Source organism: Anaeromusa acidaminophila DSM 3853, assembly GCF_000374545.1.
GTDB classification, from domain to species: domain Bacteria; phylum Bacillota; class Negativicutes; order Anaeromusales; family Anaeromusaceae; genus Anaeromusa; species Anaeromusa acidaminophila.
The window spans coordinates 57466-115136 of sequence record NZ_KB894591.1 but is presented as its reverse complement, the minus strand read 5'-3'; the positions used below and the strand labels follow the sequence as shown (position 1 = coordinate 115136).

Below are 57671 nucleotides of genomic sequence, written 5' to 3'. Positions count from 1 at the left end.
TTGTGACTCCGTTGACGTTTCGGGAATTGAGCGGCCAGCCGGTGGTTGTCAGCATGTGGGATGAGCCTAAAAATTGGCATGTGGAGCATATTGCGTTAGCAACGGCGGCGGATTTATTTATCGTAGCGCCGGCTACTGCTAATATTCTGGGCAAATTGGCTGCTGGTATTGCTGATGATATGCTTTCAACAACCATTATGGCGACGCAAGCTCCAGTGTTGCTGGCGCCAGCGATGAATACCAATATGTATCTTAATCCGATTGTGCAGAAAAATCTGCGGACGCTGGCGGAGTTGGGGTATTCTATTTTGCCGCCAGCCTGCGGCAAGCTGGCCTGTGGTACCGAAGGCCCGGGGCGCTTGCCGGAGCCGGTGGAAATTGTCGAGGCGGCAGCGGCTGTGCTGAGAGAAAAGAAAAGTCTCCAAGGCGTACGGGTGCTGGTGACGGCTGGCGGTACAAGAGAGCCTATTGATCCGGTGCGCTATCTGGGCAACCGCTCCAGCGGCAAGATGGGTTATGCCATTGCCGCTCAGGCGGCGCGTCGCGGGGCCGAGGTTATTCTTGTTTCTGGTCCGGTTGCGCTGGAGACGCCTGCGGGGGTAACGCGAATCAATGTGGAATCAGCGGCGCAGATGCGCGAAGCGGTGCTGCGTGAATTTCCAAAGGTACAGGTGGTAGTCAAGGCGGCGGCTGTGGCCGACTATGCGGTTGAGCATCCGGCGGAGCATAAAATTAAAAAGAATGATGAACAACTGACGTTGGTTTTGAGGAAAAATCCTGATATTCTCAAAGAATTGGGTGAAAAGAAACAGAGCCAATTGTTAGTGGGCTTTGCGGCGGAAACTCGAGAGCTTCTTACTCACGCCAGAGAAAAGCTAGAAAAGAAGAATTTGGATTTAATTGTGGCTAATGACGTGACTATGCCTGGCGCTGGTTTTCAAAGCGATACCAATATTGTCAAGATATTGCGTCGTGACGGCGCCATGGAGGAGTGGCCGCAACTGTCTAAAGAGGAAGTGGCAGCCCGTTTATGGGATATGCTTGAAAAAATGTTGGCTGAAACAGTTGCTTTTTCTTGATGCAGTCTATATAATTTAATTTGTATTTTCTCTACAAATGCATAAGCAAACCATCCAGAGTTGGCTGAGGGACTGGCCCGATGAAGCTGCGGCAACCATTGCTATTAAGGCAAAACGGTGCCAATTCCTGCATCTGTTGATGCGAGATGGGAGTAAGGACTAAGTTCCCTCCCTTTTTCGGGAGGGTTTCTTTTTTAGTCGAAAAATAGGAGGCGAAGCATTCTTGAAGAAACGAGTATTATTTACATCGGAATCAGTAACAGAAGGACATCCGGATAAGCTGGCGGATCAAGTATCCGACGCTGTTTTGGACGCCATTCTGGAAAAGGACCCGCAGGCTCGTGTGGCTTGCGAGACCTTAGTAACGACCGGCCTGGTTCATGTGGTTGGTGAAATCACCACCTCATGCTATGTGGATATTCCGCATATTGTCAGGGAGACGGTAAAGGAAATTGGCTATACTCGCGCCAAGTTCGGCTTTGATGGAGATACTTGCGGTGTAATGGTGTCTATTGACGAGCAGTCGCCTGATATTGCCATGGGCGTTAATGAGGCGTTGGAGGCAAAACAGGGCAATACCGATTTAATGGAAGCTATTGGCGCAGGCGACCAGGGGATGATGTTCGGCTATGCTACGAACGAAACTCCGGAATTCATGCCGTTGCCGATTGCGTTGGCGCATCGCCTATCACGGCGTCTGGCGGAAATTCGCAAGACCGATGTGGTAGACTATCTGCGTCCTGACGGCAAAACCCAGGTCACTGTGGAATACGAAGACGGCGTGCCTGTACGTATCGACGCGATCGTTATTTCCACGCAGCATGGCCCGGAAGTAACGCGCGAGCAAATCGAAGCGGATTTGCGCAAGCATGTCATTGAACCGGTAGTGCCAGCAAAATTCTTGGATGATAAAACCAAGTATTATATTAATCCTACCGGACGTTTTGTGGTGGGCGGCCCTCAGGGCGACGCCGGCTTGACGGGACGTAAAATCATCGTTGATACTTATGGCGGCATGGCTCGTCATGGCGGCGGCGCATTCTCCGGCAAGGATCCGACAAAGGTAGATCGCTCCGGTGCTTATGCAGCGCGGTATGTCGCTAAAAACATCGTAGCCGCCGGTTTGGCGGACAAATGTGAAATTCAGCTGGCTTATGCCATTGGCGTAGCTCAGCCGGTATCGATCATGGTGGAAACCTTTGGCACGGCCAAAGTGGAGGAAACCTTGATTGCAGAGCTGATTAAAAAGCACTTTGATCTGCGGCCTGCGGGCATTATCAAAATGCTGGATCTGCGTCGTCCTTTGTATCGCCAAACAGCCGCCTACGGTCATTTTGGCCGTACCGACGTCGAGCTTCCTTGGGAGCAGACAGACAAAGCCGCTGCCATTCGCAGCGACGCTGGAATGTAAGAGTAATAGGAACAGCCTTGATCGAGTTTTTTGCTCGGTCAGGGCTGTTTTTTCTTGGTCAGATATACATCGTGACGGCGACAACGAACCGCGAAATACACGAAATACGCGAAAGGGTTTATGAATGCGACTCTCGTTCAATCCTTCCTGCTTTTTGTATGGCATCTCCAGGCGCTTTCCACTATACTAGATATATAACGACAATGGGTGAAAGGGATGAATTGATGGAAACAGTTGTGGCGGATGTACTGGTGAATATTGCCGCCAGGCGGGTGGAAAAACCTTTTACCTATGCGATTCCTAATGTGTTACAAGAAGAAGTTCAGCGCGGCTGTCGGGTGCTGGTTCCCTTTGGAGCCAGACTGGAAGAAGGCTTTGTTTGGCAGGTGCGCAGTTGTTCGCAGGAAGAAGAAAGCAACTGGAAAGAGATTAACGCTTGTCTGGACCTAGTGCCTTGGTTTGATGAAGCGGCCTTGTCCACGGCTCAGTGGCTTAGCCGCTATTATTTATGCACTTTGGCCGAAGCGCTGCGCCTTTTTGTGCCCGGCAAGCGCAGCGTACGTACAGAACGGATTTATTTTGCCGGTGAAGAGGAGCCGGAAGGGTTTTCTTTGGCGGAGCTGGCGCTTTGGAATTTGTTTAAAGAGCGAAGTTCTTGGACGGAAAAAGGCTTTTGCCAACAGGCGGGAGAGGACGGCATCCGTATTTTACGCCGCTGGTGTCGCCTGGGTTTGGCGAAAAGTTATTGGCAAGGACGACGGCGGACCCAGGAGAAGACCGAATCCATTTGGTTGGCCCAAGAACTTTCCTTGGAGGAAAGGCAATCGGCGCTGCTTGGACTGGAACGGAAGAAAGCCCAAGCGGCGGCTTTGCAGTGGCTGTGGGAGCATCCTTTTCTGCAGCGTTCTCAACTGGCTCAAAGCGGTATTAGCCTAGGGGTGTTGAAAGCATTGACAGATGCCGGTCTGGTTCGACGCGAGGAACGACGTGTATATCGTCAGGACATCTATTTGAGCGAGGGCGCAAGCGAACTAGAACCGCTGAACGAGGCGCAGCAGCAGGCGATGGCGGCGCTTGACAAGGGATTGGACGGGAAAGAGACTCAGGAGTTTTTGCTTTTTGGCGTTACCGGGAGCGGTAAGACGCGGGTGTATTTAGAAGCTGTGCGCAAGGTGCTGTGTAATAAACAGCAGGCTATTGTTCTAGTGCCGGAAATTGGCTTGACAGGACAATTGGTACGGCGGTTTCGCGCCGTTCTTGGAGAACAGCAGGTTGTTGTATGGCACAGCCGTCTTTCCGAAGGAGAGAGGCTGGATGCTTGGGACCGTATTCACAGCGGTCAAGCCAGCGTAATTATCGGCGCTCGTTCGGCTGTTTTTGCACCGGCGCATCGCTTAGGGCTGGTGATTCTGGATGAGGAGCATGACGGCGCTTATAAACAGGAGGAGCGGCCAAGATACCATGCGCGTGACGTAGCGCGGGAACGCTGCCGCCAAACAGGGGCGGTCTTGCTTTTGGGCAGCGCAACTCCTTCACTGGAAACGTATGAGCGGGCTGTAAGCCGAGAAGGAATGTTGCTGGAGCTGCCGGAGCGGGCTACTGCGGCTCCGTTGCCGCAAGTGACGATTGTGGACATGCGGCAGGAGTTAAAGATGGGAAATCGCAAAATTCTTTCGCGTCAGCTGCGAGCCGCTCTAGACGCGGCTTTAACACAGCAAGAGCAGGCTATTATCCTCTTGAATCGACGCGGCTACGCCACCTTTGTTATGTGCCGAGAATGCGGCCATACTATGGAATGTCCACATTGCAGCGTTTCGCTTGTTTATCATGCGTCCGCCAAAATACTGCGCTGTCATTATTGTGATTACCAGGAACATGTACCTGATGTTTGCCCTGTTTGCTCCAGTCGTTATATTCGTTTTTTTGGCAGTGGTACGCAAAAACTAGAAGAAGAATTGCGATGCAATTGGCCGGAGGCGAGAATCGCCCGAATGGATCAGGATACGGTAGGACGTAAGCATGCGCACGAAGATATTTTAACGGCTTTTCGGGAACGGCGGTATGATATTTTGCTGGGAACGCAAATGGTGGCGAAAGGTCACGATCTGCCCTTTGTAACGGCTGTAGGCGTAATTGCGGCTGATAGTTCTCTTCATTTGCCGGACTTTCGAGCGGCGGAGCGGGCCTTTTCCTTGATTACCCAGGCGGCAGGCAGAGCTGGGAGAAGAGAAAAAGCCGGTAACGTAGTTGTACAGACGTATAATCCGGAACATTACGCTGTTGCAACGGCGCAGCTACAAGATTTTCCTCGCTTTTGTCAAGAAGAGAGGTCTTTTCGCAAAGCTTTGGGGTATCCTCCTTTTTCACGCTTGATTTCTTTGACAATCGCCGTAGAAGAAGAACTATCTGCGCAGCATAAAGCCGCACAGATAGCGGAGATTTTAAAAGCGGAGCTGCCTCAAGAAGCTGCAGATATTATGGGACCCTGTCCGGCTCCATTGGCAAGAATTCAAAATTTGTTTCGAATGCAGTTGTTTTTAAAATGTCATCAGCCTGAAGTCGTAAAAGAGGCTTTATGTAGATTGCCCATTGAAGGCGATCCTCAGATTACGATTGACGTGGACCCCCTGCATGTATTATAAAAAGAACCTAATTATAGCCGAATTTGACAGATATGTAAGATACTGTTCATGGAGTTTTCAGCTTGCTTATGATACAATAAGATATTGCGAAGTACTATCAAGTGTAAAAAGGAGGGGGCCACAATGGCTACTCTAGAAATACGCAAAGCTGGCGATCCTGTTTTGAAAAAACAGTGCCAAGCCGTGGAAAAAGTTACAGGGAAAATCAAAAAATTGTTAGACGATATGGCGGAAACGATGCAGGTGGCAGACGGCGTTGGTCTGGCCGCGCCACAGGTGGGCGTAGAATTGCGAATCGTTGTTATTGACGTAGGCGAAGGCTTAATTGAGTTGATTAATCCGGTGCTTTTGGAAAAGGAAGGTTGTCAAAAGGGCCTGGAGGGCTGCTTAAGCGTGCCAGGCGTTTTCGGGGAAGTGGAGCGCTATGAAAAGGTCGTAGTGGAAGGGTTGAACCGCTCAGGTCGAAAAATCCGCGTAACTGGCAGTGGTCTTTTGGCGCGAGCGTTGCAGCATGAAATGGATCACTTGGATGGTGTGCTGTTCGTGGAAAAGGCGGATTCGCTGCAAAAAGAGGGGGCTTCGTCATGAAGTCTCTTCGTGTTGTTTTTATGGGAACCCCGGATTTTGCGGTGCCTTGCTTAGAAGCCTTGCTAGCGGCAGGCCATGAAGTGGCGGCGGTCATTACGCAGCCGGATCGACCTCGCGGGCGCGGGCGCAAGCTATCGTTCTCGCCGGTAAAAACCTGCGCAGTTGAGCACGGCCTAGAAGTATTACAGCCGGAAAAAATCAAAACGCCCGAGTTCGAGAAAGTTCTGCGGGAGTTGGCGCCGGACGTGATGGTAGTTGTGGCTTTTGGACAGATTCTTTCTCCTGCCATCCTGTCTATTCCACCGCTTGGATGTGTGAATGTGCATGCTTCATTGCTACCGTATTATCGGGGAGCGGCGCCGATTCACTGGGCGGTCATGCAAGGAGAAACGAAAACCGGCGTGACAACCATGTATATGGATGAAGGCCTGGATACGGGCGATATGATTCTCAAAAAGGAAATTGCTATTTCACAAGATGCTTCTACCGGAGAGGTTCATGATCAGCTTATGCAAAAAGGGGCCCTGTTGTTGCAGGAAACGCTGGCTTTAATCGCAGAAGGAAAAGCGCCTCGTACTAAGCAGGATCATAATGTATCGACGTATGCTCCGCTTTTAAAAGCCGACATAGAGCAACTGGACTGGAATCGTTCAGCGCAAGAGCTTCATAATCGTATTCGGGGGCTTTCACCCTGGCCGGGCGCGTACTGTCGGTATGCCGGGGGACGGTTGAAAGTTTGGAAAAGCCGCCTTTGTGAAGAAGCTGCTCCTGAGGGAACGGTTCCTGGACGTATTGCCCGTTTATCTGTAGAAGGATTTGTTGTGGAAACAGGCGATGGTCTATTGGAACTATTGGAAGTGCAGCCGGAAAATAAGCGTCGCATGAAAGCTTCGGAATGCGCCTGCGGCTATTCCCTGCAGCCTGGAGACAGGCTGGTATAAGGAGGAAGATGGATGGAGATGATGCAAGTCATGACCAGACCTAAAAAGCGTTTGTTTTTGGCCTTGCTTTTGGCCAGCCTGGTTGTGGCGGCTCTTTCTACCTATGGGTTGTGGAAGGTTAGCGCTCCAGGGTTGTCGTCCATCAGTCAGCATTTACCGCTTCTTTTGGGAGCAATGCTGCTATTAGTGGTGGCCGTAGGGGCTTTAAGCGTTATGGGCGTAATTCTGGCTTTAATGGGGCTGCCAACCTTTGGCATTTTTAAAGGCGTAGCCTGGACTGTAATTAATATGCTCTTTCCGGTAGCGACGTTTTTGGGACGTTTGCTGGATGTAAATAAGGAACGAGTAGAGCGATCCTTTATTGAAGTCAGCAATCAACTGATTCGCCAGAAACATGTTAAGGTAAAACCGGAGCAGCTGTTGATTTTGACGCCTCATTGTATTCAACTGGATACCTGCCCGCATAAGATTACGCGCGATATTGCCAATTGCAAAAAATGCGGCGGCTGCCAGGTGGGCGATTTGCTGCGGCTTTCTGAGAAATACGGCGTTCATGTAGCTATTGTTACAGGGGGAACCTTGGCGCGCAAAGTAATTAAGACGCTGCGCCCTAGGGCGGTGCTGGCTATTGCTTGTGAACGGGATTTGACCAGCGGCATCCAGGATGTGTTTCCTTTACCGGTTATCGGTGTGCTGAACGAGCGTCCTTATGGACCTTGTTGTAATACTAAGGTGCAAATGTCAGCGGTTGAGCAGGCGGTATTGCAATTTATTGATACCAATGGAAGAAAGGCTTGAAAGAGAGCATGAATGCTAGAGCGGTTGCTTTAAAAATAATTCAAGACGTTACGGTTCGCGGCGCTTACGCTAATATTGCGTTAGCGAAAGAACTAGCGAAGCAGCGCGAATTGTCCGGACCGGATCGGCGTCTTGTGACAGAACTTGTATATGGAACGTTGAAAGCCCAGGGAACCTTAGATTGGGCGTTGAGTCATTTTTTGAATCGTCCTTTGAGCAAGCTAACTCCGGTTATCCGGGATATTTTACGCATGAGCGTATACCAACTGTTATTTTTAGACCGCATACCTCCCTCGGCCGCCTGTAATGAGGCGGTAGAGCTGGCAAAACGGAATGGCCATATTGGCGTGGCCCGCTTTGTCAATGGCGTATTGCGGTCTTTGCTGCGGCAGCCGGAAAAAATAGCGTATCCCGAAGCGGCGGATGATGCGGCAGGATATCTGTCATTGCGGCATCTGCATCCGCGCTGGCTAGTGGAGCGCTGGTTGGGGCAGTTGGGCTTTGAAGCCACGGAAGCGCTTTGTCGTTTTAATAACCAGCCGCCGCCTCTTTCTGTACGAACCAATCTGCAACGCATCAGCCGCGAGGCGCTGCAAACGCGTTTGGCAGCGGAAGGGGTGCGCTGTGAACCGTCTGCGCTAGCGCCGGAAGGGCTGCTATTGTTAGAGGCGCCGCCTCTAACATCCTTGGCTTCCTTTCGTGAAGGATTATACCAGGTGCAGGATGAAAGCTCTATGCTGGTAGCGCATGTAGTGACGCCGCAGCCGGGAGAGACCGTTATTGACGCTTGTGCTGCGCCAGGCGGGAAAACGACGCATTTAGCCGAGCGAATGCAAAATAAAGGAACGATTTGGGCTTGCGATGTGCACGCTCATAAAATGGATTTATTGCAGGACAATGCTGATCGGTTGGGGTTGCAGGTTATTCATCCCCGTTGTTTGGATGCGCGGGATATTGGCAAGACTTGGCCTGCTCAGGCGGATCGGCTGTTAGTGGATGCGCCTTGTTCAGGACTCGGTGTGCTGCGTCGTCGAGCGGACGCTCGTTGGCGCAAAGAGATTGGCCAAATTAAGGAACTGACGATATTACAACGGGAAATTCTTGAAGGCGCAGCTCCCGCCCTAAAGGTTGGCGGCGTTTTAGTTTATAGCACCTGTACGGTGGAACCGGCCGAAAACCGCCAAATGATAGAATGGTTTTTGGCGCAGCATCCGGAGTTTGAGCTGGAAGACGCAGGCGCGTTACTGCCTGTGCCGCGACAGGGAGAAAAGATGGTGCAGTTTTGGCCCCATATCGACGGTACTGACGGTTTCTTTCTTTGCCGGCTGCGCAAGGTAAAGGATGTGGCGGTATGATTTCATTTTTAGGGTTGTCCCGGCAGCAGGCGGAAGCGGCTGCCGTTTCCCTAGGCTTGAAAAAGTACAGAGGTAAGCAGATTCTGGAATGGATATATAATAAAGGCGCCGCTTCATTTGCAGAGATGACTAATATCTCACAAAAAGAGCGCGAGTTTTTACAGGAGCAAGCGCAAATTGGCTGGCCGGAGCTTGTTGCGCAACAAGCCGATGCGGCAGGAGAAACATTTAAATACCTTTTGGGTTTTGCCGATGGCATTCGTGTGGAAACAGTACTAATGCGCCATCCTTACGGCTATAGTCTTTGCGTTTCTTCACAGGCGGGCTGCGCCATGGGCTGTGTGTTTTGCGCCTCTACGCTGCACGGGTTGGAGCGCAATCTGACAGCGGCGGAAATGCTGGCGCAGGTTCTCTTTGCCCAGCGCGAGTTGAATCGGATGCAAGCTGGGAGACTGCATAGCTTTGTCATTATGGGTTCGGGAGAGCCCCTTCACAATTATGAAGAAGTATTGCGTTTTGTGCAGTTGTGTCATGATCCGGAAGTGCTGGGATTGGGCTATCGTCATATGGCTCTTTCTACCTGCGGTATCGTACCGGCGATGGAACGGTTGCGCCAAGAAGGGCTGCCATTGACGCTTTCGGTTTCTTTGCATGCGCCCAATGATGAACTGCGCTCGCGAATTATGCCTGTGAATCGAACCTATTCGTTGCAGGCTCTCTTGACGGCGGCTGACGCATACGCGGCAGCTACAGGGCGCCGCGTAACCTATGAGTATACACTAATGGAAGGATGGAATGATTCGCAGCTACAGGCGGAAGAGTTAGCGGCGTTACTGCGCGGACGCTTATGCCATGTGAATTTGATTCCGGTCAATGCGGTAGCGGAGAGAGGAATTGCCAGGCCGTCGCCGCAGCGGGTCGAGGCTTTTGCGAAAGTGTTGCAGGCTAGAGGGATTTCCGTTACGGTGCGCCGGGAACGGGGTGTAGATATTCAGGCGGCCTGCGGGCAGTTGCGTAATCGAAATCGCAATGAAAGCGCCAAGGAGGAAGAAACGTGAAACTAATGCGACGTTTCGAGAGTTTTTTGGAAACTGGCATTGAAGGCTTTTTTAATCGCAAATTGGCTAGCCAACTACAGCCGGCTGAATTGTTGCTGACGCTGCTTAAACGCTTGGAAGAAGAACAGGCACAGGGCTTTTTATTAGAAGAAATTCATATTGAATTGTCCCAGGAAGATTACGAACAGCTGCAAAAGCCCCAGAAATCAATTCCCGAAGGGATAACGGCCTGGTTATCCAGGCGCCTTTGGGAGGAGGCTGGCGAAAGAAGCCTGGAAGTTGAGCGTGACATGCCCATCTTTTTGGATTCGGTTGATACGTTGTCTTCCGGGATTTTTAAGGTGATTGTGCAAAAAGCCCCTAAAGCAGAGGCGCAAGAGGAAGAAGGCTGCACTAGGGTCTTTCAGGCTCTTTCCGGAGAAGCGCTGCTAGCACCTAGAAAAAACGCTTCGAGCTTTGCTTCTTTGTGCATTCATGAGGGGCCTGGCGCAGGCAAGCGCTATCTGTGCGCTGATGGCCGCGTTAATATGGGGCGGCGGGAGCAAAATGAAATTCCGCTGGAAGATCGTAATGCCAGTCGCTTGCACGCTTATGTCCAGTGGGAAGATAATCGTCATATTCTTTATGACGCTAAAAGCCTTAACGGCACTTTTGTGAACGGCCATCGCATTATGAGGCAAGTTTTGGAACCTGACGATTTAGTTCGCATCGGTCATACGGTGCTGCGTTATGAGGTGGAAAACAATGACCGCTAATCTGCCTTCGTGGCTGAAATTTGATTGGCAATCGCTGTTTCAACCGTCTGTTTGGGGCGCTTTATTTTCGACGCTGCTGCAATACGCCTTGCTTTTTTTGCTGCTAATTTTCTTATTTCGGCTGCTTCGCCTGATGGGGGAGCTGGTACGAGGCAGCAGACTTCGTGCGGGTGTTCCTACTGGAAAAGAAAAATCGTTTTCCGGCGGAGCAAAATTACGGGTTGTTGATGATGCACAGCAGCTTCTTGGACAAACGGTATTTCCTGTTCGGGCGTCGCTTTCCATCGGACGAGGCGAGCATAATGATATTGTTGTCAATGATCCTTTTGTCTCGTATGAGCATTCTTCTATTACCCGTTACCCGGAAGGACGCTATGTGTTAACTGATTTAGGCAGTACGAATCAAACTCGTGTGAACGAGCAAGCCGCACAAGGAGATGTGGTATTGCAAACAGGAGACCGGATTCAGGTTGGTTCCGTGGTCTTCCAATTTGAGAGGTGAGCAAGACGTGAAGGCTTTTGGCAACAGCGATATCGGACTTGTACGGGAAAAAAACGAAGACAGTTTGCTGGTAAGCGCTCCTCTTTTTGCCGTAGCCGACGGCATGGGGGGACATGCGGCGGGAGAAATCGCCAGCCAACTGGCGTTGAATTCGTTTCAAGAATTTTTGAATCAAGATCAAGGAAATAACTCTTGGCCGGATAAACTGACTGCCGCCGCTTGCGCCGCGAATGAAGCAGTGTATCAAGAAGCGCGCAAGCGTGAACGGCTGGCTGGCATGGGTACGACGCTGAGCGCTGTCTATTTAGAGGGAGTTCATGCTTACTGGCTTCATATAGGAGACAGCCGTCTATATCTGTATCGGGCGGAACAACTGCAGCAAATCACGACCGATCATTCCTTGGTCTGGGAGCTGGTACGCGCCGGCAGCATCAGCGCTGAAGAAGCGAGACATCATCCGCGTCGTAATGTCCTGACCAAGGCATTGGGAACACAGGAAAAAATTGAAGCCGATGTAGGTGTGCTGGAGTTGCAAGAAGGCGACTACCTGCTTCTATGCAGCGACGGTCTCAGCGGCTTAGTTGATGAGAAGCAGCTGCAGCAATTGCTGATAGAACATAAACATGAACCCTTAAAAACTCTCGTGGATCGAATGATCGCCGCGGCCAACCATGCGGGCGGCCATGACAACATCAGCGCTATTTTAGTGGAAGTCGGACAGGTTGATGCGTCATGAAGCGATTAATGGAGGCCGAAAGCCGGTTGTTGCTACTCAATGCTCTATTCTTACTTTGCGGTTTTCTTCTGCTCAGCCTATACTGGCCAGACGGTAAAACAAAGCTGCCGCAATTGCTGGGGCTCGGTGTAGCGGTATCAGGCGCTTTTTTTCTTTCCCAGCGTTTCTTGCGCTACTGGGAAGCGTTGTATCTTGTCTTTCCTGCATTTTTATGCTCGATGGGCTTGATTTTATTAGGCCGTCTTAAGCCAGTCTTAGTTACTTCTCAAGCCGTCTGGATTGGCTGCGGGCTGGCGGCGTTTTTTCTGGCGCGTTATAGCTTTCAAAAGATTCATATATGGAAGCGCTACAAATATACCTGCGGTCTGATCGGCGTGGTTTTACTGGTATCTGCGGTGATTTTCGGCGTGGATATCAACGGGCATCGCAGTTGGGTGGTTTTGGGACCCATTCGATTTCAACCGGCAGAGTTTGCCAGATTGTTTTTAATTATCTTTTTTGCCGCGTATTTATCGGAACGGCGTGAACTGCTTTGCCAAGACTTCGTTCGCATCGGTCCCTTTCGTTTGCCAAGGGGACGTTTTATTGCGCCTGTGCTTTGCGTATGGCTGATGTCCATGCTGGTGCTGGTGGTGGAACGCGATTTAGGATCAGCCTTGCTCTATTACAGCATTGCTTTAGTTATGTTATATTGGGCCAGCGGCAAATGGGACTGGTTAATAGTGGGTTTTGCTTTGTTCCTGCTAGGCTCGGTCGCCTGCTATACTTTTTACGAGCACATTCAGACGAGGGTGGATATTTGGCTGGATCCTTGGGCGGATGCGACCGGGCGCGGGTATCAGATTGTGCAATCCTTGTTTGCCTTAGGGTGGGGACACATTTTGGGAACCGGTCTTTTTCTGGGCTATCCCGCGATGATTCCCGAAGTGCATACCGACTTTATTTTTGCCGCTATTGGCGAAGAATGGGGCTTGGTTGGCGCTGGAGGCGTGTTGTGCGTCTATCTGTTGCTGATTTTTCGAGCTTTTTGGACGGTGCGCGGCTCAAGAGAGCCTTTTGTGCTGCTCTTGGGAGGCGGCTTAGCTTTCAATATGGCCATACAGGTGCTGCTCATTTTAGCCGGTGTTATCAAGGCATTTCCGCTTACAGGAATAACGCTGCCTTTTTTAAGCTATGGCGGCAGTTCCATGGTTTCTAATTTTTTGCTTTTAGGCATTTTGGCCGCTCTATCGGAAAGGAGCGGCAATCATGATGAATGATGATTTGTTTCGAATGATCCGTAATACGTTTTTCTTTTTGTTTTTTTTGTTTTTGCTGCTTTTAGGGCGCTTGGCTTATGTGCAGTTGTTTCAGGCGGATGAATTATCCGCACATCCTTTAAACCGCCGCGGCGGTGAAACTCAGTTGGAGGAACGCGGACGTATTCTGGACCGTCACGGTGAAGTTCTGGCGGAATCAAGGCGTCAGGATGACGGCTCTTGGTACCGGTATTACCCTTATGGCGCGGTTACGGCCCATGCAGTCGGCTATACGCATCCGCGCTATGGACAAAGCGGGGCGGAACTACAGTATGCCAACGAGCTGTCAGGGCATATGACGTCTGATCGTCGTTGGGAAGGTCTTTTAAAAGCTATGCAGCACGGCGGGGCGCTGGGGAATGATGTGCGTTTAACAGTGGACGCCCGTTTGCAGGAAGCGGCTTATGAAGCTTTGGGCAATCGTCGGGGCAGCGTGGTGTTGCTAGATGCTCAGAGCGGTGAAATCCTTGTTATGGTCAGCCGACCTGCCTATAATCCGAATCGACTGGATGCACAATGGAGTTCGCTGCAAAATCAAGAAGAGACGCCGCTTTTAAATCGGGCTCAGTATGGACAATATCCGCCCGGATCGATTTTTAAAACCGTCACCGCTTACGAGGCGTTGGCTTCCGGCAAGGCTACAGCCAATACGACGTTTCAATGCGATGGTCATTTGCGAATTGGCAGCGATTACGAAATGACCGAAGCCAATGGCAAAGCGCATGGTAAATTAACGTTGCGCCAAGCGATGGCGGAGTCTTGTAATGTAGCCTTTGGTTCTCTGGCTCTATCATTAGGGCGTGACGGTATGCGTCAGGCATTGGAGCATCAGGGCTTTTTGAGGCCTCTCGGGGGCTCATTAGAGGAAAATGCGCCAAGGACGCCGAATTTCTCACAATTGACGCCTGGAGAACTGGCGCAGACCGGGATCGGTCAAGGCGATTTGGTAGTAACGCCGCTGCGGATGGCTATGCTGGCCGCTGGTTACAGCAACCAGGGATTACTGCCGCAGCCGCGGCTGCTATCGCAGATTATTGCACGCAATGGCTTGCCCCTGTCTTTTGTTACAGACAAGGTTTGGCTGACGCTAGAACAGCGCGCAGCTGCGGAGGAAGTGCGGCGGATGATGCTGCTGACGGTTCAAGACGGAACCGGCGGCGCAGCGGCTGTTAGCGGCCTGGTTGTAGGCGGCAAGACGGGTACGGCTGAAAACCCTCATGGAAAACCGCATGCATGGTTTATGGGTTTTGCCCAAGAAGGCAAAAGAACCGTGGCCATTGCTGTAATCGTAGAAAACGGCGGCAGCGGCGGCGCTGTTGCTGCACCGATAGCGCGACAAGTATTTCGCGCTGCATTTCGCTAAGGAGGTGGAGCTTCAATGGTGAACCGCATACTGGCTCATCGTTATAAACTGTTGGAGAAAATTGGCGGCGGCGGCATGGCTACAGTCTACCGCGCTCAGGACGATCTTTTGGAACGTCCGGTTGCTGTCAAGGTGCTGCATCAGCAATTTACTCATGATCAGGAATTTATCAGCCGCTTTCGCAGGGAAGCGCAGGCGGCGGCCAAACTGTCCCATCCAAACATCGTCAATATGTATGATGTGGGATGCGACCAAGATACTCATTATATTGTTATGGAATACGTTTCAGGCGGAACGCTGAAAGAAGAAATTCAGCAGCATGCGCCGCTGCCGTTAGCGCAAGCGCTGCAAGTGGCGTCCAATATTGCCGAAGCTCTTGATCACGCCCATCAACATCAATTGGTACACTGTGATATTAAGCCGCATAATATTTTGCTTCAGCCGGGCGGCCGAGTAAAGGTGACGGATTTTGGCATTGCTCGTGCGGTCACTTCGACAACGATGAGCCATACCGGGACGGTATTTGGTTCGGTACATTACTTTTCGCCGGAGCAGGCAAAAGGGCTGCCGGTCAGTGCGCAGTCGGATATTTATTCCTTGGGCGTTGTTTTATATGAAATGCTTACAGGCACCCTGCCTTTTCAAGGAGAATCGCCAGTAGCCATCGCCTTGCAGCATTTGCAGCAGGAGCCGGATTCTCCGGGCTTGCGTCGCGAAGACTTGCCTCCCATGGTGGAAGCCATTGTTCTGAAGGCTTTGCGCAAAGTGCCATCGGAACGCTACCAAAGCGCCGGTCATATGCTGGCTGACTTACGGCTGGCCTTAGGGCTTTTGGAACGGGACGGAGATCGTCCTGCCGATGAATTTGCTACTCAACTGCTGACGCCGATGGACTGGCAGGGGCCGCAGGATCGTTCTGCCACCATTAAACAAGATTTGGGCGCCTTGCATCGGAATGAGACGATGCGATTGAAGCGCGGTTTTGCGGAAGCGTCGGGCAAACCGCCGAATAAGAAGCGAACGCCCTATCTGATTTTTGCGCTGGTGATGCTGCTGTTGATTGGCTTTGGTACGGGAGCTTTTATGGCTTACGGGAAATTCTGGAGCAGCAGCGAAGTTACTGTTCCTAGTGTAGTTGGACAACAAGCGGATGTAGCGAAGAACGCTCTTTTGAATTTGAATCTCCGCGTCAGCATTTCTGAATCGTACGATCCTAAGGTTCCTCCGGGACAAGTCATTTCGCAGTATCCGGAGGCGGGAGCGGTTGTTAAAGAACAGCGCATGGTTACTCTTCTTGTCAGCAAAGGCGGTGATATGGCCATTGTTCCTGATTTGAGAGGTTTATCCCGCAGCGACGCCGAGCTGCAGCTTCGCAATGCCGGCCTTGTAGTAGGGCGTATCACCGAACAAGCCAGTAATGATGTGCCGGCTGGCTCGGTTGTTTCGCAAAATCCGCGTCCGCCGGCGCAGGTAGCCAAAAATACGCCTGTGGATATTGTAGTTAGCAAAGGCGATGATAAAAAGAAAATCAGCGTGCCGGATATTCGAGGACTTTCCGTTCCTGATGCTACGGCGAAGCTGAGCGCCCTTAAATTATCTTTAGGTAAAGTAGCTGAAGAAAGCGGCTCTTCCGGAGTCATTACATCGCAAAATCCGGCTCCTGGAAGCGAGACTTCTGAGGGAAGTTATATTGATGTAACATTAGGACGAAGCGGGGGAGGCAGCCATCGTAGCGCCGTGCAGTTTACCGTGCCTAGCGGGCCGCAGCGACAAGCCGTACAAATTGCGGTAACAGATAGCGGCGGTCGGCGCATTGTATACGAAAGCGTGCATAAACCGGGAGACCGGGTTGAGAAAACCGTAGAGGGAAGCGGCTCTATGAAGGTGCAAATCTATGTTAATGGTAATTTGCTGCAGGAACAGACTCCGTAGTGTGTAAAAGGATGAGGAGGGCTTGATGAAGGGCATCGTAGTTAAGGCCTATAATAGTTATTACTATGTGCAGGCGGAAGACGGCAGGGAGGTCCCCTGCCGCTTAAGGGGGAAATTTAAAAAAGGACGCTTTTCTCTCTTAGTGGGCGATCATGTTATATTCCAGGATGTACCGGAAGACGGCAGCGGTGTTATCGAAGAAATTCTACCGCGCCGCAACTGCTTGATTCGTCCGCCTGTAGCCAACGTAGATCAAGTGGTGCTTGTCTTTGCGGCCACCAATCCGGCGCCGAGTCCAGTTTTAATTGACCGTTTTCTTGTGCTCTGCGAGCATGCTGGATTTTCGCCGCTCTTGTGCTTTAACAAAGTGGACGACCCGGATATTGAGCAGGATGTACAGCAGCTATATGATTTATATGCAAGACAAGTGGGGTATCGAGTCTTTGCCCTTTCGGCGCAAAGCGGCTATGGCCTGGAGGCGTTGATGGGATGTCTGCAAGGCCGCATTACCGCGTTTGCCGGTCCTTCGGGCGTGGGAAAATCTACGCTGCTTAATCGTCTTTACCCAGGCTTCTCACTGGAAACAGGCGGGCTGAGCCGGAAAATTTCCCGAGGCCGCCATACCACGCGTTTTGCCATGTTGCTTCCCCTTGAGGATCGAAGCGGCTATGTAGTAGATACGCCAGGTTTCAGTCAAACTGAGTTTGCGCAGATTGGCGAGCGAGAACTAGAGTCTTGCTTTCCAGAATTGCAGCCCTATATTGGGCAATGCCGTTTTAATGGCTGCCTTCATCTGGCGGAACCGGATTGTGCAGTGAAACAGGCTGTAGCGGACGGCTCCATTGCCGCTTGTCGCTATGAATCGTATCAGCAAATTATGGGCCAAATTCGCGAGGCCAAGAAGGGATATTGATAATTATGAAGCAAAAGGTGCGTATCGCTCCATCGATATTGTCCGCCGACTTTTCCAAGTTAGGCGAGGAAGTAGCGGCCATTGAAGCGGCCGGGGCGGACTGGGTTCATATTGATGTAATGGACGGTCATTTTGTACCGAATCTGACTTTTGGCGCGCCTGTCGTCTCGTGTCTGCGAAAAGTGACGAAAATGCCTTTTGACGTGCATCTCATGGTGGAAGCGCCACAAAATTATATAGCCGACTTTGCTAAGGCTGGCGCCGATATTTTGACGGTGCATCTGGAGACGGCGCCGCATTTGCATCGGGTCATACAAGCGATCAAAGAAGCAGGACTGAAAGCGGCGGTTTCTCTTAATCCCAGTACGCCGTTGTGCTTGCTAGAGGAAATTCTGCCTGAATTGGACATGGTGCTCTTGATGAGCGTCAATCCTGGTTTTGGCGGCCAAGCGTTCATTCCTTCCAGTCTGGAGAAGGTTCGCAAACTACGACAAATGTTGAATGAAAAAGGACTCACGACTGATATTCAAGTGGACGGCGGCGTAACGCCGGACAATGCGGCTCAGTTGATTGCAGCCGGAGCTACGATATTGGTAGCCGGTTCCGCTGTATATAAGGCGCCGGACATGGCAAATGCGATTCATTCTCTACGTGGGGCTTGATTCTTAACGCATTTGGTGGTACCATAAGACAAGAAAACTTTATAGAGGCCTTTGGGGCAAGGTGAGAAGGAATTTCCTTCAATTCCTGACCGGCGGTTGAGCCCGCGAGCCATTTTGGCAGATCCGGTTGCATTCCGGAGCCGACAGTATAGTCTGGATGAGAAAAGGCGATGATTTCCAGGAAAGAAGACATGATTTCTTTCCCGGATTGTTCTCTGCGCTCAAAGGTCGTAGCCGGGTTTCCGGTTTGCGGCCTTTTTCTGTGCGGAAGCGCCGGAGGAGGGATTTATTTGCGAGATGAAGAATACATGCGCCATGCGCTGACGCTGGCTTCTTACGCCAGGGGCCGCACAAGTCCCAACCCGATGGTCGGAGCGGTACTTGTGCGCGACGGCGAGATTGTGGGGCAAGGCTGGCATCGTCAGGCCGGTACGCCGCATGCGGAAATTCACGCGTTACGGCAAGCCGGAGATTTAGCAAAGGGAGCTACCCTGTATGTGACGTTGGAACCTTGCTGTCACCAAGGACGGACAGGGCCTTGTACGGAGGCGATTATTCAAGCCGGCGTTCGCAGGGTGGTCATGGCTATGACCGATCCTAATCCACTTGTAGCAGGCTGCGGCAGTCAGCGTTTGCGCGAGGCGGGCGTAGAAGTGGAAGAAGGACTGCTTTCTTGTGAAGCGGCGCTTTTAAATGAAGTGTTCATTAAAGGCATTTCTACAGGCATGCCTTTTGTAGTCATGAAGGCGGCGATGACGCTGGATGGTAAAATTGCCTCTCATACCGGTCATTCCCGTTGGATTACCGGCGAAGCGGCGCGGCTGGAAGTACACCGGCTGCGCAATGAATATGACGCCATTTTAGTAGGCGTAGGCACGGCTATTGCCGACAATCCGCAGTTGACGACGCGGTTGCCTGAGGGAGGACGCAATCCGATCCGTATTATTCTTGATTCCAAAGGGCGGTTGCCGCTGAATTCCAAAATGCTTTGCGACGGCGAAGCTCCTACCTGGATCGCGGTGACACAAGCAGCCTCGCAAGAGCGGATTGCCGCGCTGCAGGAGCGAGCGGACGTTATGGTGCTGCCTGCAGACGAACGAGGCGGCGTTGATATCCGCGCTTTGTGCCGATACTTGCGGCAAGAGCGGCAATTGACAAGCGTGTTTGTAGAAGGCGGTTCTGCGGTACACGGTTCTTTTTTGAATGCTGGCGTTGTAGATAAGGTGCACTTTTTTATGGCGCCTAAGCTGATTGGCGGCTGCGAGGCTCCGGGACCGATTGGCGGTCAAGGCTGCTCGTTGATGGATCAGGCAGTGCCTTTAGAAGAGTTAACTGTACAACATATAGGCGAAGACTTATGGATTAGCGCATATGTCGCCACGAGGGAGGGCCGCGATGTTTACCGGACTTGTGGAAGAATTGGGTAAAATTAAATCCATTACCAAAGGGACTAAGTCGGCGAGACTGACGATTGAAGGACAGGTTGTATTGCAGGACGTAAAACTGGGAGACAGTATTGCGGTTAACGGCACTTGTCTGACAGTTGTGGAATATACACAGCGCTCTTTTACGGCGGATGTTATGCCAGAGACAGTCAAAAGCACGGTTTTAGCGGAACTTAAACCTGGGGATGCGGTAAATCTGGAGCGTACGCTGCGCCTCGGAGATCGCTTGGGCGGTCATATTGTGAGCGGTCATGTCGATGGTGTTGGCGTGATTCGCAGCAAGGAGCGCAGCGATAATGCGATAGTGGTTACCATTGAAGCGCCGCCGCAGGTGATGCGCTATATCATTGCCAAAGGATCTATTGCTATTGATGGTACCAGTTTGACGATTGTTGACTATGGAACTGACTGGTTTAGCGTTTCCTTAATTCCCCATACAGCATCGTTAACAACCGTAGGGCTAAAAGAAACCGGCAGCAAAGTCAATCTTGAGGCCGATGTGCTTGGCAAGTATGTGGCAAAGCTATTGGGTTTGCAAAATGGTGATGAAAAAAAGCAAGCGTCATCTGGATTAACGATGGAATTTTTACAGCAACATGGGTTTGGCGGATAAGCGGAGGAGGAAAAAAGATGGATATTCATTTCAATACAGTAGAAGAAGCCATTGAAGACATTCGGGCAGGAAAAATTGTGGTGGTTGTCGATGATGAAGACAGAGAGAATGAAGGCGACCTACTGATGGCGGCTGAAAAGGTCACGCCTGAAGCCATTAACTTTATGGCGACCTATGGACGCGGGCTTATCTGCATGCCTGTGCATGGGGCGCGTTTAGACGAATTAGGGATTTGCGCCATGGTTTCCGAAAATACGGATAACCATTGCACTGCCTTTACGGTTTCTATTGACGCCGTGGAGACGACAACAGGCATCTCTGCTCCGGAACGGGCGCAGACGGTACTCAAAGTTCTTGATCCGGCTACCAAACCGGAGGATTTGCGGCGCCCCGGGCATATTTTCCCGTTGAGGGCCGTTTCCGGCGGCGTGCTGCGTCGAGCAGGCCATACCGAAGCGGCAGTTGATTTTGCGCAAATGGCAGGATTGTATCCGGCCGGCGTAATTTGTGAAATCATGAATGAAGACGGTACCATGGCTAGAACGCCTCAACTTATGGAATTCGTACAAAAGCATGGTTTGAAAATTGTTACCATCGCCGATATGATTCGATATCGTAAAAAGAATGAAGTTTTCGTGGAGCGCGTAGCAGAAGTGAAAATGCCGACTAAGTATGGCGAGTTTCAATTGATTGCTTACGAAAGCTCACTGGATCAGCAGTGCCACTTAGCGTTGGTCAAAGGGGATATTAAAGGTAAAGAGAATGTGCTTGTAAGAGTACATTCCGAGTGCCTTACAGGAGACGTACTCGGTTCGCTGCGCTGCGATTGCGGCGATCAGCTCGGGGCTGCGATGAAAGCCATTGAAGCCGCGGGTGAAGGCGTGCTGCTGTATATGCGCCAAGAGGGTCGCGGTATTGGTTTGGCTAATAAAATGAGAGCCTATGCCCTGCAGGATCAAGGTAAAGATACAGTGGAAGCGAATCTGCTTTTAGGTTTTAAAGCTGACGAACGCGACTATGGCGTAGGGGCGCAAATTTTGTCCGATTTGGGTCTTAGCAGCATGCGGCTACTAACCAATAATCCCCGTAAACGAGTGGGCCTTGAAGGTTACGGCCTAACTATTACTGAGCGAGTTCCTTTGGAGATTCACTCCAATCCTTTTAATAAACGCTATTTGTCAGTGAAAAAAGCAAAATTGGGGCATATGCTCAAACAATTTCAAACGAAAGAGGAGGCACAATCATGAAGACAATAGAAGGACAGCTTTCCGCACAAGGACTACGGGTAGGTATTGTAGTAGCCAGGTTTAATGAATTTATTAACTCTAAATTGCTTGCAGGAGCTTTAGACGCTTTAAAACGCCATGGCGCTGATGAAGACGCTGTTGACGTAGCTTGGGTTCCGGGGGCCTTTGAAATCCCAATGGTTGCGCAAAAAATGGCTGAAAGCAAAAAATATGATGCTATTATTTGCCTGGGAACGGTGATCCGCGGTAGCACCAGCCATTATGATTATGTTTGCGCTGAAGTTTCTAAAGGTGTAGCTCATGTGGGACTTGCCAGCGGCGTACCGACCATGTTTGGCGTACTGACAACCGATACCATTGAACAGGCCATTGAGCGTTCAGGAACTAAAGCCGGCAACAAAGGCTTTGATGCGGCTATGGCTGCCATGGAAATGGCTAATTTACTCAAAGCTATTTAAGCATGTAATATGCGTTGTATATGGCATAGGAAGGGAAGGAAGGGAGAGACCCTTTCCTTCCCTTCCGTGCCCCTAACGGAAGGGAGGAATTGATATGAAAATTGGCATAGTTAGCGATACTCACGGTTGTGTGCATACCTGGCGTAACGTGTTTTCTTATTTACAGGATGCCGATTTGATTCTTCATGCTGGCGATGTACTCTATCATGGTCCGCGTAATACAATTCCTGCTGAGTATCAGCCGGCGGAATTGGTGAAAGAATTGAATGCTTGTCCGGTGCCGATAGTGTTTGCTGCTGGCAATTGTGATGCAGAAGTAGACGGCATGGTGCTGGAAGCGCCGATTCAAAATCCTTTTGCTTTTGTCCAGTGGGAAGGAATACGTATTTTGCTTTCTCATGGACATAGGCAATCGATTGCGGAAAAAGAAGCGCTGGCAAAAAAGTATAAAGTGCAGCTATTTATTGAAGGGCATACGCATTTGCCGGTGCTGGAGAAAAAAGAATCTTGCGTTTTTTTGAATCCAGGGTCTCCGTGCATGCCGAAAACAGTGGAAAAACGCGGTACTTTTGCTGTATTGGAAAATGGCAGCCTTTCGATTCGGTATGTGGACTCAGGAGAAATTTATCAGACCATGGCTTTGTAAGCCGGAAAGGAACCAGAAAAAGTTATGACAGATTATTTATTGCGAGCGACCGCCGGAGGCATTCGTCTTTTTGCGGCAGTAACGACGGAACTGACAGAGGAAGCCAGACGTCGCCATCAATTGTCTCCGTTAGCTACGGCCGCATTGGGACGCTTGATGACAGGCGGCTTGCTTTTGGCGGCCAAACTAAAAACCAACGAAGCCATTACCGTGCGTGTGCAAGGAGACGGTCCGTTGGGCGAGTTAGTGGCTGATGCTTATGGCAATGGCACTGTTCGCGGTTATGTGACTCATCCGCAGGCGGATCTTCCTTTAAACGAGCAAGGTAAACTGCCGGTAGGGGCTGGCGTAGGTCAGGGGCAGTTGTTTGTGACCCGGTTTACTAATTTGAAGCAGCCTTTTACGGGTACCAGTCCTTTGGTGAGCGGCGAAATCGCGGAAGACATTACCGAGTATTTGTATATTTCGGAACAGACGCCTTCTAGTGTAGCTTTGGGCGTGCGTATCCAGACGGACTTAAAAGTGGAAGCGGCAGGAGGTTTTTTTGTAGAGCCGATGCCAGAAGCGACGGATGAGGAAATTTCCCAATTAGAAGAAAATCTGCGCAAGTTGCCGCCGGTATCGACAGTGCTGCTTGAAGAGGATGGAGCAGAAAAATTACTACAAGCATTAACGGCGGGTTTGCCTTTGAAAATTCATGACCGCCAGGAACTGCTCTTTTCCTGCCCTTGCTCGCGGGAAAAAGTAGAAGCTATGCTTATTAGTTTAGGTGCTGAAGAATTGGCGGCAATGGAACAAGAGGGTACAACCGAGATAGTCTGCCATTTTTGCACGGAAAAATATAACTTTGATAGCAAGTCTTTAGCCGCATTGCGCCTTGAAGCGCTGGGGGATGAAGACGGAGATAACTGCGAATAAAAAAATAAAAGCGGAGCTGGATAATCCAGCTCCGCTTTTATTTAAGGCAACAATCGCTTAGATAGCGCGTTGCACCTTTCCGGAACGTAAGCAACGAGTACAAACGTTGACCCGTTTAATGTCTCCGTTTACTACAGCTCGCACACGTTGAATGTTGGGTTTCCAGGTGCGCTTGGTTTTCAAGTGGGAGTGGCTGACGTTGAAGCCGCTAACTTCACCCTTGGAGCAAATTTCGCAAACATTGGCCATCGTTTCCACCTCCTTTATGTCAAGAGACAAAATTTCTATAGCTATCTATAACAAAAATATTGTAGCACAGAGGATGGTTCATTGCAAGATGTGCGCTTGATAAAAATCCTCGTCGCGTCTGGGCGAAATATGATAAGATAAGAGAAGTGAAACGATATGGAAAGAGAAGGATGGAAATGGGGAAAATCATAGGGTGGTTTGTAGTCGCAGCCATGGCGGCTGGCGTTTATTTATGGCAGCCTGAATTTTTTCAGCATGCTTACGGAATTATCGAAACTGGCGACATTGCGGCTTTAGCGGAATATTTACGTTCTTTTGGTACAGCTACGGCAGTGTTAGTGACGCTGGCTTTGTTTGTGGTAATGACATTTACCATTGTATTTCCATTTATGATTTTGTCAGGAGCGGCTGGCATTGTTTTTGGCCTTTACTGGGGAATTTTGCTTTCCTGGGTTGGCGAAGTTTTGGGCGCTGTGGTTATGTTTGTGTTTGCTCGTTATTTTTTTCGGGATATGGTAGCGGGTTGGATCTCGAAAAGTCCGTATTTAAAGCAGGTAGACGCGTATAGTGCTAAAAATGGCTTCAAAGCGCTTCTTGCGGCCAGGCTTTTACCATTGGCTCCGTCCGGCATTATTACAGCAGTCGCTGCTATCAGCGCTATGTCGGTACGCGATTTTTTCTTGGCTACTGTCATCGGCAAGTTGCCGCCGGTAGTTATAAAGGTCTTATTAGGTCATGATTTAGCGTTTGCAGGCGAGAACATGGGGCGTCTTATTGCGGTTATTTTGCTTGTCGTAGCAGTATACGGAGCGTTGTGGTGGCGCAAGCGCCGGCAAAGAAAAGCGGAACAGGAAAAGGATATTACTGTTCCACGGCGAATAGAATAATCTATATTTGCTGATAACATTCGGCAAAATTAGCAGAGGAGGGTTTTATAATGCCTATCGTACAAATCGATCTGATTGAAGGACGTACAGTTGAACAAAAACGGGAACTGGTCAAACGGGTAACGGAGGCCATTTCCGAGACCGCTGCTTGTCCTACTTCGGCAGTAACCATCATCATGCGGGATATGCCGAAAGAAAATTTGGGCCAAGGCGGTAAATTGCGGGCCGATCAATAAAATCGCTGTGAGCGTAAGAAAAGGCCTTTTCTGCCAGAAAGGGCCTTTTCTTTAATATACATATATGCAAGGAGAACGTGGTCAATGAGTACAAATTCACGCTGGCAAGTAGCCAAAAAAATGGAAAAAACATGTATAGCCGCTTTGGAAGAAATGCTGGCCCCTGGGGCATCAGCGCAAGAATTGGAAATTTGGAGGCATTGTCAAGCGATTCAAGAGCAATACCTGCAATGGCTGACAAGTGCAGAACGTTCGATTCTTCCGGAGGTTGAGGTTGAACCGTTGGTCGAACGGCAACGGATTTGGGAGAAAATATCGCAAGGTCAGACTCAAGAGAAAACAGGAACGGATTATTTTTGGCTGGGACGTTTATGGCAATATCTAGCTTGGCTGGAACGATTGGAAAGTTTATATAAGCAGCTGGCTGCTCATACTATTTTCCCGCTAGAGCAAATTTTTTTCAAGAATTTGGCCCATGGTCAATGGTTATTGCATCGTCGCTTAAGTGCGCTGGCACAGCAGCAGCATAACTTGTTATGGGAAGAGCTTGGCTTTGCGCCGTTTGAAAAGCTATAATAGGGTAGTTTATTTGAGAAATTTTACATTCCGTCCGATAATTTATACTTATCGGACGGAATATTTGCGTTTAAAATAGGGGTTTTATTTCTTACCTTTTACATCATGATTCAGTGTAATTTCATTTCTACTACTCTACTACTGCTTCGTTCGTTGCCTCTAAAAATTAATGTGTTGAACTATAAAAAGCACCGTTTGCGGCTATTGAAGCTTCGTAAACGGTGCTTTTGCAAGAAACGGCATAAGAATACTCAAATTTGCAGTAAGAGCTAACGTATAACGCTGCTATTTCCGACTCGCTATTTAAATGAGAATTAATTGAGAATAACTTGGCTTTCGAGATTTTTTGGGTTCTTAACCTATTTTCTTAGCCAAACGCATGCCGTTTAGCGTGACCAGCAAGGAAGCCCCTGTATCGGCTAAGATCGCCAGCCAAAGGTTCACAACCCCCAAAAAAGTTCCTGCGACAAACAAGAGTTTTATGGCAATGGAGAAAGTAACATTTTGCTTGATGATCGCTACTGTTTTACGACTGAGTTTTATGATATAAGCCAGCTTGCTTAAGTCGTCGGACATAAGCGCGATATCGGCTGTTTCCAGCGCGCTGTCCGAACCAGCTACCCCCATAGCAATTCCTACATCCGCTGTAGCTAAAGCCGGAGCATCGTTTACCCCGTCTCCTACCATGGCTACGCGGCCGTATTTGCTAGAAAGTTGTTTTAGCGCCATCGCTTTCTCTTCTGGAAGTAATTCACTGTAAACTGCGTCAATCTTGAGTTCTGTCGCAATAGTTTTAGCTACGCGCTCATTGTCGCCGGTAAGCATAGCTATAGTACGAACTCCAGCGGTGCGGAGTTCGCTCAAGGATGCGCTGCTTTCTTCACGCAAAGTATCAGCTACCGCTAGAACTCCCAGCACTTTTTGACGGGTACCTACCAGCATGGCGGTTTTTCCTTGTTCCTCCAGTCTAGTTAAGCGAGGCTCATCCGCAGCGATAACGCAGCCTATTTCTTCGAACAAACGCCGGCTGCCTACATAAATAGTTTGTTCGCCTATATTCGCTTGCGCCCCACGGCCAGGTAGCGCTTGGAAATTACTTATGCTTGGCAGCGGCGTATCTTTCGCATAGGAGACGATTGCTTTAGCTAAAGGGTGCTCTGACCACTTTTCTACCGCCGCTGCCAAAGCGAGAAGTTCATCTTGGGGAATGCCGTTTAAAGGAATAATATCTGTTACAACTGGCTTCCCTGAAGTAAGCGTTCCGGTTTTGTCAAAGGCGATGGCTTCAACGCTCCCCATATGTTCTAAATGAGCGCCGCCTTTAATCAATACGCCGTGGCGTGAGGCATTGCCAATGGCTGAGACAATCGATACAGGAGTAGAGATAACCAAAGCGCAAGGGCAGGAAATAACCAGCAATACTAAGGCTTTGTAAAACCAAACAGCAAAAGGTTCTCCAAAGAACAGTGTGGGAATGGCGATGAAACTTAATGCTGCGATAATGACTACCGGCGTGTAGTATTTGGCAAAGACATCTACAAATTGCTGCATAGGCGCTTTTTTCGTTTGCGCCTCCTCTACCATGTGCATGATTTTTGCCAGCGTGGAATCTGTTGCTAGTTTGGTTACGGTAATTTCTAATGCGCCGTTTTCATTAACCGTACCGGCATAGACAATATCTCCAGGCTGTTTTTCAACAGGAATGGATTCCCCGGTAATGGAAGCCTGATTTACTGAAGAAACGCCGTTTGTCACCGTTCCATCCATAGCAATACGCTCCCCTGGTTTTACGAGAATGACATCGTTTATGGCAATTTCTTCTACCTCTAACTGGAGTTCTTGACCGTTCCTACGCACCAGTGCTTCACGCGGAGCCAAGTCCATCAAAGCGCGAATGGAGTTTCTTGTTTTATCCAGCGTATACGCCTGCAAAGCATTACCCAAGGAAAACAAGAACACAACCATGGCGCCTTCGCCCCATTCTCGGATTGCAACGGCTCCGACAGCAGCTATGGTCATGAGAAAGTTAGTGTCCATAGTAAAACTTTTCAGTCCGTAAAGGCCGCTTTTGGCTACATGGTAGCCGCCTAGAATCATCGCGGCCATATAAAGCGGCATAAGCACCTCTTCACCAGCTCCGCTCCATTCCAGTATGACAGCCGGCAGAAGAAACGCGCCTGACAGAATGGTTGCCACTGTTTTTGGTTTGCGCCACCAGGAAGGACTTGGGGTATCGGCACTGCGACGGTTCAATCCGTCTTTAAAAGCTTGATAGCCTGCTTGCTCTATGGCTTTGATAATTTCAGCAACGGCTAAAGAGTGTTCTACAGTCAGTTTTCCTGCGCCAAAGTTTACTGTAGCCGTCTGGACTCCAGCTAAAGCGTTGATCTTTTTCTCCAGTTTTGCAGCGCAGTCAGCGCAGTCCATGCCTTCAATACGAAACACATCGGTTGTGTCTATATTCACTATAGCCTTCTTAATTGGAAACTCTGCTGTTTCATGAGTTGCTTCATGACAACAGGAACAACTGCATTCTTTATCCAATCTATTCACCTCCAGTTTGTCTTCTGGACGTTCATTACGTATGGCTGACATGCTCTAGACCTCGTTTCATGAGATCTACGACGTGATCATCATCTAATGAATACCAGGCAGACTTGCCTTCTCTGCGATATTTTACCAATCTGGCGCTGCGTAATACGCGCAATTGATGGGAAATGGCGGACTGTCCCATAGAGAGTGCAGCAGCTATATCACAGACGCACATCTCTTGTTGTGCTAATACGCACAAAATTTTGAGCCGCGTGGCGTCCCCTAGGATTTTAAAGGTTTCTACTAGTCGTAATATCGTTGTGTCTGACAGCATTCCAGCTTTGGCACAGCCAATTCGTTCAGGATGCTCGCAATGCTCTTCGCATATGTCACATATTGCTTCTTTCATAACCTTCACCTCCATGTATAAACACAAACATATGAATATGTGTTCACATATATAATAAATCTTTATGGACTCCTTTGTCAACTCTCATGGCATGTATTACAATAGATACAACAGTTTGCTAGAATGATTGTAACAAGATGGTCACATTTTAAGGTCTTGTTCTATGGTATAATCAAGAGAGTTTTAATGATAGTGCTTGATTTTGGAGGTGTGTTCGAATGGCTTCTTCTTTATCGTCGTCTATTGTGTTGCGCCCTTGGCGCCGTGGCAAGTACTCCGAGCAGGCTGTTCGTTATATGACCTCCTCCAAGGCCGTTAATACGATAAGGGCGTATCAAAGCGATTGGGATGATTTTTCCTATTGGTGCCGACACCATGGATATATGGAACTTCCTGCTACGCCGGAAACGCTTGTAGAGTATTTCAGCTATTTGGCTGACTTTATCAAAGCAAATACCGTTTCTCGAAAGGCAACCGCTATTTCTGAAGCTCATAAAGCGGCTGGATATCCATCACCGACGCTTTCGGCGGATGTGCGGATGACTCTCCAGGGCATACGTAAATCTAAAGGAACCTTTCAGCAAGGAAAACTGCCGGTTATGTGGTCCGATTTAGCACAAGTTGCAGATGTATTCGACCCTACGCCGTTGGGAATTCGCAATCGGGCTTTGATTTTATTTGGTTTTGCCGGCGCTTTCCGACGTTCGGAGTTGGTTGCGTTGGATGTGGAAGATTTAACTTTTTTTCCTGAAGGTGTCAAAGTGTTTTTAGGCAGGGCCAAAAATGACCCAGACGGCAAAGGGCAATATAAAGGGATTTCGTATCGCCGTCAGCGCCCAGAGGTTTGTCCTGTGCGCGCCATTAAAGCCTGGCTTGATATTTCGGGAATTACCAGCGGGCCTCTTTTTCGTTCTTTAACTAAAAATGGCGGCATTCGTCAGCAGCGCCTTTCGGATAAAGCAGTTGCCAGAACGGTCAAAGAATTCGCGGAACGTACCGGCGCTGATCCGCAGCGCTACGCAGGGCACAGCCTGCGCAGAGGCTTTGCTACTTCTGCCGCTCTGGCGGGAGCCAGAGAACGGCATATTATGAAACAAACCGGACATCATAGCGATAAAATGGTCCGTCGTTATATTGAAGAAAGCGAGATTTTTTCTTTCGACAATATGGCCTTAATGGAAAAAGCGGATGGAACTAGAAAAGGGAGTGATGATTATGAATGAACAATTATTGGATTTGATAAAAAGCCGTCGCAGTACGCGCAAATTTACGGCGGAAAAAGTGTCTCGCACTGATTTAGAAACGATCTTGGAGGCAGGCCGTTGGGCCCCTAGCGGTCATAATCAACAGTCTTGGTTTTTTACGGTTATTAGCGATACGAATATGTTTGCAGAGTTGAATCAACGTTTTCGTGAGGCTGCACAACATTCATCAGAGGCATTTATTCATAAATTGCTGGCTAAAAAGGATTTTGATATTTTCTACCACGCCCCTGTCGCTATTTTAGTTTCCGCCAAGGAAGATGCGATTATGACGGAGGCTAACTGCGCTGCGGCTACGCAAAATATGCTTTTAACGGCGGAAAGTTTAGGCTTAGGAAGCTGTTGGATTGGTTTTGCCGGCTTCCCTTTTATCAATGGTCAAGGAAAAGATTTGTGTGAAAAACTAGCTGTTCCCGAAGGTTTCCGTCCTCTTTACGCAGTTGTTCTAGGACATAAGCAGTTGCAAAACAAAGAAGTGCGCGGACCAAAACGTAAAGAGAATTGGGTTTACTACCATTCTTTTTCCGGTGAATGACGATGAGATGGCAAGCCAATGCAGCTTTGCTTGTGACCGCCGGTATTTGGGGACTTGCCTTTGTGGCGCAACGAGTGGGCATGGAATATCTCGAACCGTTTACTTTTAATGGTATTCGCTTTTTGCTAGGAGCGTTGTCCTTGCTGCCGCTCTTATGGTGGCAGCAACATCGCAAAACTGTAGTTGAAAAAAGAACAGCTTCTTTTCGCGTCTTTGGAATCGGCGTAATAGCTGGTTTAATTTTGTTTTTAGCAGCATCATTGCAGCAAATCGGCATTGTTGACACAACGGCCGGTAAAGCGGCTTTTGTAACTAGCTTGTACATTGTCCTTGTTCCTTTAAGCGGCGTTCTTTTGGGACAGCGTGTGGAAGTTTCTTTGTGGCTGGGGTGTTTACTATCTCTTTTGGGTTTGTATTTTCTTTGTATTCGTGAAGATTTCACCTTGTCTTTTGGCGATTTTTTGGTTTTGGTTGGCGCAGTTTTTTGGACGATGCACATTTTGTGGATTGATCGTTTTGCCTCCCAAGTACAGGTGCTTTCTTTGGCTGTTTGGCAGTTTACGACCTGCGCGATCCTTTCTTTGCTTGTTGCTGTTTTTACGGAAACAATAACCCTGGCTGGAATACGAGGGGCGCTTTCTCCGATCTTATATGGCGGAATCGGCTCAGTAGGCATTGCTTATACATTGCAGATTGTCGGGCAGAAACGAGCGGAGCCCACACAGGCTTCGCTGATTCTAAGCTTAGAGACGGTTTTTGCCGCTATAGGCGGGTATTTTTTACTGCATGAATTTCTTACTTCTTGGGAACTTCTAGGGTGCGTGCTGATGATGATCGGCATGCTAGTAGCGCAAATACCATGGCTTGCTTGGCAAAATGGATTTAAGAGCGCTTGGGGCGTAAAAAAAGCGGAAATAAAATAAATGATCGATTTTGTAATAAAGTGTCATTCCTTGTAGGAACTGTGTTACTATAATAGTAGGAATTTTCGGGATGAATTGGCTGTTACTTTTGGAAAGAGGTGTTTTATGCAGTCTGACTGGAAAGAAGAACTTGTAACATTGTTGCAAAGCGAATGGCAAAAAGTGAAAAAAGACGGTGAAAATGAAAAAAATAATGAGTTTTTGCAAATTCAAGAAATGTTGCAACGTCTGGAAGGAAAAGTGGATCGCTTGAACGCCCGTCTCACTTCATTAGAACGGGAATCCCGCCGGAAATAAACCGGCCCCTGGCTTCACTTTTACTAGTATATGCTGCTCAATCCTACTTTTATACGAATACCTTTTGAAGCGTTAGGAACTGCTGTTTCAGTGGTTCCTTTGCTTTTATCCTGGATGGCTGGCAAGCTTTTCGGGAAATTCAAGAGGAGGTGTATTTATGAAAAAGTTTTTTTCTTGTATGGTGTTGACCCTTTGCATGTTGCTAGGATTTGGAATTGATGCGGTAAATGCAGGGGCGTTAACAGAGTCGGTCTCGCAGAATCTGAAAATTCAACAATGGCAGGGACACAATTTTACATTTATGTCCCTGCCGGATGACAAGCAGGCTGCTGGTTACAGCATTTTCAAGGCGGAAAACGCTAGTAGAGGCTTCCAGGGAGATGTTGCCGTACGTATCCCCTATGCTACACATGTAGGTAAACAAGCTGTTGTTACTGATGTGGTTCCCTTTGATGCCGGTTATGGCATAAGAGAGTATATGGTTTATTTGACTGTTGTAGATACCGGGGAAAAGCTAGTGGCTCGCAGTATGCGTTCGCAAGTAAATGGACTTGTTTTAACAGCCGATTTGAAAAATGCACGGAAACAATTTATGGGAAAAACTGTATATTCAAAATTAAGGGAGCTGCCTGGGTTAGCAACCGCTGGAAATCCAATGCCTCAAGCGGTTTCAGTCGGCATTGGCGCTCCAGTTGTGGTTACGGATGTGTATCCGGGCATTCAAATACAGGACCCAATTTGGCTGGTAGTAACTGCAGCAAATGGACAAAAAGCAGTTCTGCCGATGAACTACAGTTGGACTAATATGCCACAGGTATTTTGGAATGACCGTCCAGCCTGGCAAGACGATCTTTTCTTAGAAGATCCGCATAAAACCTTTAATTGGTCTTCTGATATGTGGAAACAAATTGAAACCGCTAATGTAACGGTTGGAATGTTTAAAGAACAAGTACGTCTTAGCTGGGGCGAAGCCTCAGATATGGAACAGGACGGCTTTGTTTGGATTTATGGAGATAAGAAACTGACTTTCAACGGAGATATCCTGATTTCTATTGCTACACGAAGCTAGTGATACCGCAAAGCGTACAGAAGCAACTGGTTCTGTACGCTTTTTTCTTTTTATAGCACCTTGCCTGTTGCTGAAGTTTTCGCTATCATAGATAAGGGAATGCCTAAATTTATTCATACAGGAGGAAAATGACTCATGACAGTGGAAAAACGGGAATTTCAAGCGGAAACGAAACAACTGCTGGAGCTGATGATTCACTCCATTTATACGAACCGGGATATTTTTCTGCGGGAACTGATTTCGAATGCTTCCGACGCCATCGACAAGCTGCGTTTTGAAGCGCTGACCAAGCCGGAGCTGCTGGAAGGAAATAATGAATTTGAAATTATGCTGCTGCCGGACGAAGCGTCCGGTACATTGACTATTGCGGATAACGGCATGGGCATGACTCATGATGAAGTCATTGAAAACATTGGCACCATCGCTAAGTCCGGCACCAAGGCGTTTTTGGCAGCCATGCAGGAAAAAGAAAACGCCGGCGGCGATACCAATCTGATCGGGCAGTTTGGGGTGGGCTTTTATTCGGCCTTTATGGTAGCGGATAAAGTAACCCTTTTAACCCGCGCTCCCGGTCAAGAAAAAGGCGTACGTTGGGAATCAATCGGCGACGGCACCTATACGCTGGAAGAATGTGAAAAAGAAGGCCGTGGTACGACGATCATTCTTTCCTTGAAAGAAGAACATCGCAAAGCCGAAGCCGAAAGCGAGCAATTTTTAAACAAGCACACCTTAGAGCGGCTGGTTAAAAAATACTCCGATTATATTCGCTTCCCCATTCGCATGAGCATGCCGGTTATGACGCCTCCCGCCGCCGAAGGCGAAGAGCCGCAAGAACCCAAGGAAGAAGTACGTGTTCTAAACTCCATGTCTCCTTTGTGGATGCGCAATAAAAATGAAATTAAGCCGGAAGAATATAATCAGCTCTACAAGCACCTTTTCCTAGACTGGCAGGATCCCATGGAGGTCATCCACTCTAAGGTGGAAGGCGCTGTGGAATATACGAGCGTGCTTTTTATTCCCTCTCATGCACCTTTTGATTTTTATCAGCGTGAAGTTACCACAGGCATTCGCCTTTATTCGAAAAACGTGTTCATTATGGATGACTGTCAGGATCTCTTGCCAGAGTACTTGCGCTTTGTAAAAGGCCTTGTGGACTCTCCTGACGTTTCTTTGAACATCTCCCGCGAAGTGCTACAGCAGAGCCTGCCTTTAAAGAAAATCGGCAAGAATCTGGAGAAGAGCCTCTTAAAAACATTGGAGCAAATGTGCAAAAAAGACCGGCCCAAATACGAAACCTTCTGGAAGGAATATGGCAAGGCCCTCAAAAGCGGCGTGTACTCTGATTTCTCCAATCGTGAGCGCCTACAGGACCTCCTCCTCTTCTCCACCTCTCGCAGCGAAGACGAGCTGACTACCCTAGCTGACTATGTGGAGCGCATGCCGGAAAAGCAAAGCGTTATCTACTACGCCGCAGGCAAAGACCGCACCGCTGTGGAGCGTCTGCCCCAGATGGAAATGCTGCGGGAAAAAGGCCTGGAAGTATTGTATCTCTTTGACCGGGTCGATGAGTTTGCCGTTGATGCGCTGAACAGCTACAAGGAAAAACAGTTCCGCTCCATCAGCCGCGGCGAGCTGCAGCTGGATGAGATGGAAGACGAAACCGAAAAGAAAAAAGAGCAGGAAGAATTAACTAAAGAAAATTCAACCTTGCTCGAAGCTATTAAAAAGCACCTGGAAGGAAAAGTGACCGAAGTCAAACTGAGCCATCGCTTAACCTCCAGCCCGGTTTGCCTGGTCAGCGACGCTCAAGGCATCAGCCTCTCGATGGAGCAAATTCTGGCGGATATGGACCAGAAAAACTCCTTTAAAGCCAGCCGCATTCTGGAACTCAATCCCAACCATGCGGTGTTCAAGGCCCTGCAAGCGCAGTTTACCGACGGTAGCACCACGCCTCTTTTTGGCGATTACTGCGAATTGCTTTACGGTCAAGCCCTTCTTCTAGAAGGCTTAGCTCCGGAAGATCCGGGCCGCTTTGCCCAATTAGTGGCTTCATTGATGGCCGCGCCGGCTGCTAAAGCGTAAGAACAAGACAAATGGAAAGCCCAGCCTGTTGTTTTGCACAATAGGCTGGGCTTTTTGGCGCAGTATTATGATAATGTCGCTTGGGTCGCTTTCATATTTTTATCAAAACACTCATACCGCCAGTAGTATCCATTTGTAGAGTTTTGATGAATTTGATCGCTTGTACCCTAAAAGAAAGATTATGACCAATTGTTTTTTCATAAGTTTGAATCAAGTTAACTGCTTGGTTCAAGTTAAACCTTTCTTTATGAAATCCGGTCATGCCAATAAGCAGTGTTTGCAGTATAGCGTAATGCAACGTTAAAATAATATATTCTTCGTAAATTTCAATAGGAGCTGTTATCCCGTTTTCTTGAGGTCCTAGCGGAAATAGTTTTTGAAAAGCACTGTTTACCAAATAATTTTCCAAAAGATATTCGTGGGACTTGAGAAAAGGCGCATAATATTGTTCCTTCGCTAGGATATATGCTTCCACCGCTTCGATATCAATAGTATAATCTTTTAAGCCAATTCCTTGCATAAAATCATGCATGCATTCTTGGAACCGTTCTCCTAAAAACTCTCCTTGCATCCGATAATTCAACAGCGCAGTAACTACTTGCAGCTGTGTTTCTAAATCCGTCTCAAACACATTCATGGCCTGACGGAAGTCATCATGTTGAATTTTGTCTCTAAAGTAAGAAAGTAAATACGGAATATCTTCATCGTAATATTCTTCTTGAACTTGAGTCAGGCGGCTGCAAAAAACGCTCAGTAGGCTTAAACGCTGCCATAGAAGATAGTCTCTGTTTTGCAATAATTCAATCACAAACTCGCGGATAGGCGAAAAATACGCATACGGTTTCAGTGCAATTTGGGAGGATGAGTGGATAGTGGCAACCGCTCGGGAGCGCAAAGTTGTAAGTTCGTCTTTTTTTATAAACTGCATAGGTTCTTTGTTCAATAAGATCAGTTGTGCGGCTTGAATGCAGGAAACACATAAAGATCGTTCGAGGACTCCATCTACTTGGTTAAAGGTTCGGGGATACGTTGAACAGGTTAGCGATAGTGCATCTTCTCCTAGTCGCTGTTGAATCAGGCAGAGGTGTTCTTGTGTTAAGAAAGGACATCTCTGCTGCTCTAACTTCATATAACCCTGAATGGAATTTCCTGGATCTCTATTGCAATCAAGATGCTTACTAAAAAGAGTTTTCAAATTTGGATCCTTACAGGACGTATATTGGCGGAGCGTAGCAGCATCAATAACGATATCCCATCCTGCGCAGCAAGTATCTTGGCATTCTTGTCCGTTGCAGGAAAAATGCTGAAAATATGTTGGTTCAAATACTTTTTCGAATTTCAATGTTGCAACTTCCTTTTACTATATTACATTTTTGTTCAACCTGCTCTGACTAAGGCTATAGCGTGGAGCCTCTTAGCTTCGCCTTACACTAAGTACAATGATGAGCTGAAAGAGAATCGAATCATTATCATAGCGTTTTCTTTCATTGAAATGAGGTATTGAACTTAGAATTCGAAGCTTTAAGCTATCATTTCAAGGTTCAACTTATATAATAAACGTTCATTTACGCAAAAGCCAATTCATTTTCACATAAAAACAGATTTATTCAATTATAATACGTAAAAATGCACTCCATCCGACTACGCGCATCCTGCTTTTAAATTCTAATTCGTTTTTTGTCATCAATATTTGAAATGAATTTCCAGAAAGCATACTCTTTTGCGTTGAACCTTGTTTCGTAATTTGGAAACGGTCCTTAACAAACTGGACGTACTTTTATAGTTTGTGGCATAATAAGAGTAAGTTTTTCCCAAAGGAGATGCTTGGATGGATAAAAATAAAGCAACTTCCGGCGCTGCGGGTTCTTGTTTCTTGTCGGAGGCGGCCTTTCTTCCGCTGCGTGAAGGAGAAACCTATGAGCCAATATTAAAGGCGCAGCAAAAGCCCAAAGAAGCGACGCTTTACGCGGTACTCTTAGGCTTGCTTTTCGGCGCCGTTTTTACAGTGGCTTGCACCTATATGCCTCTAAAAGTGGGTCAAGGGGTTTCGGCGGATACGCCTATTGCCGCCATGGCGATTGCTCTGGCGGCAGTATTGAAGAGAAACGATGCGTTGGGAGAAAATACATTGATGGAATGCATCGGCTCTACCGGATCTATGGACAATTCCGGCCTGGTTTTCGTGCTCCCGGCTTTGTTTATTCTGCAGCTGCAGGCCACCTTTGCGGAAATGGTCTGGACTACGCTCTTGGGCGGCCTTTTGGGTATTGCCTACGCCATTATTTTGCGCAATTATTTTGTGGTACATATGCACGGTCATTACCCGTTCCCCGGCTCTTTGGCGACGACAGAGGTTCTCTTGTCCGGGGCCCAAGGAGGCGGCAGTCTGCGCGTGCTTTTGTTTAGCAGCTTAGTAGGCGGTGCAGCTGATTTTGCTACGAACTCCTTTGGTTGGTGGAATGCAGCGTTTACTTCTCGCTTTTGTACGTTTGGCAGCTATTTGGCGGAAAAATATAAGCTTCTTTTTGCCATTAATGTAGAGGCCGCTGTTTTGGCCATAGGCTATATGACTGGCTGGCGTTATGCGGTTATTATCGCTGGCGGCTCCTTGTTTGGCTGGTGGGTTCTGCTCCCCTTTATGGCTTCTTTATCGGCAGACAATCAAGCTTGGCTTCTTGGAACTGGTGCGGAAAAAGTATTTCAAGATATGACGCCAGAAGCTATTTTTCGGCAATCTGTTCGCTTTATCGGTATTGGGACCTTGGCGATGGCAGGCATTCTGGGGGTTTTAAAGATGGCTCCTTTTATCGGCCTTGCCTTTAAGGAAGCGATCGTAGGCATATGGGAAGACAAAAAAAATACATCCTCCTATGTGAGGACGCAACAAGATGTTCCTATAGCTTGGGTAGTGGGATTAATTGCATTGATTGCCTTGGTGTTTGCTTTGCTCATTCACCTCAACTATGGAGCTAGCTGGCTGCAAGCGCTTCTTTTAACGGTGGTGCTGCTGGCAGGGTCTTTTCTTTTTTCCGTCGTAGGAACTACGTCCATTGCCTTTACTTCTTCAGAGCCTGTATCCGGTTTAACTTTATTGACTTTGATTATTGGCGCACAAGCTATGCTCAGCACGGGCTTAGTCGGCGAGGTCGGCATTTTAGCGGTGCTTCTTATGGCTACGGTCGTTTGCGGCTGTCTCTGGATGACGGGATGCTTTGTGGGGGATTTAAAAGTAGCCTTTTGGCTTGGAATTACACCGAAGACGCTGCAAATTTGGAAGGTTATCAGCACCCTGGTTTCCGCGTTCATTGCCGCCGGAGTTATGTTGCTTCTTGCTAAAAGCATGGGCTTCAGCGGTCCGGGGGCCTTGGCGGCTCCTCAAGCCAATGCGGTAGCCGCGGTCATCGGGCCGCTCATGTCCGGTCAGGAGGCTCCTTGGACGTTATATCTTGCGGGCGCTGTATTGGCTGTGTTGTTAGACCGGCTAAAGGTGCCGGCGTTGGCGTTTGGGTTAGGTTTATATATTCCGTTGGAGCTCAATATGCCGTTATTGGCTGGTGGCGGTATTGCCTATCTCATGGCGCATAGCAGCCGCGATGCGATTTTGAATCAATGGCGTCAGCGCCGGGGCATTCTCATTAGCTCCGGTTTTATTGCCGGCGGTTCGATCATGGGCGTATGCAGCGCCGGATTGCGAGTGATGGGTTATGACTTCAGCCAGCTTTCTTGGGGAAGCACGGAAACTCCGGAATTATATTCCTTGGTAATGTATGTTTGCTTGTGCGGTTTTTTTATTTGGTATAGTCGGCGCGGCAAGCCGACTGTCTAAGCCGTTTTAATGCCATTTCATGCGCACATAGAAGCGAGCGTTTTTCTCAAAGGGCTCTCCTGTACGCTGAAAGCCGAAAGAAGCGTAAAAAGCTTCTTTTTCTTGGCGCGAATCCAGTACGATAACTCGTCCCTCGGCAAGCAGTGATGCTTCCTTTAACACATACGTTAACAACTTACTTCCCCAGCCTTGCTGCTGCTGCGAGGGCAGTGTGGCAAACTTGCGTAATTGCAAAGCCGCATCGCTGCTAAATACAGACAGGCAGGAAACTAGCATTTTGCGATTCGGTGCTGTAGTAACGAAAAGACCAAAATGCAGCGCATTTTCATCGCCGGAAAGTTGTACAAAAGAAATATCCTTGTCCGGCCACATTGCTTCTTGGCGCAACGGCCAGGTTTCTTCTGCTCGAATCAATTCAATACAATATGACGGATTTTGTGCATTCATTTCGGACGACTCCTTTCTAAAAGAAAGTATGAAACGATACTTTATGGGATGTTTTTCGATGTTCACCTACAAAAGACAATGTACATAGGATTGCTTAATGGTATTATAAGGGGTTTCCCAAAAACGACGCTCACAGCGCATTTGTGGACGTCGTTTTTTCTTTCTCTTAATCTCTTCTACTCTATTCAAAATTCGAACCCTACAACCCTCTTTTTCTGGTAGAGACCGGATGCTACGCCATCCATGGCGCATCCGGCACTAGGCGCATCCAGCGCTGTCGCCGCGAATCCGGTTCTCTTGTTCGTTCTTTTCTCAATCTACTTGAATGGGAATTTTGCTGGTATAGCGATGCGACAGCTGATCATCTAGGTGAGCGTATTTAGCAGTCGTTGTGGGGCTGGCATGACGCAGTGTTTCTTGGACAATGCGCAAATCTTTTGTTTCCTGGTAGAGCAAGGTGCCGCAGGTATGGCGCAGTAAATGACAGCTTTTCCCTGGTTTCTTAAGATCGGCTTCTTGAAACCAATGATCAATCACATCACGGATGCCGCAGCGTGAAAGACGTCCGCCGCTATGATGACGGCTGACGGAAACAAAAAGCGGCGTGCCTTGCGCGTCGCCTAGTACAGGGCGGCGCTGTTTGGCATAGGCGTCCAGCGCGGCAAGAACATCCTCGCGCAGATAGACATAGCCGTCTCTTTTTTTGCCGTGTACCAGCATCATGCCGTTGTTCCAATCAACGTCTTCGACGTTGGCGCGATGGATTTCTACGGTGCGCAAGCCTTGTAAGGCCATAAGCACCAAAATAGCTTTAGCGCGCAACGCCTCCTCCCCTTCTTTGGGAATGAGCGATAATAAATGCTGCATATCGGCGGCGCTAAGAAAGGACTGCGGTTGCAGCCTGGCACGGCGGTCTTCGCCAGCGTACACCTCTGAAGCCGGATTTTCTTTGAGAATGCCTCGGGAAACGGCGGCTGCGTAAAAACGGCGCAGCGCTGTTAGCTTTAAGGCAATGGTGCTGACTTTATAGCGTTTTTTCTCCCAAAGGTATTGGCGGTATACTTTCAACTGGTGTACTGTAGCCTGTTCTGGCTGCAGACCTTCTTCGCGGCACCAAAGGAGAAACTGGCGGATATGAGAAAGATAGGTGGCCATGGTGTCGGCGGCGGCGCGGCCATGAGCTACGTCCAAGCGGAGAAATTCACCGAAGCGTTGCAGAAATTCTTCTTTGCTCCAACTATCTGGACTCAACAAAGAAGCTGGCGCCGCTGGCATGGTTACATACTGCCCATTCATACCTATCTCCTCCTCGTAACCTATTTAAAAGTTCTTTAACTCCTTATAATTATACTTATAAGGAGTTTGGCAGTCAAGAAAAGGCGGTTTATAATAAAACCGCCTTTTCGGATACTATAAAGCTATGGGGTCTACTTCTTAATGAAATCCGCACCTCGCTGGATAGCTGCTTCATTAATTTTGAAGAGATCCGGCTTATTAGCAAATTTCTTTTCAAACATCTTTTTGAAAGCGCCCAGCATAGATTCGGTTTTAACTGGTTCCGCCGCAGCGATGATGGCTCCCAGCATAACCATGTTGCCTACTTTTGGGTTGCCAAGCTCAGCAGCAATTTCATTAACAGGTACTTTGAAGACATTGATATCTTTGCGAGTAGCATCTTTGTCAATGAGGGAGCTGTTAATAATCAAAGTGCCGCCTTTTTGCAGCGCTCCTTCAAAACGAGTCAGAGACGGCAGATTCATGGCCACAACCATGGATGGTTCGCTGACCATAGGAGCGCCAATGGGATCTTCGGATACGATAACCGAACAATAGGCAGTGCCGCCGCGCATTTCCGGCCCGTACGAAGGAATCCAGGTTACTTCTTTGCCTTCGAGCATGCCAGCGTACGTCAGCAACTGCCCCATGAGCATGATGCCTTGACCGCCGAAGCCAGACATAATAATTTCATGTGTTTGCGACATTATTTGGCCACCTCCTCAGGTGTTTTGAAAACCCCAAGGGGATAGTACGGCATCATATTGGTTTCCATCCATTTTACAGCGTCGATGGCGCTTAATCCCCAGTTGGTTGGACACGTGGACAAAACTTCTACCATGGAGAAGCCTTTGCCTTCCAATTGCGTCTTGAAGGCTTTTTTAATGGCGGCTTTCGCTTTCGCCATGTTCGCTGGGTTATTGACAGCTACGCGTTCAATATAAACCGCGCCGTCTAAAGTAGCCAGCATTTCCGATACACGAATCGGGATGCCCGCCATCTCCGCTTTACGACCATACGGCGAGGTTTGCGTCACCTGTCCTACCAAGCTAGTAGGCGCCATTTGACCGCCGGTCATGCCGTAAATTGCGTTATTAACGAAAATCGTGGTGATTTTTTCACCGCGAGCCGCTGCGTGAACAATTTCCGCTGCGCCGATGGCGGCAAGATCGCCGTCGCCTTGATAAGTGAATACCGGAGCTTCCGGATGAACCCGCTTGATGCCGGTGGCTACAGCCGGAGCGCGGCCATGGGCGGCTTCAAACATATCAATATTAAAATAATCATAAGCCAAAACAGAACAGCCTACAGGCGCGACGCCGATAGCGCTGTCTTGAACGCCTAATTCGTCAATAACCTCGGCGACAAGGCGGTGAATGATGCCATGATGACATCCTGGGCAGTAATGTGTAGGCATATCTACAAGTGAGGCTGGACGGCCAAAAACTTTTTCTGCCATGAGATCATTTACCTCCTTTGCCGCTCATAATAGCAACAATTTTTTCGTAAATTTCATTAGGGCTAGGCATTACGCCTCCCATGCGCCCATAGAAATGAACAGGCTTGTCTTTGCCTACAGCCAGCTTCACGTCTTCGACCATTTGGCCGGCGCTGAGCTCTACTGTCAAGAAAGCGGAAGCCTTTTGCGCTAAAGCTTCAAGCGGCGCGGTTGGGAAAGGCCACAAAGTAATCGGACGAAGCATACCGACTTTCAATCCTTCTTTATGCGCTTTTTCCATCGCCGTACGGGCAATACGAGAGCTAATGCCATAGGCTACAATAACCAATTCGGCATCATCTGTGTAAAGTTCCTCATAGCGAACTTCAGCAGCAGATATTTTAGCAAATTTTTCCTGTAAATGTAGGTTGTGTTGCTCCATTGCATCCGGCTGCAAATATAGCGAGTTAATGATGTTCGGTTTTTTACGTCCTTTTAAGCCCGAAGCAGCCCAAGGCTTGGCCGGAGGAGTAAGAGTGCTTGCTTTAAATTCAGCAGGCTCCATCATTTGTCCTAACGCGCCGTCGCCCAAAAGCATAACCGGTGTACGATATTGATCAGCCAAATCAAAGGAAAGAATGGTGTAGTCTACCATTTCCTGCACCGAGTTTGGCGCTAAAACGATCAGACGATAGTCGCCGTGTCCACCGCCTTTAGTAGCTTGAAAGTAGTCGGACTGCGCCGGCTGAATGCTGCCCAATCCCGGGCCGCCGCGAGCAATATTGACAATAACACAGGGCAGTTCAGCCCCTGCAATATAAGAAATTCCTTCTTGTTTCAAGCTAATTCCAGGGCTTGATGACGAAGTCATGGTGCGAGCACCGGTACCGGCTGCGCCATAGACCATATTAATTGCGGCAATTTCACTTTCCGCCTGTAAAAATACCCCGTCGATTTTTGGCATGCGTTTGGCCATATATTCGGTAAGCTCGGTTTGAGGGGTAATGGGATAGCCAAAATAATGACGGCACCCGGCAACAATAGCGGCTTCACCAATCGCCTCATTGCCTTTCATGAGAATTTTTTCAGCCACAGTACTTCCTCCCCTTTATTTATAGACTTCAATAGCAACGTCTGGGCAAGTTTTACCGCACAGCGCACAGCCAATGCACTGCGATTCGTCCGTACAGAAAGCAGGACGATAGCCTTTGCTGTTAAAATGATCTGCAAATGTCAGAATTTTTTTCGGGCAAGCGACGGTGCATAAGCCGCAACCTTTGCATCGCTCTTCGTTGATGACCGGTTTTGCCATGAAAATAACCCCTTTCCTCTCTTTGCCTGTAATGTTGTAAACCACTAACTCGGTATATTCACTTTATTCGGAACTAACATAAAAATTCCTGCTTTTGTACATAAAAATACCCGCAAAACTTGCGGGTATTTTGTATACTGGTCACTAACATTTATAGTTTCAAAAAAATGAGTAAGCCTATATTAGCCGACAATAACTTCCAATTGATCGCCGTTTTTGCACAAGGCGGCATTTCCCTCATCAGTATCGACATGCATTTCCAATGCATAGTCTTTATTAACGCGGATCAACACATTTTCAAAAACCAAACCACGTTCGCCGCCACAGCGGACTTTAACGAGATCTTTATCTTTAACGCCGAACTCAGCGGCTTCAGCAGGGTTCATATGAATATGACGGCCAGCTACGATAACGCCTTCTGTCAACTCAACTTCTCCTTTTGGACCTACCAGTTTGGCGCCAGGAGTGCCGGCCAAATCGCCGGAATCACGGACGGGAATATTTTTCAAACCGAGTTTCATGGCATCGCTCATGGAAACTTCTACTTGGCTCTTGCTGCGGATTGGTCCCAAAATACGTACATTTTTAAATGCCGATTTTTCGGTAACTACATCAATGGTCTCATTGGAAGCAAACTGTCCAGGCTGTGCCAAATCTTTTTTATTGGTCAGCTCATAGCCAGCTCCATAGAGAATGTCCAGATGCTCCTGAGTTACATGGACATGGCGGGCAGAAATACCTACAGTTACTTTCTTGTTGGACATGAACAACACTCTCCCTGTTTTGTTTTAGCGTCATTTTTTAAGGAACCATGCTATAACCGCATAGGTTTCCTTAAATATAAAAATAAACCGAAATTGTCAATACGACAGCTTCGGTTTATTATATCATGAAATGTTACTCAATGATTTCTGAAAAATAAACAACTGTTACAGTGTCATCCGGAGAAATGCTCCGTTCGTAGACTCCTTCTAGGAAACGGGTCAGCTCTTCGACGCTGGCAATATCAGGATTTTCTCCTTGCAGGTCTTCGCGAGTTAATTGGCCGATAGGTTTAACCAACACACGGTCAATAACGGCTGCATATATTTTTTTGCGCTGATGAAACCGCTTGCCCACTGTTACCCAGCAAATATCACCCTCTTGATATTTGCTGCGCTTATCACCGAAACGAATGGTACAGGATTTGCGACGGCAGACTAACTGTACATGGTAATTAGATGAATAAAAATTCAATGCTTTCATTGACAAGTCCTCCTTTGCCAATTAAGATATCGCTGAAAATCAGCCTTTTTTCAACCATTGCACGGTACGATCAACTGCTTTTTGTAAACTTGCTTCTTCTTCTACCAAGGCGATGCGCACATACCCTTCTCCCTGCGGTCCAAAAGCGCTTCCAGGAACTACGGCCACCCCGGCTTCACGCAGCCAGGATAATGTAAATTCCATGGAGGTTTTTCCTGTCGGCACCGGCGCCCATACGAACATGGTGCCTTTCGGCTTGGGAATTTGCCAACCGCCAGCGGCTAAGCCGTCAATCAAAATATCCCGGCGACGTTGGTAGCTGGCTGCCGTGTCCAGTACGGCTTGCTGCGGTCCGCGCAGCGCGGCGATAGCGGCTTCCTGAACAGGAAGAAAAATACCATAGTCAAAGTTTGATTTCAAACGTCCTAAATAGGAAATAACTTCAGCATTGCCCAAAGCAAAGCCTACACGGCAGCCGGCCATATTGTATGTTTTGGAAAGAGAGTGGAATTCAATGCCCACTTCCGTAGCTCCTGGCGTTGCCAGGAAGCTTGGCGGACGATAACCGTCAAAGACCAACTCGCTATAAGCAAAATCATGACAAACAACAATTTCATTTTTCTGGGCAAAATCTACTACTTTGCCAAAAAAGTCTTCATTTGCCACCGCTGCTAAAGGATTATTAGGATAGTTAAGAATCATCAATTTGGCACGTTTGCAAATGTCTGCCGGAATGGCTTCCAGATCAGGCAAAAACTCATTTTCTTTGCGCAAGGGCATATGATATAATTCGGCGCCGGCCACTAAAGGTCCTGCGCTGAAAATTGGATATCCAGGATCAGGAACCAGTACTACATCGCCAGGATTAAGCAGACACAGCGCGATATGAGCCAGACCGTCCTGAGATCCCATCAGCGTATGTACTTCTGTTTCCGGGCAAAGCGTAACGCCAAACTTATCTTGATACCACTGCGCCATAGCTTCCAGTAATTCGCTTTTACCGCGTGACAAGGCGTAACGATATTGGTGTCCTTCTCTTGCAGCGTTGCATAAAGCATCAACAATATGCGGCGCCGGAGCTAAATCGGGACTGCCAATACTCAAGGTAATGATGTCGCGGCCCTTGGCTTCTTCCGCACGGCGTAAAGCGTCAATTTCCGAAAAAACAGCGGATGAAAGTCCGTTCAATCGTTCAGAACAAGCTGGATGAAACAAATGAATTCCTCCTCGGTTCCTTAGTCGCGAGCAGTAAGACGCTGGCTACGTACACCAACTTCATGACGCAGTCGCTCAATATCAATCGTTGTGAACTCGCCGTTGTCCAGCAACACTTTGCCATCAACCAAGACCGAGTGCACATCAAGAGCATTAGCGGCATAGGCCAAAAGAGAAATGCGATCATACCGAGGCTGCCAATGCAAGCCTGTCATATTCCAAAGAGTCAGGTCGGCTTTTTTTCCGGGGACGATTTGACCAATTTGCTGTTCCAAGCCCAAGGCGACTGCGCCTGCGCTAGTTGCCATTTGCAGGGCTTCGCTGGCGGAAACAGCCAAAGGATCGCCGGTATTCGCTTTGTGCAGTGTGGCTGCTAATCGAACTTCTTCGAGCATATCCAAATTATTATTACTGGCGGCTCCGTCGGTGCCAAGAGACACGCACAAACCGGCTTTTAACATAGCCGGCACTGGTGCAATGCCGCTGGCAAGCTTCAGGTTACTGCCCGGGTTATGGGCTACACGAACCATACGTCGCGCCATCAGCTCGATATCTTCCGGCGAAAGGTGTACGCAGTGAGCCGCTAAAGTGCCGCATTCCAAAAGACCCAGGCGCTCCATCAAGGCCATGGGCGTAGCGCCATGGTCTCTTTTACAGTCTTCTACTTCGCCTATTGTTTCCGCCAGATGAATGTGAATATTGGCGTTTAGGCAATGGGCCATGGAGACAACGCGTTCTAAATAGGCAGGCGGACAGGTATAGGGCGCATGCGGTCCGAGCATGACGGTAATTCGGCCGTCAGCAGCGCCGTGAAATTCTCGGAAGAAGGAAGCGCTTTCAGTCAAGGCAGTTTCCGCATTCGGCGCTACGCCGGCCATGCCGCGGGCCAAACTGGCGCGAATACCGCTTTCGGCGACAGCGCGAGCCGCATCAGGCATAAAAAAGTACATGTCTGCAAAGGTGGTTGTGCCGGTGCGCAGCATTTCCGCAATCGCCAGCTGCGTCCCCCAGTAGACGTCATCCGCTTCTAAACGGGCTTCTGCGGGCCAAATTTTTTCCTGCAGCCAGTCCATAAGCTGCATATCATCCGCATAGCTGCGAAATAAGCTCATCGCCGCATGAGTATGCGTATTGATAAAGCCAGGCATAGCCAGAAGATCTTTTCCTTCAATAATACGATCCGCTGACCATGCTTCAGGCACAATGCCTACATAAGCAAATTTACCTTCTGCAATGGCAATATCCCCGGTAGCTACTGCTCCGTCCGGGCCCCAATATTCGATATTGCGAATCAAAATGCGTTCAGTCATTTGGTGTGTCCCCTCTCCGCTTGCGATAATGCGAGACGTAAAATTCGTGCATAATGGTTACATCTTCGTCGTTTAACGCCTTGGCTCCTCCTAAAAGATTGGCGTAAAGATAAATTTGTGCCGCTTTTTCCACTAATTCTGCTGCTGTCATGGCTTCCGCCAAAGTAGTGCCGCAGCATACGGCTCCATGATTAGCCAAAAGTACGGCTTGCTTAGAGCCAAGAGTGGCGGCAGCGTGCGCGGCCAACTCTTGAGTTCCCGGCAAAGCATAAGGCGCTAAAGGAATTTCGCCGCCCGCTAATTGCACGATGTCTTCGATCACCGGAGGAATGGGCTTATGGGCTACGGCGCAGGCGCTGGCGTGAACGCTGTGCGTATGAACAATAGCCATAATATCCCGCCGTGCTTGATAGATCGCTAAATGAAGCGGCGTCTCCGAAGAAGCGCTGCGTCCAGATGCCTGATAAACTGTCTTTCCACTTAAATCGACGATGACAATATCTTCGCTTTTTAAGGACTCATAATCTCGGCCGGAAGGCGTAATCGCCACTTGATCTTTAGCAACACGCAGGCTGAGATTGCCCCAGGTGCCTGCAACCAAGCCTTTACCTAAAAGCGTTTGACCGGCTAATACAAGCTGTTGGCAAGAAGCTTCAAACATCGTAGAGCCTCCTCTGTTTTAAGCCTGTTTCAAGTAGGCTTCCTGTTCCGCAGAAAGAGCGTCAATGCCAAAGCCCATAGCTTTGAGCTTATAGCTGGCAATTTCCTTGTTCAAATCGTCGGAAACAGTATGAACGGTATTGTCCATTTCTTGATGATGATTGAGAATATGCAAAACTGCCATAGCCTGCACGGCAAAAGACAAATCCATAATTTCCGCTGGGTGGCCGTCACCGGAGGCCAAGTTTACTAGACGGCCTTCTGCCAACAGATAAATACGGCGGCCGTCAGCCATCAAATATTCTTCAATATTGTGGCGAGCGGTTCTCTTTTGTACGGCTAAAGTATCCAGGTCGCCTTTGTTAATTTCTACATCAAAATGGCCGGCATTAGACAAAATGGCGCCGGTTTTCATAACTTCAATGTGCTCCTTGCGAATCACATCCTTGCAGCCGGTAACGGTTACAAAAATATCTCCTTGTTTGGCTGCTTCTTCCATAGGCATAACTTGGAATCCGTCAAATACGGCTTCAATCGCTTTAATAGGGTCAATTTCCGTAACGATGACATTAGCGCCCAGACCTTTGGCGCGCATGGAAACGCCTTTGCCGCACCAGCCATAACCGGCGACAACAACGGTCTTGCCAGTCACTGTAAGGTTGGTGGTACGCATGATGCCGTCCCAAGTGGATTGACCGGTTCCGTAACGATTATCAAAAAGATATTTGCAATAAGCATCGTTAGCGGCAACCATCGGGAATTTCAGTCTTCCCTCTTCCGCCAATGCGCGGAGACGATGTACTCCGGTCGTGGTCTCTTCGGCGCCGCCGAGGATATTAGCGGCTAAATCGCTGCGCTCGCCGTGCAGCAAAGAAACCAGGTCGCCGCCGTCGTCAACGATAATATCCGGTTTTGTGTCTAGCGCGCGGTGTAGGAAAGTTTCGTATTCTGCATCGGTGCAGCCGTGCCAAGCAAAGACAGATACGCCTTGCTCGCTCAGAGCCGCTGCCACGTCATCTTGCGTAGAAAGAGGATTGCTGCCAGTAATGGCGACTTCGGCGCCAGCATTTTTAAGAACCAAAGCCAAGTAAGCGGTTTTCGCTTCCAAGTGCATGGTGATAACAATTCGTTTGCCTTTGAGCGGCTGTTCTTTACTCAAATCTTTATCCAAAAGGCTGAGTACAGGCATGAAGTTTTTTACCCAATTGATTTTATCATGGCCTCCGGGAGCTAATTTGCTGTCGCGAATCATAGAAGTTGTCATCATGTCATTCTCCTTTTTTATCTGTACTTATTATTGCGCAGACTGCGCCGCTTGTTGGCGCATGGCGGCAATGGCTTTGTCATAGGGCGCTCGCAGAACGCCGTACTCGGTGATAATGGCAGATACATATTCATGCGGCGTTACGTCAAAAGCCGGGTTGAAGACTGCAATGCCCTGAGGAGCGGTCGCTTTCCCTGAAAAATGCGTAACTTCGCTTTCATGACGTTCTTCAATGGGAATACCCTCTCCGGTAGCCAGAGAAACATCAAATGTCGAAAACGGCGCGGCTACGTAAAAAGGCAAACCATGTTCTTTCGCCAAAACCGCCACACTATAGGTACCGATTTTGTTGGCCACATCGCCATTGGCGGCAATGCGATCAGCTCCGACAATAACCGCCTTAACACGACCTAATTTCATAACATAACCGGCCATATTATCCGTAATCAGCGTAACAGGGATGGAATCCTTGGAAAGCTCCCAGGCCGTTAGACGGGCGCCTTGCAGAAGCGGTCTGGTCTCGTCAGCATATACGCCGCAGATGCCTCCTTTACGGTAGGCTTCGCGAATCACGCCTAAGGCGGTACCCTGTTCGACAGTAGCCAGCGAACCGGCGTTGCAGTGCGTCAGCACGGGTATGGGATTGAACGCATCGAATAAAGCAGCCCCAAACTGAGACATGCGCTGGTTAATCAAAACATCTTCACGGGCAATAGCATTTGCTTCTTCTTCCAGTGCCGCAATAATGACGGCAGTTGGCTGCTGCTCATGGGCATGCGCTACTTTCAACATTCGCTTAATGGCCCAGGCTAAATTAACAGCCGTAGGTCTTGTGGCGTTAAGATCTTTGGCAATGCGCTGCAATTGCGTGGAAAAGTCAGCAGCATTTTCAATACTTTTAGCGCCAAGCACTAGCCCGTAGGCAGCGGCGGCTCCAATGGCCGGGGCGCCTCGCACTTCCAATTTACATATTGCGTCAGCTACTGCCTGATAATCTTCACAACAACGCTGGCATTCTTCTAGCGGCAGCGCTGTTTGATCCAAGAGCAAAAGGCAGCCGTCTTTCCATTCCATGGTTTTCATGAAAACCGCTCCCCTTTTACTCAAATTTTGTCATGTCAAAACCGCCGTACTCTTGCAGCGCGTGACGACAGGAACAGTCTTCATCCGCCTTAATGCGAGTCAATGTTTTTTCTAAAAGCAAACGCAGTTTCGCGCTGTTTTGTTTCATGATCTCGACAACTTCGCCATGCGTAAGATTTTGCGGCGAAAGGCCTGCTCCGTAATTAGTTATCATAGAGACGGTAGCATAGCACATTTCGGCTTCTCTGGCCAACACTGCTTCCGGAATATTGGTCATGCCGACAACGTCGCCGCCGAAGGAAGCAAAAAGCCTTACTTCCGCAGGAGTTTCAAAGCGAGGCCCTTCGGCGCAAACGTAGCAGCCCTGAGAATGAAGGGTTATACCGGTTTCCTTGGCGCTTTCGGCCAAAATAGCGCGTAGCGAAGGACAATAGGGCTGGGTAACGTCTACATGTACTACACCGCGGGGTCCCCCGTCAAAAAAGGTATTGACGCGAGCTTTCGTAAAATCAAGAAATTGATCTACTGCAACAAAATCGCCAGGCTTGTACTCCATGCGCAGCGAGCCGACAGCTGTAGTAGCCAAAATAGCCACAACACCCAGCTTTTTCAAAGCGTAAATATTGGCCCGATAGTTGATTAAATGGGGCGGTATCGAATGCCCGGCGCCATGGCGCGACAGAAAAACGACTTCCTGTCCTTCTAAGCGGCCGACTTGATACGGAACCGAGCCAAAGGGCGTCGACATGGTATCTTCCCAAAGAGAGCTCAACATCCGAGGATCATACACTCCTGTGCCGCCGATAACGGCCAAACGATGTGGTGTAGTCATGAATACGCCTCCCTAATTTACTGGTTTCCTGTCACTAGGAGAACCAGATCATTGATTGTTTGCAGCACATGATCCGGCTTGGATGCCGCAAGATTTTCCCAAGGTACCAACGTCCATGAAACTGCGGCGGTTTTCAGGCCGGCAGCATGACCGCTGGCAATATCGGCGGGGCTGTCTCCTACCATCAAACAGGACGAAGCCGGCAGACCTAAATGGGACAAGCCTTTTTCCACTGGCTCCGGATGCGGCTTATGCTGCTGAGTTGATTCCATGCCGACAACATGCCGGATATAACCGTCTAAATGGAACAGACGCAGACCGCGCCAGGCTGTTTTTTCTGTTTTAGAAGTAACAACGCCCATAGCAACGCCTGCGTTATCGAGAGTTTGCAACACTTGCTCAACTCCCTCAAAGGAAGTGGCCAAGCGGTCATGGTGCTCCAGATTAAAAGCGCGGTAAATTTCAATCAAGCGGTCTGCATCTCCCGGTTCGCCCAGAACCTCCATGGCTGTGCGCAAAGGTTCTCCAAAATAACGTGAAATGGCTTCTTCCGGCAACATTCGTCCATAAGCAGTTTGAAAGGTGTGTTGAAAAGACGCAATAATTAAAGGGGATGTATTAATGAGTGTGCCGTCGAGATCAAATAAAATGCCTGCAAATTTCACAAAGCTCCTCCTACTTGCAAAACGGTTGTTTCCTATCATTTTGTAAAATAATTCACGTTTTGTTATTCTTTATCCTGCCGGACTTTTTTGCTTATTCTTCCTTGACCCAGGACTGTACCAGCGGCAAAAGGCTGTGATCCGTCATATCCAGGCAGATGGGAGTAATCGAAACGCAGCCTTTGGATACGGCAGCGATATCGCTGTCCTCATCATTGCTGACGTTCAGCACTTCGCCTCCCATCCAATAGTAAATGCGACCTCGGGGATCAAGACGGCGTTCAAAGGTATTCGTATATTGACGTACACCTAGCTTGGTAACAGCAACGCCTTTTATCTCCGCTTCCGACAGTGCCGGAATGTTGAGATTTAGCAGCATTCCAGGTTGCAGTTGGTGCGGCAGGATCATGGTTTCCAGGATGCGTCTGGTAATTTTGGCGGCGCTTTTGAAGTCGCCGTGGTTCCAAGAATTAAGAGAGACCGCTAATGATGGAATACCGTGTAGAGCTCCTTCCATCGCGGCGCTGACCGTACCGGAATATAGTACATCTGTGCCTAAGTTAGGACCATGGTTAATGCCTGAAATAACCAAGTCCGGCGTTTCGCTAAGGAGCGCTTCCAAGGCAATTTTTACACAGTCTGTAGGCGTACCACCGATTCGCCAGGCTTTAATGCCATCTTCTTTTACAACATGGCGGTCTACGCGAATGGGGTGAGTTACGGTAATGGCTTGGCTTGTGGCGCTTCGCTCGCGGTCCGGAGCAGCAACAATTACATCCGCCCAAGTAGAAAGCTCTTGCCATAAAGCACGGATGCCAGAGGCGTCAATTCCGTCGTCATTTGTCAGTAATATACGCATTCAACGGCGCCTCCTATCAAAAGCCCTGTTTCTTGGTGTAAGCTACCGCAGAGTGAAGTGATTCCCAAACTTTCACTTGCGTCAAAAAAATGTCCCCCTGACGCAGTAAGGGCAGTTGTTCTAGTTTTTCATAAACATAGCGAGCTAAATTTTCCGCTGTAGGATTTAATTGGCTGAAAGCCTCTAACTCATTTAAATAATGATGATCTAGTTCATTAAGAACTCCTTTGGCAGCGTCCTTGAGATCATGAAAATCAACCAGCATACCGAGTTCATTTAAGGTTTCGCCGCAGACGCTAACCTCCACACGCCAGTTATGTCCGTGCAGACGGCGGCATTTTCCGGGATACTCGCGAATACAATGCGCCGCTTCAAAATCAAGGCTTATCGTTAAGTCGTACATACTATGTTCCTTTCTGCTTCAACGAATTGTGTTATTGAAATGGAGAAAAAGAGGTGAGTTAGACTCACCTCTTTTTGAATTATTTTACTGCTTGTTTACTGAATACCGGTTCGTTGGCGAATTCATCATTGGCTTTCATCAGCATGTCCTGATAGCTAAGTGCACGGGTATGCTGCGTATGACTCCAAACGCGTTCATGGCGATGCAAAAAGCCCAGGAAGGTGATGGGAATCCAACTGTAAACAAAGACCGGGTACATCAGCAGATACAACCAGCACTTCCAGTTTGCTCGAATCTTAGCCAAAATGATGACTGGAAAAATATATTGGCCAAAAGCGAGAATAGTCCAAACTTCAAGAGGTAAAACCCGCTCTAAAATATTCGTATAAAAGGGGTAAACAGCACCAGCATAACTGGCAATGACAAAAAACGTAGACATCAGCAAAAAGTGCGGCTGAACCAAGTGCAATACCCCGTCCAAGAGACGGATGTCACGACGGCGGATGCCTTCTTTGATCATTGCGGGAATATAACGACCGGCAATGTCAAAATGTCCCTGCGCCCAACGCTTGCGTTGATTCCAAGCCTGTTTGAACGTAAGTGGTTTTTCATCGTAAACAATAGCGTCATGAGCCCAAGTCGTACGAATTCCTTTCAAGAGGACCTTCATGGTAAATTCCATGTCTTCTGTCAAACAGGTAGCGCCCCAGCCAAAGCGGCGCAGCACACTGGTGGAAATACACATGCCGGTACCGCCCAAAACACTGGACAAGCCGATATTATATTTAGCTAAATGCCAAATATGATCGATTAGCCAGAAAGCAATAGCAAAAGTTCCGGAAATCCAAGTGTCTGTAGGATTTTTAGCATCCATATAGCCTTGGATAACGGTCTCCCCTTTTTGCAAACGATTATTCATTTCCAAAAGGAAATTAGGATGCACTAGATTATCAGCGTCAAAAACAACAATCGCGTCGTATTGGCGTTTCATTTTGAAAAGGCGGGCAAACATCCATTCCATCGCAAAGCCTTTGCCACGTTTTTCCGTATCAAATCGTTCATGGACGATCGCCCCGGACTCACGAGCTACTCGAGCAGTAGAGTCAGTACAATTGTCAGCTACAATGAAAATGTCGTAAAGTTCTTTAGGATAGCGCAAAACATGCAGATTTTCTACCAATTGTCCAATAACCGATTCTTCGTTATGAGCGGAAACGACAATGGCAAAGGTATGTTTTGGCTGGAAATTTTTCTTTTCTCGTTTTTTCCAAAATCCAAAACAAGCGAGAACAAAATAGTACACGCTGAAAAAAGCAATCATTGCTTGAATGGGGATCATGATAATATCCATTATATAGTTCATGGGAGACGCTCCTTTTCGCACACCAACATCTTATTAAAGAAGGTGTCCGTCTATTGCTTTGCTGCTGTTATACGTTGGCGTCCAAAAAGTCCATAGACAAAATTCAGCACGCCAAAAAATGCATAAGAAAAGAAAATAACAAAAACAATGGCCTCTAGGGAATGCCAGAGAATATAACCGGCCATGACAGCAGTCAATATAACGGGAATGGCGTGAATCTGCTCATTTCCCTTCCCTTTGAAGTCAGGGTAATGAACCGAACTGACCATTAAATAAGCGAAAATAGCAATTAAAATGGGAAACGTCCAGCCGCTGGGCTTGTAACCAAGAGCCACAAAAGTGCCTACTAGGCAGCCGCCCGCCGGAATGGGCAAACCCATGAAATACCCTTTGACCGTTGTTGTGTTTACGTTGAAACGCGCCAAGCGCAAAGCGCCGCATAAGGCAAAGAAGATCGCTACGGAAAAACCAATCCAGCCAAATTCCTTTAGCGCAAATTGATAGGCCAGCAATGCCGGCGCAACGCCGAAAGATACTAGATCGCAGAGGGAATCAAGTTCTTTGCCGAACTCGCTGCTAACGCCAAGCGCCCGCGCTACTCTGCCATCTAAACCATCCGCAATCATAGCGGCGACGATGAAAAAACCAGCCGGTACGAAATCTCCTTGCATGGTAAAGCCGAGAGAAATCATGCCCAGAACGAGATTGAGGGCTGTAACGGCATTGGGAATCCAATACTTCACTCGTGTAACCTCCCTATGATGGTCTTGCCGCCATAAACGCGGTCTCCCTTTTTGACCAATACTTCTACGTCAGCAGGCATGATAATTTCCGTACAGGAGCCAAATTTAATCATGCCAAAGCATTCACCGGAATGCAATTGGCTGCCGAGAGTGACCCAGGAGACGATGCGTCGCGCAATAAGACCGGCCACTTGCGTGACCAATACCTGCAAGCGCCCGTTATCCAAACCGATGGCATGGCGTTCATTTTCACAACCTGCCGAAGCTTTATAAGCTGGTTTGAAACGGCCGCATACATACTGCTGATACTTAATTTCCCCGCCAATGGGGCTGCGATTGACATGTACGTCAAAGACGGAAAGGAAAATCGTAACTTTTGTGCCTTGGGTATGAAGAAATTCTTCATCAGTCACTTCGCAAACACTCATCACTTTGCCGTCGGCTGGGGAAAGTACCAAATTATCCCCAGTTGGAATAACACGATTCGGGTTGCGAAAGAAAAAAGTTACAAACAAAGTCAGTACGCCTGGCAAAATGCTCCATACCGGTTCGGCAAAGAAGGCAACCATAACGGTAAGGAGAAATAAAAAGGCAATATAACGGTACCCCTCTTTTACAATGAGGCCTGTTGTCATTATACTTCGTTTCACCTCCTGCCCTCGTCGGGGCAAAAAGAAAAGGGCTTTCTTTAAAGTGGCCCATATTCTCAAATAATTATAATATATACCTTCGAGGTTGTCTAACTGTTTTTCCTACTGTAAACATGCCAAACGAAACGAGGTAAAGCCAGCATTCGCAGGCAACGGCTTGGTTGGCATAAAAGACGGTACAGCCATTCCAGGCTCGCTTTTTGCATCCACTGCGGCGCCCTGGTTACCTGTCCCGCCATAACGTCAAAGGTTCCCCCCACGCCCATCGCTACAGGCACGCGCAATTGCGCAGCATGGCGGCGCAGCCATTTCTCCTGTCGGGGCACGCCCAGAGCTACAAAAAGAATAGTAGCACCGGAGGCATTAATTTCTTCGATCAACTTTTCTTCATCATCTTCTTTAAAAAATCCGTCCCGGTAGCCGAGAATGCGCAGGTTTGGATGCGTTTTCCTGGCGCTGGCGGCAGCTGCTTCCGCTATTCCCGGCGCCGCACCAAGGAAGAAAAAACCATACCCCTGCTTCACGCCGTCAGCTAAAAGCCGCTGTGCCAAATCAAAGCCGGCAACCCGCTCTTTTAAAGGCGTATTATAATGTCTAGCAGCCCAAACCACGCCTGCTCCGTCCGGCACGACTAACGCGGCGGAACAGAGAATTTCTTTTAATTCTAGATCGTCTTGCGCCTGCATGATCATTTCCGCATTGGCGGTAGCTACTAAATGAAAGGAATCTTTCTCTTCTGTAAACTTCTGCACCTGCTGTGCTGCTTGATCCATATCCAACCGGTCAATGGGAATATCCAATATGGTAATACAACTTCGTTCTTGCTTCATAGCATCCTCGTAGTTTCAAAAATTCGTATTCATTTTACCATAAAGCCAGAACTACGTCCAACTACGAAAAAAGGGCGTTTACTCGGCGGCGCTATGAAAACCGTCAGCGTCAACCCAGCCCAACACGTCAGGCGAAGAAAGCGATGGCGTTTCGCCCAATACAAACGCTGAGGAAAGCATCTTTTTAGCTGCTGCTATCTTTTCGGCGGACTCGGCATGTAACGTGGCAAGAATCTGTCCTTTTTGTACGAAATCTCCCTGCTCACACGCCAAAACAAGGCCTGCCGCCAAATCCAGAGTTTCTCCTTTATAGCGCCTTCCCGCCCCTAAGGCTACAGAGGCTTCACCAATAATGCGGGCCTGAATTTGCTGTACATAGCCTGATAATGGACTAAGCACCTCTTCTTTTAAGACAGCCTGCGGCAGCAAAGAAGGAGTGGTCACAATATCTGCGCCGCCTTGCGAGAGAATCCACTGCCGAAAGCATTCCAGCGCCTTACCCGAATCCAGCAACTCTAAAAGTTTTAGATTCGCTTCTTGAAGCGTTAAGGACAACCCGGCTAAACAGAGCGCTTCCGAGGCTAAACGCAGGCATACCTGCCGCAGTCGCAGCGGCCCTTGACCGCGTAAAATTTCCATGGCTTCCGCTACTTCCAAGGCATTGCCGACTGCCAAGCCCAGGGGCCGCTCCATAGAGGTAAGAATTGCTTTCACATTGCGCCCTGCGCCTAAACCGATAGCTACCATGTAACGCGCCAATTCAACGGCGTCTTCTTGGTTTTGCATAAATGCGCCCTGCCCTACTTTAACATCCAATAAGATGTGTTCGGCGCCAGCAGCCAATTTTTTACTCATAACTGAAGCGGCAATAAGAGGCAGGCTGTCCACTGTAGCTGTAACATCCCGCAAGGCGTACATCTTTCCGTCTGCCGGTGCAATGGATGCGCTTTGGGCGGTTAATGCCAGACCTTGGTTTTGCAAAAGCGCCAGAAATTGATCTTCTTGTAAAGTGGCGCTAAAGCCAGGGATAGATTCCAGTTTGTCAATGGTACCGCCGGTAAAGCCAAGCCCTCGGCCGGACATTTTCGCTACGCAGACGCCAGCGGCTGCCAATAAAGGAGCCAGCACCAGCGTTGTCGTATCCGCCACGCCGCCAGTGCTGTGTTTGTCCACCAGCGGTCGACCGACATTGTTTAATTGCAAACAGGCTCCGGAGCGCATCATCGCCAAAGTGAGCGCCTTCGTTTCTTCAAAGTTCATCCCTTGCCAACATACGGCCATCAGCCAGGCGGACATTTGATAATCAGGAATATTGTCGTTTGTATAGTTTTCCACAAGCCATTGCAGCTCTTCCTCCGTATGCGCCTGGCCTGCTTTTTTGTCGGTGATCAGTTGCGTCATTGATTTCATGCAGGATATCTCCCTTGCAGCAAGTTTAGAAAGCTACTCCCCGCTTCTAAGGGCTCTAAGCGGAAATTCTCCAAAATGGTAGCTGACACATCCGCAAAGGTATTGCGAATTCCTAGAGCAGTTCCAATGCGCTGTGGAGAATACGCCAGCAGCGGCACATATTCGCGCGTGTGGTCGGTGCCGGGATGCAGCGGATCGCAGCCGTGATCCGCCGTGAGCAGCAGCAAATCATCCCCGGCAAGCTGAGGCAAGAGTTCCGCCAGTCGATGATCCACCGCTTCTAACGCATTCGCGTATCCCTTAGCATCATTGCGATGTCCATAAAGCATATCAAAATCAACTAAATTCAAAACCGTCACACCGCTCCAAGAATGATCGCAGAGCCAAAATTGCAATTTTTTCAGGCCATCCTCGTTGTTTAGTGTTC

The 57671-nt window shown here is 48.6% G+C and carries 59 protein-coding genes and 2 riboswitches (2 of these 61 only partly in view); of the genes, 32 read left to right on the top strand and 27 right to left on the bottom strand.

The window, feature by feature from the left end:
* The 22 genes from coaBC to hslO all read left to right on the top strand — a co-directional run.
* Positions 1–1079 carry the 3' portion of a bifunctional phosphopantothenoylcysteine decarboxylase/phosphopantothenate--cysteine ligase CoaBC gene (gene coaBC / locus C508_RS0109065; RefSeq protein WP_018703240.1) on the top strand. Its footprint begins 136 nt before the window's first position, so only the last 1079 of its 1215 coding nucleotides appear in the window; its start codon lies off the left edge, out of view; its stop codon occupies positions 1077–1079.
* Positions 1080–1126: 47 nt separating this feature from the next.
* A riboswitch (SAM riboswitch) is annotated at positions 1127–1232 on the top strand.
* 70 nt (positions 1233–1302) lie between these two features.
* On the top strand, positions 1303–2490 hold the full coding sequence (gene metK, locus C508_RS0109060; RefSeq protein ID WP_018703239.1) for a methionine adenosyltransferase: 1188 nt from the start codon (positions 1303–1305) through the stop codon (positions 2488–2490).
* Between the two features lie 224 nt (positions 2491–2714).
* Positions 2715–5132 (top strand): primosomal protein N', encoded by a 2418-nt coding sequence (priA, locus tag C508_RS0109055; RefSeq protein ID WP_018703238.1) that lies wholly within the window; start codon positions 2715–2717, stop codon positions 5130–5132.
* Between the two features lie 123 nt (positions 5133–5255).
* Entirely contained in the window at positions 5256–5720 is a 465-nt protein-coding gene (def, locus tag C508_RS0109050; protein ID WP_018703237.1) for a peptide deformylase, read from the top strand.
* Positions 5717–6661, top strand: a complete 945-nt coding sequence (gene fmt / locus C508_RS0109045; RefSeq protein ID WP_018703236.1) for a methionyl-tRNA formyltransferase — start codon at positions 5717–5719, stop codon at positions 6659–6661. The genes def and fmt overlap by 4 nt, the downstream gene beginning before the upstream one ends.
* 18 nt (positions 6662–6679) lie before the next feature.
* Positions 6680–7459, top strand: a complete 780-nt coding sequence (locus tag C508_RS0109040; protein ID WP_026319454.1) for a DUF116 domain-containing protein — start codon at positions 6680–6682, stop codon at positions 7457–7459.
* 8 nt (positions 7460–7467) lie between these two features.
* The gene (gene rsmB, locus C508_RS0109035) at positions 7468–8814 is read left to right on the top strand and encodes a 16S rRNA (cytosine(967)-C(5))-methyltransferase RsmB (RefSeq protein ID WP_026319453.1); all 1347 of its coding nucleotides are present in this window, start codon (positions 7468–7470) and stop codon (positions 8812–8814) included.
* The gene (gene rlmN, locus C508_RS0109030; protein ID WP_018703233.1) at positions 8811–9872 is read left to right on the top strand and encodes a dual-specificity RNA methyltransferase RlmN; all 1062 of its coding nucleotides are present in this window, start codon (positions 8811–8813) and stop codon (positions 9870–9872) included. The genes rsmB and rlmN overlap by 4 nt, the downstream gene beginning before the upstream one ends.
* Before the next feature lie 5 nt (positions 9873–9877).
* Complete coding sequence (locus C508_RS0109025; RefSeq protein ID WP_245257905.1) at positions 9878–10627, top strand: FhaA domain-containing protein; 750 nt, start codon at positions 9878–9880, stop codon at positions 10625–10627.
* Positions 10617–11129, top strand: coding sequence for an FHA domain-containing protein (locus C508_RS19450; RefSeq protein WP_018703231.1), 513 nt, complete (start codon positions 10617–10619; stop codon positions 11127–11129). Before C508_RS0109025 ends, C508_RS19450 begins: the two co-directional genes overlap by 11 nt.
* A gap of 7 nt (positions 11130–11136) precedes the next feature.
* Positions 11137–11865 carry a Stp1/IreP family PP2C-type Ser/Thr phosphatase gene (locus C508_RS0109015; protein WP_018703230.1) on the top strand — a complete coding sequence of 243 codons (729 nt, stop codon included), beginning with the start codon at positions 11137–11139 and terminating at the stop codon, positions 11863–11865.
* A complete protein-coding gene (locus tag C508_RS0109010; protein ID WP_018703229.1) occupies positions 11862–13124 on the top strand; it encodes an FtsW/RodA/SpoVE family cell cycle protein in 1263 nt (420 codons plus the stop codon). Before C508_RS0109015 ends, C508_RS0109010 begins: the two co-directional genes overlap by 4 nt.
* Positions 13114–14526 carry a peptidoglycan D,D-transpeptidase FtsI family protein gene (locus tag C508_RS0109005; protein ID WP_018703228.1) on the top strand — a complete coding sequence of 471 codons (1413 nt, stop codon included), beginning with the start codon at positions 13114–13116 and terminating at the stop codon, positions 14524–14526. The genes C508_RS0109010 and C508_RS0109005 overlap by 11 nt, the downstream gene beginning before the upstream one ends.
* Positions 14527–14541: 15 nt before the next feature.
* Positions 14542–16458, top strand: coding sequence for a Stk1 family PASTA domain-containing Ser/Thr kinase (gene pknB, locus C508_RS0109000; protein WP_018703227.1), 1917 nt, complete (start codon positions 14542–14544; stop codon positions 16456–16458).
* A gap of 25 nt (positions 16459–16483) precedes the next feature.
* Entirely contained in the window at positions 16484–17371 is an 888-nt protein-coding gene (gene rsgA, locus C508_RS0108995) for a ribosome small subunit-dependent GTPase A (protein WP_018703226.1), read from the top strand.
* Positions 17372–17376: 5 nt separating this feature from the next.
* A complete protein-coding gene (rpe, locus tag C508_RS0108990; RefSeq protein ID WP_018703225.1) occupies positions 17377–18033 on the top strand; it encodes a ribulose-phosphate 3-epimerase in 657 nt (218 codons plus the stop codon).
* Between the two features lie 43 nt (positions 18034–18076).
* Positions 18077–18206, top strand: a riboswitch (FMN riboswitch).
* A gap of 135 nt (positions 18207–18341) precedes the next feature.
* A complete protein-coding gene (ribD, locus tag C508_RS0108985) occupies positions 18342–19460 on the top strand; it encodes a bifunctional diaminohydroxyphosphoribosylaminopyrimidine deaminase/5-amino-6-(5-phosphoribosylamino)uracil reductase RibD (protein WP_039797169.1) in 1119 nt (372 codons plus the stop codon).
* Positions 19429–20091 (top strand): riboflavin synthase, encoded by a 663-nt coding sequence (locus tag C508_RS0108980; RefSeq protein ID WP_018703223.1) that lies wholly within the window; start codon positions 19429–19431, stop codon positions 20089–20091. Before ribD ends, C508_RS0108980 begins: the two co-directional genes overlap by 32 nt.
* Positions 20092–20108: 17 nt before the next feature.
* Positions 20109–21338, top strand: a complete 1230-nt coding sequence (locus C508_RS0108975) for a bifunctional 3,4-dihydroxy-2-butanone-4-phosphate synthase/GTP cyclohydrolase II (protein ID WP_018703222.1) — start codon at positions 20109–20111, stop codon at positions 21336–21338.
* Positions 21332–21796 carry a 6,7-dimethyl-8-ribityllumazine synthase gene (gene ribH, locus C508_RS0108970; RefSeq protein ID WP_026319449.1) on the top strand — a complete coding sequence of 155 codons (465 nt, stop codon included), beginning with the start codon at positions 21332–21334 and terminating at the stop codon, positions 21794–21796. Before C508_RS0108975 ends, ribH begins: the two co-directional genes overlap by 7 nt.
* Positions 21797–21890: 94 nt before the next feature.
* Positions 21891–22442 carry a phosphodiesterase gene (gene yfcE / locus C508_RS0108965; RefSeq protein ID WP_018703220.1) on the top strand — a complete coding sequence of 184 codons (552 nt, stop codon included), beginning with the start codon at positions 21891–21893 and terminating at the stop codon, positions 22440–22442.
* Between the two features lie 24 nt (positions 22443–22466).
* On the top strand, positions 22467–23360 hold the full coding sequence (gene hslO, locus C508_RS0108960) for an Hsp33 family molecular chaperone HslO (protein WP_018703219.1): 894 nt from the start codon (positions 22467–22469) through the stop codon (positions 23358–23360).
* A 57-nt stretch (positions 23361–23417) separates the two neighbouring features.
* On the opposite strand, the gene rpmB is transcribed toward hslO, so the two are convergent.
* Positions 23418–23609, bottom strand: coding sequence for a 50S ribosomal protein L28 (rpmB, locus tag C508_RS0108955; protein ID WP_018703218.1), 192 nt, complete (start codon positions 23607–23609; stop codon positions 23418–23420).
* A 176-nt stretch (positions 23610–23785) separates the two neighbouring features.
* On the opposite strand from rpmB, the gene C508_RS0108950 reads away from it, so the two are divergent.
* The 3 genes from C508_RS0108950 to C508_RS0108940 all read left to right on the top strand — a co-directional run bounded on the left by C508_RS0108950 (position 23786) and on the right by C508_RS0108940 (position 25308).
* Positions 23786–24496, top strand: a complete 711-nt coding sequence (locus tag C508_RS0108950; protein WP_018703217.1) for a TVP38/TMEM64 family protein — start codon at positions 23786–23788, stop codon at positions 24494–24496.
* A 50-nt stretch (positions 24497–24546) separates the two neighbouring features.
* On the top strand, positions 24547–24732 hold the full coding sequence (locus C508_RS0108945) for a 4-oxalocrotonate tautomerase (protein WP_018703216.1): 186 nt from the start codon (positions 24547–24549) through the stop codon (positions 24730–24732).
* An 84-nt stretch (positions 24733–24816) separates the two neighbouring features.
* Complete coding sequence (locus C508_RS0108940; protein WP_018703215.1) at positions 24817–25308, top strand: hypothetical protein; 492 nt, start codon at positions 24817–24819, stop codon at positions 25306–25308.
* 354 nt (positions 25309–25662) lie between these two features.
* On the opposite strand, the gene C508_RS0108935 is transcribed toward C508_RS0108940, so the two are convergent.
* Both C508_RS0108935 and C508_RS0108930 read right to left on the bottom strand, forming a co-directional pair.
* Positions 25663–27903, bottom strand: coding sequence for a heavy metal translocating P-type ATPase (locus tag C508_RS0108935; RefSeq protein ID WP_018703214.1), 2241 nt, complete (start codon positions 27901–27903; stop codon positions 25663–25665).
* Positions 27887–28249, bottom strand: a complete 363-nt coding sequence (locus C508_RS0108930) for an ArsR/SmtB family transcription factor (RefSeq protein WP_018703213.1) — start codon at positions 28247–28249, stop codon at positions 27887–27889. The genes C508_RS0108935 and C508_RS0108930 overlap by 17 nt, the downstream gene beginning before the upstream one ends.
* A gap of 218 nt (positions 28250–28467) precedes the next feature.
* Between C508_RS0108930 and C508_RS0108925 the strand changes: the two genes are divergently transcribed.
* From C508_RS0108925 to htpG, 6 genes are all read left to right on the top strand, one after another.
* Positions 28468–29472: a site-specific integrase gene (locus tag C508_RS0108925; protein WP_018703212.1), complete on the top strand. Its 1005-nt coding sequence runs from the start codon at positions 28468–28470 to the stop codon at positions 29470–29472.
* Positions 29465–30046, top strand: coding sequence for a nitroreductase family protein (locus C508_RS0108920; protein WP_018703211.1), 582 nt, complete (start codon positions 29465–29467; stop codon positions 30044–30046). Before C508_RS0108925 ends, C508_RS0108920 begins: the two co-directional genes overlap by 8 nt.
* Before the next feature lie 2 nt (positions 30047–30048).
* On the top strand, positions 30049–30969 hold the full coding sequence (locus tag C508_RS0108915; protein WP_156817602.1) for a DMT family transporter: 921 nt from the start codon (positions 30049–30051) through the stop codon (positions 30967–30969).
* A 105-nt stretch (positions 30970–31074) separates the two neighbouring features.
* Positions 31075–31266 carry a hypothetical protein gene (locus tag C508_RS0108910; RefSeq protein WP_018703209.1) on the top strand — a complete coding sequence of 64 codons (192 nt, stop codon included), beginning with the start codon at positions 31075–31077 and terminating at the stop codon, positions 31264–31266.
* Positions 31267–31423: 157 nt separating this feature from the next.
* Positions 31424–32335, top strand: coding sequence for a hypothetical protein (locus tag C508_RS0108905; protein WP_018703208.1), 912 nt, complete (start codon positions 31424–31426; stop codon positions 32333–32335).
* Positions 32336–32470: 135 nt separating this feature from the next.
* Entirely contained in the window at positions 32471–34417 is a 1947-nt protein-coding gene (gene htpG / locus C508_RS0108900) for a molecular chaperone HtpG (protein ID WP_018703207.1), read from the top strand.
* Positions 34418–34508: 91 nt separating this feature from the next.
* On the opposite strand, the gene fliB is transcribed toward htpG, so the two are convergent.
* Positions 34509–35759 carry a flagellin lysine-N-methylase gene (gene fliB / locus C508_RS0108895; RefSeq protein WP_018703206.1) on the bottom strand — a complete coding sequence of 417 codons (1251 nt, stop codon included), beginning with the start codon at positions 35757–35759 and terminating at the stop codon, positions 34509–34511.
* 486 nt (positions 35760–36245) lie between these two features.
* On the opposite strand from fliB, the gene C508_RS0108890 reads away from it, so the two are divergent.
* Positions 36246–38243, top strand: coding sequence for an OPT family oligopeptide transporter (locus C508_RS0108890; protein WP_018703205.1), 1998 nt, complete (start codon positions 36246–36248; stop codon positions 38241–38243).
* Between the two features lie 6 nt (positions 38244–38249).
* Here the strand turns inward: C508_RS0108890 and C508_RS0108885 are convergent, their stop codons facing one another.
* The 23 genes from C508_RS0108885 to C508_RS0108775 all read right to left on the bottom strand — a co-directional run.
* Positions 38250–38690 carry a GNAT family N-acetyltransferase gene (locus C508_RS0108885; protein ID WP_018703204.1) on the bottom strand — a complete coding sequence of 147 codons (441 nt, stop codon included), beginning with the start codon at positions 38688–38690 and terminating at the stop codon, positions 38250–38252.
* Positions 38691–39002: 312 nt separating this feature from the next.
* Complete coding sequence (locus tag C508_RS0108880; protein ID WP_018703203.1) at positions 39003–39986, bottom strand: tyrosine-type recombinase/integrase; 984 nt, start codon at positions 39984–39986, stop codon at positions 39003–39005.
* A gap of 131 nt (positions 39987–40117) precedes the next feature.
* The gene (locus C508_RS0108875) at positions 40118–40672 is read right to left on the bottom strand and encodes a 2-oxoacid:ferredoxin oxidoreductase subunit gamma family protein (RefSeq protein ID WP_018703202.1); all 555 of its coding nucleotides are present in this window, start codon (positions 40670–40672) and stop codon (positions 40118–40120) included.
* Complete coding sequence (locus tag C508_RS0108870; RefSeq protein WP_018703201.1) at positions 40672–41424, bottom strand: thiamine pyrophosphate-dependent enzyme; 753 nt, start codon at positions 41422–41424, stop codon at positions 40672–40674. Before C508_RS0108870 ends, C508_RS0108875 begins: the two co-directional genes overlap by 1 nt.
* Before the next feature lie 4 nt (positions 41425–41428).
* Positions 41429–42496, bottom strand: a complete 1068-nt coding sequence (locus C508_RS0108865; protein ID WP_018703200.1) for a 3-methyl-2-oxobutanoate dehydrogenase subunit VorB — start codon at positions 42494–42496, stop codon at positions 41429–41431.
* A gap of 15 nt (positions 42497–42511) precedes the next feature.
* On the bottom strand, positions 42512–42715 hold the full coding sequence (locus C508_RS0108860) for a 4Fe-4S dicluster domain-containing protein (protein WP_018703199.1): 204 nt from the start codon (positions 42713–42715) through the stop codon (positions 42512–42514).
* A 182-nt stretch (positions 42716–42897) separates the two neighbouring features.
* Positions 42898–43479 (bottom strand): phosphate propanoyltransferase, encoded by a 582-nt coding sequence (gene pduL, locus C508_RS0108855; protein ID WP_018703198.1) that lies wholly within the window; start codon positions 43477–43479, stop codon positions 42898–42900.
* A gap of 133 nt (positions 43480–43612) precedes the next feature.
* Positions 43613–43960, bottom strand: a complete 348-nt coding sequence (locus C508_RS0108850) for an ASCH domain-containing protein (protein ID WP_018703197.1) — start codon at positions 43958–43960, stop codon at positions 43613–43615.
* Positions 43961–43999: 39 nt separating this feature from the next.
* Positions 44000–45175 carry an aminotransferase class I/II-fold pyridoxal phosphate-dependent enzyme gene (locus tag C508_RS0108845; RefSeq protein ID WP_018703196.1) on the bottom strand — a complete coding sequence of 392 codons (1176 nt, stop codon included), beginning with the start codon at positions 45173–45175 and terminating at the stop codon, positions 44000–44002.
* A 20-nt stretch (positions 45176–45195) separates the two neighbouring features.
* Positions 45196–46485, bottom strand: coding sequence for an amidohydrolase (locus C508_RS0108840; RefSeq protein WP_018703195.1), 1290 nt, complete (start codon positions 46483–46485; stop codon positions 45196–45198).
* Positions 46478–47146 carry a class II aldolase/adducin family protein gene (locus C508_RS0108835; RefSeq protein WP_018703194.1) on the bottom strand — a complete coding sequence of 223 codons (669 nt, stop codon included), beginning with the start codon at positions 47144–47146 and terminating at the stop codon, positions 46478–46480. Before C508_RS0108835 ends, C508_RS0108840 begins: the two co-directional genes overlap by 8 nt.
* 18 nt (positions 47147–47164) lie before the next feature.
* Positions 47165–48409, bottom strand: a complete 1245-nt coding sequence (locus C508_RS0108830; protein ID WP_018703193.1) for an adenosylhomocysteinase — start codon at positions 48407–48409, stop codon at positions 47165–47167.
* Between the two features lie 30 nt (positions 48410–48439).
* Positions 48440–49492: an S-methyl-5-thioribose-1-phosphate isomerase gene (gene mtnA, locus C508_RS0108825; protein WP_018703192.1), complete on the bottom strand. Its 1053-nt coding sequence runs from the start codon at positions 49490–49492 to the stop codon at positions 48440–48442.
* A gap of 16 nt (positions 49493–49508) precedes the next feature.
* Positions 49509–50324, bottom strand: a complete 816-nt coding sequence (mtnP, locus tag C508_RS0108820; protein WP_018703191.1) for an S-methyl-5'-thioadenosine phosphorylase — start codon at positions 50322–50324, stop codon at positions 49509–49511.
* 17 nt (positions 50325–50341) lie between these two features.
* Complete coding sequence (ppaX, locus tag C508_RS0108815) at positions 50342–50989, bottom strand: pyrophosphatase PpaX (RefSeq protein ID WP_018703190.1); 648 nt, start codon at positions 50987–50989, stop codon at positions 50342–50344.
* Between the two features lie 91 nt (positions 50990–51080).
* Entirely contained in the window at positions 51081–51845 is a 765-nt protein-coding gene (gene surE / locus C508_RS0108810; protein ID WP_018703189.1) for a 5'/3'-nucleotidase SurE, read from the bottom strand.
* Between the two features lie 16 nt (positions 51846–51861).
* Positions 51862–52248 carry a 6-carboxytetrahydropterin synthase QueD gene (gene queD / locus C508_RS0108805; RefSeq protein ID WP_018703188.1) on the bottom strand — a complete coding sequence of 129 codons (387 nt, stop codon included), beginning with the start codon at positions 52246–52248 and terminating at the stop codon, positions 51862–51864.
* A 79-nt stretch (positions 52249–52327) separates the two neighbouring features.
* On the bottom strand, positions 52328–53611 hold the full coding sequence (locus C508_RS0108800; protein ID WP_018703187.1) for a glycosyltransferase family 2 protein: 1284 nt from the start codon (positions 53609–53611) through the stop codon (positions 52328–52330).
* Positions 53612–53661: 50 nt separating this feature from the next.
* Complete coding sequence (gene pssA, locus C508_RS0108795) at positions 53662–54354, bottom strand: CDP-diacylglycerol--serine O-phosphatidyltransferase (protein ID WP_018703186.1); 693 nt, start codon at positions 54352–54354, stop codon at positions 53662–53664.
* A complete protein-coding gene (locus C508_RS0108790) occupies positions 54351–54989 on the bottom strand; it encodes a phosphatidylserine decarboxylase family protein (RefSeq protein WP_018703185.1) in 639 nt (212 codons plus the stop codon). The genes pssA and C508_RS0108790 overlap by 4 nt, the downstream gene beginning before the upstream one ends.
* Positions 54990–55093: 104 nt before the next feature.
* Entirely contained in the window at positions 55094–55834 is a 741-nt protein-coding gene (locus C508_RS0108785; RefSeq protein ID WP_018703184.1) for a WecB/TagA/CpsF family glycosyltransferase, read from the bottom strand.
* Between the two features lie 78 nt (positions 55835–55912).
* Positions 55913–57244, bottom strand: coding sequence for a thymidine phosphorylase (locus tag C508_RS0108780; RefSeq protein WP_018703183.1), 1332 nt, complete (start codon positions 57242–57244; stop codon positions 55913–55915).
* Positions 57241–57671, bottom strand: the end of a protein-coding gene (locus C508_RS0108775) for a phosphopentomutase (protein WP_018703182.1). Its footprint extends 757 nt past the window's final position; the window shows 431 of its 1188 coding nt (coding positions 758–1188); its start codon lies off the right edge, out of view — the gene reads right to left on this strand; the stop codon is at positions 57241–57243. The genes C508_RS0108780 and C508_RS0108775 overlap by 4 nt, the downstream gene beginning before the upstream one ends.

Bases quoted from the DNA above. Each gene is read 5' to 3' on its own strand.
- C508_RS0108950 (WP_018703217.1), top strand. From the start codon at position 23,786: ATGGGGAAAATCATAGGGTGGTTTGTAGTCGCAGCCATGGCGGCTGGC.
- C508_RS0109005 (WP_018703228.1), top strand. From the start codon at position 13,114: ATGATGAATGATGATTTGTTTCGAATGATCCGTAATACGTTTTTCTTT.
- rpmB (WP_018703218.1), bottom strand. From the start codon at position 23,609: ATGGCCAATGTTTGCGAAATTTGCTCCAAGGGTGAAGTTAGCGGCTTC.
- fmt (WP_018703236.1), top strand. From the start codon at position 5,717: ATGAAGTCTCTTCGTGTTGTTTTTATGGGAACCCCGGATTTTGCGGTG.
- C508_RS0108920 (WP_018703211.1), top strand. From the start codon at position 29,465: ATGAATGAACAATTATTGGATTTGATAAAAAGCCGTCGCAGTACGCGC.
- surE (WP_018703189.1), bottom strand. From the start codon at position 51,845: ATGCGTATATTACTGACAAATGACGACGGAATTGACGCCTCTGGCATC.
- queD (WP_018703188.1), bottom strand. From the start codon at position 52,248: ATGTACGACTTAACGATAAGCCTTGATTTTGAAGCGGCGCATTGTATT.
- C508_RS0108940 (WP_018703215.1), top strand. From the start codon at position 24,817: ATGAGTACAAATTCACGCTGGCAAGTAGCCAAAAAAATGGAAAAAACA.
- C508_RS0108890 (WP_018703205.1), top strand. From the start codon at position 36,246: ATGGATAAAAATAAAGCAACTTCCGGCGCTGCGGGTTCTTGTTTCTTG.
- C508_RS0108850 (WP_018703197.1), bottom strand. From the start codon at position 43,960: ATGAAAGCATTGAATTTTTATTCATCTAATTACCATGTACAGTTAGTC.
- htpG (WP_018703207.1), top strand. From the start codon at position 32,471: ATGACAGTGGAAAAACGGGAATTTCAAGCGGAAACGAAACAACTGCTG.
- pknB (WP_018703227.1), top strand. From the start codon at position 14,542: ATGGTGAACCGCATACTGGCTCATCGTTATAAACTGTTGGAGAAAATT.
- C508_RS0108875 (WP_018703202.1), bottom strand. From the start codon at position 40,672: ATGTCGCAAACACATGAAATTATTATGTCTGGCTTCGGCGGTCAAGGC.
- rsgA (WP_018703226.1), top strand. From the start codon at position 16,484: ATGAAGGGCATCGTAGTTAAGGCCTATAATAGTTATTACTATGTGCAG.
- yfcE (WP_018703220.1), top strand. From the start codon at position 21,891: ATGAAAATTGGCATAGTTAGCGATACTCACGGTTGTGTGCATACCTGG.
- C508_RS0108800 (WP_018703187.1), bottom strand. From the start codon at position 53,611: ATGAACTATATAATGGATATTATCATGATCCCCATTCAAGCAATGATT.
- C508_RS0108835 (WP_018703194.1), bottom strand. From the start codon at position 47,146: ATGTTTGAAGCTTCTTGCCAACAGCTTGTATTAGCCGGTCAAACGCTT.
- C508_RS0108885 (WP_018703204.1), bottom strand. From the start codon at position 38,690: ATGAATGCACAAAATCCGTCATATTGTATTGAATTGATTCGAGCAGAA.
- rlmN (WP_018703233.1), top strand. From the start codon at position 8,811: ATGATTTCATTTTTAGGGTTGTCCCGGCAGCAGGCGGAAGCGGCTGCC.
- C508_RS0108860 (WP_018703199.1), bottom strand. From the start codon at position 42,715: ATGGCAAAACCGGTCATCAACGAAGAGCGATGCAAAGGTTGCGGCTTA.
- C508_RS0108925 (WP_018703212.1), top strand. From the start codon at position 28,468: ATGGCTTCTTCTTTATCGTCGTCTATTGTGTTGCGCCCTTGGCGCCGT.
- rpe (WP_018703225.1), top strand. From the start codon at position 17,377: ATGAAGCAAAAGGTGCGTATCGCTCCATCGATATTGTCCGCCGACTTT.
- rsmB (WP_026319453.1), top strand. From the start codon at position 7,468: ATGAATGCTAGAGCGGTTGCTTTAAAAATAATTCAAGACGTTACGGTT.
- C508_RS0108830 (WP_018703193.1), bottom strand. From the start codon at position 48,409: ATGACAACTTCTATGATTCGCGACAGCAAATTAGCTCCCGGAGGCCAT.
- C508_RS0108915 (WP_156817602.1), top strand. From the start codon at position 30,049: ATGAGATGGCAAGCCAATGCAGCTTTGCTTGTGACCGCCGGTATTTGG.
- C508_RS0109010 (WP_018703229.1), top strand. From the start codon at position 11,862: ATGAAGCGATTAATGGAGGCCGAAAGCCGGTTGTTGCTACTCAATGCT.
- C508_RS0108935 (WP_018703214.1), bottom strand. From the start codon at position 27,903: ATGTCAGCCATACGTAATGAACGTCCAGAAGACAAACTGGAGGTGAAT.
- C508_RS0109025 (WP_245257905.1), top strand. From the start codon at position 9,878: ATGCGACGTTTCGAGAGTTTTTTGGAAACTGGCATTGAAGGCTTTTTT.
- C508_RS0108785 (WP_018703184.1), bottom strand. From the start codon at position 55,834: ATGAAGCAAGAACGAAGTTGTATTACCATATTGGATATTCCCATTGAC.
- C508_RS0108945 (WP_018703216.1), top strand. From the start codon at position 24,547: ATGCCTATCGTACAAATCGATCTGATTGAAGGACGTACAGTTGAACAA.
- C508_RS0108975 (WP_018703222.1), top strand. From the start codon at position 20,109: ATGGATATTCATTTCAATACAGTAGAAGAAGCCATTGAAGACATTCGG.
- C508_RS0108840 (WP_018703195.1), bottom strand. From the start codon at position 46,485: ATGACTGAACGCATTTTGATTCGCAATATCGAATATTGGGGCCCGGAC.
- def (WP_018703237.1), top strand. From the start codon at position 5,256: ATGGCTACTCTAGAAATACGCAAAGCTGGCGATCCTGTTTTGAAAAAA.
- pduL (WP_018703198.1), bottom strand. From the start codon at position 43,479: ATGTCCAACAAGAAAGTAACTGTAGGTATTTCTGCCCGCCATGTCCAT.
- C508_RS0108905 (WP_018703208.1), top strand. From the start codon at position 31,424: ATGAAAAAGTTTTTTTCTTGTATGGTGTTGACCCTTTGCATGTTGCTA.
- mtnP (WP_018703191.1), bottom strand. From the start codon at position 50,324: ATGACTACACCACATCGTTTGGCCGTTATCGGCGGCACAGGAGTGTAT.
- C508_RS0108910 (WP_018703209.1), top strand. From the start codon at position 31,075: ATGCAGTCTGACTGGAAAGAAGAACTTGTAACATTGTTGCAAAGCGAA.
- C508_RS0108930 (WP_018703213.1), bottom strand. From the start codon at position 28,249: ATGAAAGAAGCAATATGTGACATATGCGAAGAGCATTGCGAGCATCCT.
- C508_RS0108780 (WP_018703183.1), bottom strand. From the start codon at position 57,244: ATGAAATCAATGACGCAACTGATCACCGACAAAAAAGCAGGCCAGGCG.
- priA (WP_018703238.1), top strand. From the start codon at position 2,715: ATGGAAACAGTTGTGGCGGATGTACTGGTGAATATTGCCGCCAGGCGG.
- C508_RS0108880 (WP_018703203.1), bottom strand. From the start codon at position 39,986: ATGAATGGGCAGTATGTAACCATGCCAGCGGCGCCAGCTTCTTTGTTG.
- C508_RS0109040 (WP_026319454.1), top strand. From the start codon at position 6,680: ATGATGCAAGTCATGACCAGACCTAAAAAGCGTTTGTTTTTGGCCTTG.
- C508_RS0108980 (WP_018703223.1), top strand. From the start codon at position 19,429: ATGTTTACCGGACTTGTGGAAGAATTGGGTAAAATTAAATCCATTACC.
- hslO (WP_018703219.1), top strand. From the start codon at position 22,467: ATGACAGATTATTTATTGCGAGCGACCGCCGGAGGCATTCGTCTTTTT.
- C508_RS0108790 (WP_018703185.1), bottom strand. From the start codon at position 54,989: ATGACAACAGGCCTCATTGTAAAAGAGGGGTACCGTTATATTGCCTTT.
- C508_RS19450 (WP_018703231.1), top strand. From the start codon at position 10,617: ATGACCGCTAATCTGCCTTCGTGGCTGAAATTTGATTGGCAATCGCTG.
- ribD (WP_039797169.1), top strand. From the start codon at position 18,342: ATGCGCCATGCGCTGACGCTGGCTTCTTACGCCAGGGGCCGCACAAGT.
- mtnA (WP_018703192.1), bottom strand. From the start codon at position 49,492: ATGAAAACCATGGAATGGAAAGACGGCTGCCTTTTGCTCTTGGATCAA.
- C508_RS0108870 (WP_018703201.1), bottom strand. From the start codon at position 41,424: ATGGCAGAAAAAGTTTTTGGCCGTCCAGCCTCACTTGTAGATATGCCT.